52 protein-coding genes (2 of these 52 running past the window's edge) are annotated in these 56,210 nt (G+C 61.6%); 21 read left to right on the forward strand and 31 right to left on the reverse strand.

What is annotated here, in order from left to right; all coding sequences use genetic code 11:
* The 3 genes from VZC39_RS16760 to VZC39_RS16770 form a co-directional block, all read right to left on the reverse strand.
* Positions 1-12, reverse strand: partial view of an NAD(P)H-dependent flavin oxidoreductase gene (locus VZC39_RS16760; RefSeq protein ID WP_434663984.1) — the beginning only. The gene continues 1,047 nt to the left of window position 1, outside the view; 12 of the gene's 1,059 nt are visible here — the first part of the coding sequence; its start codon is at positions 10-12; the stop codon falls past the left edge of the window.
* Entirely contained in the window at positions 9-290 is a 282-nt protein-coding gene (locus VZC39_RS16765; protein ID WP_434663985.1) for a helix-hairpin-helix domain-containing protein, read from the reverse strand. Before VZC39_RS16765 ends, VZC39_RS16760 begins: the two co-directional genes overlap by 4 nt.
* 72 nt (positions 291-362) lie before the next feature.
* Complete coding sequence (locus tag VZC39_RS16770; RefSeq protein ID WP_434663987.1) at positions 363-1,004, reverse strand: ribonuclease T2 family protein; 642 nt, start codon at positions 1,002-1,004, stop codon at positions 363-365.
* Positions 1,005-1,229: 225 nt separating this feature from the next.
* Between VZC39_RS16770 and VZC39_RS16775 the strand changes: the two genes are divergently transcribed.
* Positions 1,230-1,790, forward strand: a complete 561-nt coding sequence (locus tag VZC39_RS16775; RefSeq protein WP_042641619.1) for a carbonate dehydratase — start codon at positions 1,230-1,232, stop codon at positions 1,788-1,790.
* 76 nt (positions 1,791-1,866) lie between these two features.
* Here the strand turns inward: VZC39_RS16775 and VZC39_RS16780 are convergent, their stop codons facing one another.
* Both VZC39_RS16780 and VZC39_RS16785 read right to left on the reverse strand, forming a co-directional pair.
* The gene (locus VZC39_RS16780; protein WP_434663990.1) at positions 1,867-4,902 is read right to left on the reverse strand and encodes a cytochrome c peroxidase; all 3,036 of its coding nucleotides are present in this window, start codon (positions 4,900-4,902) and stop codon (positions 1,867-1,869) included.
* Positions 4,903-5,092: 190 nt separating this feature from the next.
* Complete coding sequence (locus VZC39_RS16785) at positions 5,093-5,998, reverse strand: SAM hydrolase/SAM-dependent halogenase family protein (protein WP_434663992.1); 906 nt, start codon at positions 5,996-5,998, stop codon at positions 5,093-5,095.
* Positions 5,999-6,170: 172 nt separating this feature from the next.
* Here VZC39_RS16785 and VZC39_RS16790 point away from each other — a divergent pair, with 172 nt between their 5' ends.
* The 3 genes from VZC39_RS16790 (at position 6,171) to VZC39_RS16800 (ending at position 9,745) form a co-directional block, all read left to right on the forward strand.
* Positions 6,171-6,635, forward strand: a complete 465-nt coding sequence (locus VZC39_RS16790) for a hypothetical protein (RefSeq protein WP_434663995.1) — start codon at positions 6,171-6,173, stop codon at positions 6,633-6,635.
* Positions 6,636-6,900: 265 nt separating this feature from the next.
* On the forward strand, positions 6,901-8,373 hold the full coding sequence (locus tag VZC39_RS16795; RefSeq protein WP_434663997.1) for a GGDEF domain-containing protein: 1,473 nt from the start codon (positions 6,901-6,903) through the stop codon (positions 8,371-8,373).
* A gap of 121 nt (positions 8,374-8,494) precedes the next feature.
* Positions 8,495-9,745, forward strand: coding sequence for a DEAD/DEAH box helicase (locus tag VZC39_RS16800; RefSeq protein WP_434663999.1), 1,251 nt, complete (start codon positions 8,495-8,497; stop codon positions 9,743-9,745).
* 123 nt (positions 9,746-9,868) lie between these two features.
* Here the strand turns inward: VZC39_RS16800 and VZC39_RS16805 are convergent, their stop codons facing one another.
* A complete protein-coding gene (locus VZC39_RS16805) occupies positions 9,869-11,164 on the reverse strand; it encodes a lipopolysaccharide biosynthesis protein (protein WP_434664002.1) in 1,296 nt (431 codons plus the stop codon).
* Between the two features lie 445 nt (positions 11,165-11,609).
* Here VZC39_RS16805 and VZC39_RS16810 point away from each other — a divergent pair, with 445 nt between their 5' ends.
* Positions 11,610-12,005 (forward strand): hypothetical protein, encoded by a 396-nt coding sequence (locus VZC39_RS16810; protein ID WP_434664003.1) that lies wholly within the window; start codon positions 11,610-11,612, stop codon positions 12,003-12,005.
* A gap of 163 nt (positions 12,006-12,168) precedes the next feature.
* Here the strand turns inward: VZC39_RS16810 and VZC39_RS16815 are convergent, their stop codons facing one another.
* The gene (locus VZC39_RS16815) at positions 12,169-12,402 is read right to left on the reverse strand and encodes a hypothetical protein (RefSeq protein WP_434664005.1); all 234 of its coding nucleotides are present in this window, start codon (positions 12,400-12,402) and stop codon (positions 12,169-12,171) included.
* 401 nt (positions 12,403-12,803) lie between these two features.
* Between VZC39_RS16815 and VZC39_RS16820 the strand changes: the two genes are divergently transcribed.
* Positions 12,804-14,741 carry an AAA family ATPase gene (locus VZC39_RS16820; protein ID WP_434664008.1) on the forward strand — a complete coding sequence of 646 codons (1,938 nt, stop codon included), beginning with the start codon at positions 12,804-12,806 and terminating at the stop codon, positions 14,739-14,741.
* A 162-nt stretch (positions 14,742-14,903) separates the two neighbouring features.
* Here VZC39_RS16820 and VZC39_RS16825 read toward each other — a convergent pair whose 3' ends face one another.
* From VZC39_RS16825 to aguA, 3 genes are all read right to left on the reverse strand, one after another.
* The gene (locus VZC39_RS16825) at positions 14,904-15,944 is read right to left on the reverse strand and encodes an IS481-like element ISAs19 family transposase (protein ID WP_042864152.1); all 1,041 of its coding nucleotides are present in this window, start codon (positions 15,942-15,944) and stop codon (positions 14,904-14,906) included.
* A gap of 133 nt (positions 15,945-16,077) precedes the next feature.
* Positions 16,078-17,781, reverse strand: coding sequence for an amidase (locus VZC39_RS16830; RefSeq protein WP_434664010.1), 1,704 nt, complete (start codon positions 17,779-17,781; stop codon positions 16,078-16,080).
* A gap of 165 nt (positions 17,782-17,946) precedes the next feature.
* Positions 17,947-19,044, reverse strand: coding sequence for an agmatine deiminase (gene aguA, locus VZC39_RS16835; protein ID WP_434664011.1), 1,098 nt, complete (start codon positions 19,042-19,044; stop codon positions 17,947-17,949).
* A 247-nt stretch (positions 19,045-19,291) separates the two neighbouring features.
* Between aguA and VZC39_RS16840 the strand changes: the two genes are divergently transcribed.
* Positions 19,292-20,209, forward strand: a complete 918-nt coding sequence (locus VZC39_RS16840; RefSeq protein ID WP_434664013.1) for a LysR family transcriptional regulator — start codon at positions 19,292-19,294, stop codon at positions 20,207-20,209.
* A 146-nt stretch (positions 20,210-20,355) separates the two neighbouring features.
* On the opposite strand, the gene VZC39_RS16845 is transcribed toward VZC39_RS16840, so the two are convergent.
* Positions 20,356-21,768: a DUF2252 domain-containing protein gene (locus VZC39_RS16845; protein ID WP_434664016.1), complete on the reverse strand. Its 1,413-nt coding sequence runs from the start codon at positions 21,766-21,768 to the stop codon at positions 20,356-20,358.
* Positions 21,769-21,880: 112 nt separating this feature from the next.
* Positions 21,881-22,450 (reverse strand): TetR/AcrR family transcriptional regulator, encoded by a 570-nt coding sequence (locus tag VZC39_RS16850; RefSeq protein ID WP_434664019.1) that lies wholly within the window; start codon positions 22,448-22,450, stop codon positions 21,881-21,883.
* Positions 22,451-22,620: 170 nt separating this feature from the next.
* Between VZC39_RS16850 and VZC39_RS16855 the strand changes: the two genes are divergently transcribed.
* From VZC39_RS16855 to VZC39_RS16865, 3 genes are all read left to right on the forward strand, one after another.
* Entirely contained in the window at positions 22,621-23,658 is a 1,038-nt protein-coding gene (locus VZC39_RS16855) for an alkene reductase (RefSeq protein ID WP_434664022.1), read from the forward strand.
* Positions 23,659-23,966: 308 nt separating this feature from the next.
* On the forward strand, positions 23,967-24,896 hold the full coding sequence (locus VZC39_RS16860) for a bifunctional helix-turn-helix transcriptional regulator/GNAT family N-acetyltransferase (RefSeq protein ID WP_434664025.1): 930 nt from the start codon (positions 23,967-23,969) through the stop codon (positions 24,894-24,896).
* Positions 24,889-25,350 (forward strand): acyltransferase, encoded by a 462-nt coding sequence (locus VZC39_RS16865; protein WP_434664027.1) that lies wholly within the window; start codon positions 24,889-24,891, stop codon positions 25,348-25,350. The genes VZC39_RS16860 and VZC39_RS16865 overlap by 8 nt, the downstream gene beginning before the upstream one ends.
* A 156-nt stretch (positions 25,351-25,506) precedes the next feature.
* Here the strand turns inward: VZC39_RS16865 and VZC39_RS16870 are convergent, their stop codons facing one another.
* From VZC39_RS16870 to VZC39_RS16885, 4 genes are all read right to left on the reverse strand, one after another.
* Complete coding sequence (locus VZC39_RS16870; protein ID WP_349919473.1) at positions 25,507-26,448, reverse strand: bile acid:sodium symporter family protein; 942 nt, start codon at positions 26,446-26,448, stop codon at positions 25,507-25,509.
* A 100-nt stretch (positions 26,449-26,548) separates the two neighbouring features.
* On the reverse strand, positions 26,549-26,887 hold the full coding sequence (locus VZC39_RS16875; RefSeq protein ID WP_349919475.1) for a nuclear transport factor 2 family protein: 339 nt from the start codon (positions 26,885-26,887) through the stop codon (positions 26,549-26,551).
* Positions 26,888-27,060: 173 nt separating this feature from the next.
* Entirely contained in the window at positions 27,061-28,650 is a 1,590-nt protein-coding gene (prfC, locus tag VZC39_RS16880; protein ID WP_349922547.1) for a peptide chain release factor 3, read from the reverse strand.
* 251 nt (positions 28,651-28,901) lie between these two features.
* Positions 28,902-30,785, reverse strand: a complete 1,884-nt coding sequence (locus VZC39_RS16885; protein WP_434664030.1) for a diguanylate cyclase — start codon at positions 30,783-30,785, stop codon at positions 28,902-28,904.
* A 196-nt stretch (positions 30,786-30,981) separates the two neighbouring features.
* Between VZC39_RS16885 and VZC39_RS16890 the strand changes: the two genes are divergently transcribed.
* On the forward strand, positions 30,982-31,989 hold the full coding sequence (locus VZC39_RS16890) for a diguanylate cyclase domain-containing protein (protein ID WP_434668502.1): 1,008 nt from the start codon (positions 30,982-30,984) through the stop codon (positions 31,987-31,989).
* Positions 31,990-32,011: 22 nt separating this feature from the next.
* Here the strand turns inward: VZC39_RS16890 and viaA are convergent, their stop codons facing one another.
* Entirely contained in the window at positions 32,012-33,466 is a 1,455-nt protein-coding gene (viaA, locus tag VZC39_RS16895; RefSeq protein WP_434664032.1) for an ATPase RavA stimulator ViaA, read from the reverse strand.
* A gap of 103 nt (positions 33,467-33,569) precedes the next feature.
* Positions 33,570-35,177 (reverse strand): ATPase RavA domain-containing protein, encoded by a 1,608-nt coding sequence (locus VZC39_RS16900; protein WP_434664034.1) that lies wholly within the window; start codon positions 35,175-35,177, stop codon positions 33,570-33,572.
* A gap of 236 nt (positions 35,178-35,413) precedes the next feature.
* Here VZC39_RS16900 and VZC39_RS16905 point away from each other — a divergent pair, with 236 nt between their 5' ends.
* The gene (locus VZC39_RS16905; protein WP_434664036.1) at positions 35,414-35,833 is read left to right on the forward strand and encodes a hypothetical protein; all 420 of its coding nucleotides are present in this window, start codon (positions 35,414-35,416) and stop codon (positions 35,831-35,833) included.
* An 81-nt stretch (positions 35,834-35,914) separates the two neighbouring features.
* The gene (gene rimI, locus VZC39_RS16910; protein WP_434664038.1) at positions 35,915-36,376 is read left to right on the forward strand and encodes a ribosomal protein S18-alanine N-acetyltransferase; all 462 of its coding nucleotides are present in this window, start codon (positions 35,915-35,917) and stop codon (positions 36,374-36,376) included.
* A 62-nt stretch (positions 36,377-36,438) separates the two neighbouring features.
* Here the strand turns inward: rimI and VZC39_RS16915 are convergent, their stop codons facing one another.
* Complete coding sequence (locus tag VZC39_RS16915; RefSeq protein ID WP_349919484.1) at positions 36,439-36,981, reverse strand: thioredoxin family protein; 543 nt, start codon at positions 36,979-36,981, stop codon at positions 36,439-36,441.
* A 182-nt stretch (positions 36,982-37,163) separates the two neighbouring features.
* On the opposite strand from VZC39_RS16915, the gene VZC39_RS16920 reads away from it, so the two are divergent.
* Positions 37,164-38,954 carry an AMP-dependent synthetase/ligase gene (locus VZC39_RS16920; RefSeq protein WP_434664041.1) on the forward strand — a complete coding sequence of 597 codons (1,791 nt, stop codon included), beginning with the start codon at positions 37,164-37,166 and terminating at the stop codon, positions 38,952-38,954.
* A 59-nt stretch (positions 38,955-39,013) separates the two neighbouring features.
* Here VZC39_RS16920 and VZC39_RS16925 read toward each other — a convergent pair whose 3' ends face one another.
* The 4 genes from VZC39_RS16925 to VZC39_RS16940 form a co-directional block, all read right to left on the reverse strand.
* Positions 39,014-39,889, reverse strand: a complete 876-nt coding sequence (locus tag VZC39_RS16925; protein WP_434664042.1) for a hypothetical protein — start codon at positions 39,887-39,889, stop codon at positions 39,014-39,016.
* 358 nt (positions 39,890-40,247) lie between these two features.
* On the reverse strand, positions 40,248-40,940 hold the full coding sequence (locus tag VZC39_RS16930) for an aspartate/glutamate racemase family protein (protein ID WP_434664044.1): 693 nt from the start codon (positions 40,938-40,940) through the stop codon (positions 40,248-40,250).
* A gap of 92 nt (positions 40,941-41,032) precedes the next feature.
* Positions 41,033-41,623, reverse strand: coding sequence for a LysE family translocator (locus tag VZC39_RS16935; protein WP_434664045.1), 591 nt, complete (start codon positions 41,621-41,623; stop codon positions 41,033-41,035).
* A gap of 102 nt (positions 41,624-41,725) precedes the next feature.
* Complete coding sequence (locus VZC39_RS16940; protein ID WP_349919489.1) at positions 41,726-42,322, reverse strand: LysE family translocator; 597 nt, start codon at positions 42,320-42,322, stop codon at positions 41,726-41,728.
* A gap of 115 nt (positions 42,323-42,437) precedes the next feature.
* Here VZC39_RS16940 and VZC39_RS16945 point away from each other — a divergent pair, with 115 nt between their 5' ends.
* The gene (locus VZC39_RS16945) at positions 42,438-43,811 is read left to right on the forward strand and encodes a PLP-dependent aminotransferase family protein (protein WP_434664048.1); all 1,374 of its coding nucleotides are present in this window, start codon (positions 42,438-42,440) and stop codon (positions 43,809-43,811) included.
* Between the two features lie 30 nt (positions 43,812-43,841).
* Positions 43,842-44,306: a hypothetical protein gene (locus VZC39_RS16950; protein WP_349919492.1), complete on the forward strand. Its 465-nt coding sequence runs from the start codon at positions 43,842-43,844 to the stop codon at positions 44,304-44,306.
* Positions 44,307-44,372: 66 nt separating this feature from the next.
* Here the strand turns inward: VZC39_RS16950 and VZC39_RS16955 are convergent, their stop codons facing one another.
* The 3 genes from VZC39_RS16955 to VZC39_RS16965 all read right to left on the reverse strand — a co-directional run bounded on the left by VZC39_RS16955 (position 44,373) and on the right by VZC39_RS16965 (position 48,487).
* The gene (locus tag VZC39_RS16955; RefSeq protein ID WP_349919494.1) at positions 44,373-45,686 is read right to left on the reverse strand and encodes a sodium-dependent transporter; all 1,314 of its coding nucleotides are present in this window, start codon (positions 45,684-45,686) and stop codon (positions 44,373-44,375) included.
* Positions 45,687-46,123: 437 nt separating this feature from the next.
* Positions 46,124-47,437 carry a sodium-dependent transporter gene (locus tag VZC39_RS16960; protein WP_434664052.1) on the reverse strand — a complete coding sequence of 438 codons (1,314 nt, stop codon included), beginning with the start codon at positions 47,435-47,437 and terminating at the stop codon, positions 46,124-46,126.
* Positions 47,438-47,647: 210 nt separating this feature from the next.
* Positions 47,648-48,487: an isopenicillin N synthase family dioxygenase gene (locus VZC39_RS16965; RefSeq protein ID WP_434664054.1), complete on the reverse strand. Its 840-nt coding sequence runs from the start codon at positions 48,485-48,487 to the stop codon at positions 47,648-47,650.
* 206 nt (positions 48,488-48,693) lie between these two features.
* On the opposite strand from VZC39_RS16965, the gene VZC39_RS16970 reads away from it, so the two are divergent.
* A complete protein-coding gene (locus VZC39_RS16970) occupies positions 48,694-49,257 on the forward strand; it encodes a DUF2799 domain-containing protein (protein ID WP_349919498.1) in 564 nt (187 codons plus the stop codon).
* A gap of 57 nt (positions 49,258-49,314) precedes the next feature.
* Here the strand turns inward: VZC39_RS16970 and VZC39_RS16975 are convergent, their stop codons facing one another.
* On the reverse strand, positions 49,315-50,133 hold the full coding sequence (locus tag VZC39_RS16975; RefSeq protein WP_434664057.1) for a Cof-type HAD-IIB family hydrolase: 819 nt from the start codon (positions 50,131-50,133) through the stop codon (positions 49,315-49,317).
* Positions 50,134-50,294: 161 nt separating this feature from the next.
* Positions 50,295-51,533, reverse strand: coding sequence for an MFS transporter (locus tag VZC39_RS16980; RefSeq protein WP_434664059.1), 1,239 nt, complete (start codon positions 51,531-51,533; stop codon positions 50,295-50,297).
* 158 nt (positions 51,534-51,691) lie between these two features.
* Here VZC39_RS16980 and VZC39_RS16985 point away from each other — a divergent pair, with 158 nt between their 5' ends.
* Together VZC39_RS16985 and VZC39_RS16990 are read left to right on the forward strand one after the other, a co-directional pair.
* Positions 51,692-52,306, forward strand: coding sequence for a helix-turn-helix transcriptional regulator (locus VZC39_RS16985; protein ID WP_349919502.1), 615 nt, complete (start codon positions 51,692-51,694; stop codon positions 52,304-52,306).
* A 307-nt stretch (positions 52,307-52,613) separates the two neighbouring features.
* Positions 52,614-53,090, forward strand: coding sequence for an Lrp/AsnC family transcriptional regulator (locus VZC39_RS16990; RefSeq protein WP_349919504.1), 477 nt, complete (start codon positions 52,614-52,616; stop codon positions 53,088-53,090).
* 80 nt (positions 53,091-53,170) lie between these two features.
* Here VZC39_RS16990 and VZC39_RS16995 read toward each other — a convergent pair whose 3' ends face one another.
* From VZC39_RS16995 to VZC39_RS17005, 3 genes are all read right to left on the reverse strand, one after another.
* Positions 53,171-53,488 (reverse strand): hypothetical protein, encoded by a 318-nt coding sequence (locus tag VZC39_RS16995; RefSeq protein WP_349919506.1) that lies wholly within the window; start codon positions 53,486-53,488, stop codon positions 53,171-53,173.
* A gap of 145 nt (positions 53,489-53,633) precedes the next feature.
* Positions 53,634-53,864 carry a hypothetical protein gene (locus VZC39_RS17000; protein ID WP_434664062.1) on the reverse strand — a complete coding sequence of 77 codons (231 nt, stop codon included), beginning with the start codon at positions 53,862-53,864 and terminating at the stop codon, positions 53,634-53,636.
* A gap of 29 nt (positions 53,865-53,893) precedes the next feature.
* Positions 53,894-54,319 carry a MarR family winged helix-turn-helix transcriptional regulator gene (locus VZC39_RS17005; RefSeq protein ID WP_349919509.1) on the reverse strand — a complete coding sequence of 142 codons (426 nt, stop codon included), beginning with the start codon at positions 54,317-54,319 and terminating at the stop codon, positions 53,894-53,896.
* 219 nt (positions 54,320-54,538) lie between these two features.
* Between VZC39_RS17005 and VZC39_RS17010 the strand changes: the two genes are divergently transcribed.
* Together VZC39_RS17010 and VZC39_RS17015 are read left to right on the forward strand one after the other, a co-directional pair.
* Positions 54,539-55,543 carry an NADP-dependent oxidoreductase gene (locus VZC39_RS17010; protein WP_434664063.1) on the forward strand — a complete coding sequence of 335 codons (1,005 nt, stop codon included), beginning with the start codon at positions 54,539-54,541 and terminating at the stop codon, positions 55,541-55,543.
* Positions 55,544-55,858: 315 nt separating this feature from the next.
* Positions 55,859-56,210, forward strand: the 5' portion of a protein-coding gene (locus VZC39_RS17015) for a nucleotide triphosphate diphosphatase NUDT15 (RefSeq protein WP_434664065.1). Its footprint extends 89 nt past the window's final position; 352 of the gene's 441 nt are visible here — the first part of the coding sequence; it begins with the start codon at positions 55,859-55,861; its stop codon lies beyond the right edge, outside the window.

Here is a 56,210-nt window from a genome sequence, read left to right on the forward strand (position 1 = left end):
AAGCAGATTCATGATTGCTCCTCTCGCTCACCCCTTGCTTCTTCCTGCTGCGTCCGGGCCAGAGAGATGGCGCCTTCGATGGCGCCCCGTGCCTGGGGGCTGTTCTGCCAGCAGGTCGATCCCAGCATGCTGGCCACCAGCTGGACGATATGAGACATATCGGCGTGGGCCAGCTCCGCCAGACTGTGGTAGCCCAGCTGTTCGAGTCGGCCGATGACGGTGGGTCCCACCCCTTTCACCCCGAGCAGCAAGGCCCGCTCATCCGCCGGGAACTGTTTTACCTTGGTCATTCATCGCCTCCCTGTGTCATGAAACTCTTGATCTCTCTGCCACATGGCAAAGAGGGTGACCATAATCGCTATTCAACGCACATTTCTTAGCAAAAAATCTGGTTGACCACAGGAGCGAGCCTCCCGTTTGCGCATCTCGTCGGAGCAGGGCACGGCGCTCTCCCCGTCCTTGTCGATGCAGACGTAGATCTCCCGCAGGAAGCGCCCCCCATCGGCGCAGGCCAGAGTGATATTCCCCTTGGACAGCCAGGCATTGGCATCGACCAGATCCTGCTTGAGTTGTTCACGGCTCTTGCGCAGGGGCTGGGCCGGCGACTGATAGGCCGCAGGCGCTGCCACCTTCTCACGCAGGGTGCTGGCCAGTTGGTGGAACTGCGCCTGATCGAGACCGGAGCAGGTGCCGTGCTTCTGCCATTCATGGCGATAGAGGAAACGGCTGGGGTAGAGCCCGGCAAACTCGTGCTCCATCTGGGGATCCAGCCGCTCACGACTGCAATCGCTCGGGTAGCCGCGCTGATACTGGGGCCAGAGGCCGTGCAGCACGAACCCGAGCTGACGGCTGCACTGCTCCCTGTCCGTCGGTTTGACGGCGCAGTGCTGGGGTGACCAGGAGAGGGCCAGCGCGTAATAGTCGAACTCACCCGCCTCCCCCTTGGCCTGCACGCTCGGGGCACACAGCAGGGCGGCGGCCAGCAATGCCATCGTCTTTCTCATCTCGCACTCTCTCTTCATGGTGAAATCTGACGGCAACAAACTCCCTGCCGAACCTCATGCTCCCATATCAGGGAGTCAAAGAACAACCATCCAAAATATCCCTACCAAGCCTGGGTCAGACCAGTAAAGGGTTTCCCCTGCCGGATCAGAGGCGTAAGCTGACTCTCCGGCGAGCCTTCGCGTCCCGCCACCTTATCCCCGAATTCAGCTACCACAGGACGTAACATGATCCGCAAGAATCCCTCAGGTCACCTGCCCGTCATCCACGAATCCGCCTATATCGACAAGACCGCCATCATCTGCGGCAAGGTGATCATCAAGGAGAACGTGTTTGTCGGCCCCTACGCCGTGATCCGTGCCGATGAGGTGGACGAGACCGGAGACATGGAGCCCATCGTCATCGGCGCCAACTCCAACATCCAGGACGGCGTAGTGATCCACTCCAAGTCCGGCGCCGCAGTGACCATCGGCGAGTTCAGCTCCATCGCCCACCGCAGCATAGTCCACGGCCCCTGCGAGGTCGGTAACCGGGTCTTCATCGGCTTCAACAGCGTGCTGTTCAACTGCCACATCGGCGAAGGCTGCGTGGTGCGCCACAACTCTGTGGTCGACGGTTGCGATCTGCCCGCCGGTTTCTATGTGCCCTCCACCACCCGCATCAACCAGCAGAGCGATCTGGCCGAGATCCCCCGTGTCACGGTCGATGCCACCGAGTTCTCCGAGGACGTGGCCCACACCAACATCGATCTGGTCAAGGGTTACAAGGCGCTCTCCAACGAGTTCTGATCTCCTCCTTATATAAGAACGAAAAAACGGGCGCCTGGGCGCCCGTTTTTATTGCGATGAACGACGTGCTTGCACGCTAGATGGCCCGCACGCAGGCCGCGCCATGGGCCTCAGCCGGCAGATCGGTGAGAGGCTCACCAGTACCCAGATCCAGCAGGGGCGCCTCGCCGTCGCCATTGCTGGCGTCGCTGCTCCAGAAGCGGCTGTAGAGGGGCCAACCTTTCTCGGTCAAAAGCTTCATCTCCTCACCGCTCTGGTGGTAGGCGGCAAACAGGCTTGCCAGTTCCTGGGCCGTCGGCAGGCGCCAGTCGTCGTGACCCCGGGCCACCAGCTGCTGGCAATACTCGCGCGCCCGCTCCTGACCCATGGCTACGTAGTTGGCGGTGAAGGGGTTGTACTCCCCGTCCTCGTCATTCGCGGTGTCGTCATAGGCGATATTCAGCCTGTCCGCCTCGCTCTGGGTGAGCGGACAGACGAAGGAGAGGTTGCCCGCCGCGAGTTCGGGCTGATGACAACCCTGGCTGAAGTCCGGCTGGGCATCCACCACCTGTACCCGCACCGCCAGGGTGCGACCACCGACGGTGAGCCGCACACTGGCCGGCCCCACGGCGAGGCCGGTCACCACCCCTTGCCCATCGACCCTCGCCAACTCGGGGAGTTCGCTTAGCCAGGTCGCCGGTTCACTCAATGCCGTTTGCGTACCATCGCTCAAGCGCATGGTCGCCTGCAGCGCCAGAGTGCGGCCCACTTCCAGCTGAGGCAGGGCTGGAGTCACCACCAGATCCACCGGGATGGCGCCGACCGGGCGCGCATCATCCACCCCGCTCAGGCCCAGCTCGGCAACGGAGGCTGGTGTGCGTCTTGGCTCCGCCGAGGCGCCACGCAGGAACTCGCCGATGGCGTCGAGCTCATCGTTGGTCAGACCCAGCGCATGGAGATGATCGGACGCCTTGGGGAAGAAGGGATCATGGATATCCACCCCCGTGGGGAAGCCGACCCCGGTGCTCCACTTGGTGACGCCGAAGTTGTACATGGCCACCACACCCTGCACCGAGCCGCCGAGGCGCTGGGCCAGGATCGGGAAGACGCCGTTGTGCATATAGGGGCCGGTGAAGGCCACGTCCCGCAGGCTCGGGGTCTTGAACAGCCCCATGTCCGCCTGGTGGCGGGTCTGCAGGAAGCGACCCCTGTCTTCCAGGTTGCGGCCGTAATAGGTGAGCCCCACGCTCTCGAACTGATGCTGGCTCAACAAGGGGCCCGAATGGCAGTTCATGCAGCGACCATCGGTTCTGAACAGGTGCATGCCCCAGAGCGCCTTGTCGCTGAGGGCCTGGGCATCGCCCTTGACGAAGCGCTCCAGCGGGCTCGGGCTGCTGATGATAGTGCGCTCGAAGGTGGCAATGGCCTTGGCAACCCGCTCCAGGGAGATGTGATCATCGCCGAAGGCGCTGGCGAAGGCCGCCCCATAGTCCGGACTGGCGCGCAGACGCGTCAGCAACTCGTCGTGATCCAGCGCCATCTCCACCGGGTTGTTGATGGGGTGCAGGGACTGCTCCTCCAGGGAGCCGACCCGGCCATCCCAGAACTGGGTGCTGCTGTAGGCGGCATTGAGGATGGTCGGCGCGTTGCGGGTCCCCTTCTGACCGAGGTGGCCGACCGAAACGCTCAAGCCATCACTCCACCCTTTCTGGGGATCGTGACAGCTGGCGCAGCTGATGTCGCGGGCCTTAGAGAGCTGCTTGTCGAAGAAGAGCTGCTGACCCAGCACCACCTTGGCACGGCTGTAGGGGTTGTCGGCCGGGAAGGGGACCGCAGGCATGGCTCCCAGCTCTTGCCATTGCACCCCATCATCCACATTGGCGGCGGGCCACTGGCTGCTGTCGCCGGCGTATTGCGATCGCAGCGCCGCCAGATCCGGCATGCCGCCATCGCGGACTACCGAGGGGCGCACCGGATAGAGGGCGACCGTATACCAGAGCAGGCTGCCCGCCCCCTCGTCGCGCCAGCTGCGGGTCAGCGGCTGATAGAGTCGCTCCTGGGAGCCATCCTGCAACCAGATCCACTCGGGCAGAGCGAGGGCGAAGGTATGGGGATAACGCCAGCCCTGCTTGTCGGTGGTGAGCAGGCGCTCGAACTCCACCAGGGTCGGCAGACGCCAGCCCGTCTGGCCACAGTCGGTCGGGCGCTGTGACAGCGTATCCCGGGGAGCCACCTCCGAGCTCATGAAGCCCTCCCCCGGCAGCCAGTATTGGCTGCCCTTGACGCTGGAGACGGTGCGCACATCGTGCAGACAGTGCCAGCCTCCCTGGGCCAGCAGCTTGCCCTTTGCATCCAGTCTCAATAGCTCGGCAGTCTCGGGTTCGTCCGCGATGACCGGCTTGGCGGGGTAGAGGGCGCTCTGGGCGGCCTGAATGGCGGCACCATTGGTGCGGCGATACCAGTTGCGCGCGGCGCTGTCATCTCGCAGCGCCAGCAGCATCTGCCAGCTGTCGGGGTAGTTGAGCTCGGCCCCCAGCCGCTGGGCCCGCAGCAGGGTGGCATAGTCCTGAATGGCGGCCTCTTGCTGCAGGCGGATCTCGCTGCCTTGGGCCCATTCCCCGGCATCGAGCGCCCCGTCACCGTTGCGATCGCTGAGCAGGAAGAGGGCGGTCTCCTCTTCATCCAGGCGCAGCGTCGGCGCGGCCGCGCGGCGAGCCCGATTGTCACCGGCGGCCAGATCGGCCACCAGAGCACTGCTGGCACGCAAGATATAGCCACCCTGTTCACCGCTGAGCTCGAGGGGTGCGCTCAACAGCAGGCCGGCGGGCAGGGTCAGGGTCGGGTTGCCCTGGCCACTCAGTGTCACGGATGCCTCTATGCCGGTGGCGCGCTGGCGCAGGGCCAGAGTCGCCCCCGGCGCCAACCGGTCACCCAGATCGATGATAAGGCTCAGCTCGGCGCGGGTATGGGTCTGTGGCGGCTCGACGGGGGGCGTGACGATCGGCGGATCGATGACAGGCGGAGTGACAACGGGCGGTTCGACGACAGGAGGTACAGGATTGGAGCCGTCGCTGCGATTGTCGTTGCAAGCGGTCAGGGCCAGCAGGCTGGCCAGCAGTAATATGGGTTTCATCGTTGGGTTGCGGTGGACAGACAGGCTGGCGATTATCCACTCAAATACCAATCATTATCAATTGCGTTCAGATAATATTCATCTTGATAACAAATGCCTGCACGCCGCCTTGCCAACCCATGACAAGAGGGCGGGCACCCGCGAGTGCCCGCCCTCTTCAATCCTCTCGTCCTCGCAGAGGGGAGCCGCGTCAACACTTCTTCAGGTTGATATGCCAGTTGGCGCCGGACTGCACCTGATGTTTGGCGGCGAAGCTGTCCATGTTGAGCGCCACCGACACCTGCAACAGGCTGTTGAGGTAGATGAGCGGCTGCCCCTCAGGCACATCACCAAAGCTGCTGACATAGGGCGCCTTGCCCTCGAACCTGACCACTTCCCCTTCGCTTATCTTGAGGCAGGCCTTGTCCCCCTTGTTGATCCCCGCCTTGGTCAGCAGAGCCTCGTCGATGTTGCTCCAGACGTTGCCATACTGCACATCCAGGATGGGGATGGTGCCCTTGACGGTGCCGTCGCGCTCGACCAGTGCGGCCTGATAGGGAATGGTCACCACCTCGGCGGGCAGCAGGGGGCCCACCTGCTCGAAGCTGATGGTGCCGGAGGCGAGACGGGCACCGGTGTAGGCGTACACGTCGCGGCCGTGGAAGGTGTAGGACTTCTCGGATCCCTTGAGACGATTGCGTTTCTCGTCGATCTGGCGCACCGCCTCGATACCGAAGTGCTCAGCCACCAGGGTCAGAGTGCCGTTGTCCGGCGAGACGATGTAGTGACCGCTCTTGGTCTTGAGCACCACGGAGTGGCGCGCCGTGCCGACACCGGGATCCACCACGCTCACGAAGACAGTGCCCTTGGGCCAGTAGTTGAGAGTCTGGTAGAGGCGATAGGCGGCCTCCCAGATGTTGTAGGCCGGGATCTCGTGGGTCAGATCATGGAGCGGCAGGCTTCTGTCCACCCCGAAGGCGACCCCCTTCATGGCTGACACGGCGCCGTCCTTGAGACCAAAGTCGGTCTGGAATACCAGGGCCTCGCTGGCAAGGGCGCTGCCAGCCAGCAGCGAGAGGGTGAGCGCAAGCACCCGGGGCGCAGTGTGAATATCCATGTCGAAACTCCTTGGGATAGATGACAACGTCGATTGGCCGTTTAGCCATCCAGAATGCCAATAAACATCCCCATTGCAAGCGCTCATGCCCGAATGGGGGGAAATCCCTCGCCTGCCTCCCAGAACGGGTGTATGGATGGAGTTCCCTCAACGCGTGTGGCAAGGAGTGATGATGACACAACGACAAGCCAGTGGACTGACCCTGATCCTGGGAGAGACGCGCAGCCGGCTGGAATGGATTGACCAGGATGGCACCCACGAGTCGTACCCGCTGGCCTTCGGTCTCGATGCCCTGACCCCTGGCCCGTTTCGACGCGAACCACCGACGCCGCTCGAACTGGAGCAGGCCATCATGGTGGTGGAGGATGAGCTGATGCCGCTGGCGGCCAGGATTCCCCCCCACGACTCTCTGACCCTGCAAAGCCCCTATCCCCTGGCCAGTCAACTGGGCGGGCGACACCTCAGCCGGGAACGCATAGAACAGTTGTTCGGCCAGCTTGCCGCCATGGTGGAGGGAGATCCGATGGCGTCGGCCAACCTGCCCAGGACGCGCCACTTTGCTGCAACCCTCTTGATCCTGCGCGAATGGATGCACCATCTGGATGCCGGGCAGGTGCTGCTGACCGACGAGGTCTGAGGCGCTTCCCTGCCGATGAGCCGGTCTTTATTCAACCAATATTCAGCTCGTATCAGTTTTTATCCCTCACTATGCGCGCTTTCATTTTTCGCCAATTGTCTGTCAGACAATGAGGGTGGACAGGAGCGCAACTGTTGATATACATAGTGACTGTCTTGTTCATGTTCATTGGCATTGACTTCAGAATCACACACTTGAACTCTGCACCTGGCTTACCTTGAGCCACATTTGGCAGCACACGGCATACGGCAGATCAGGGATCCTCATGTCATCTCAACAACCCCCCATCCCCCGCAAGTGGTGGTACAGGTTCTGGTTTTTCTGCCTGGCGCTGGCGGGGCTGGTGGTGGTCGGCAACTATGCCTACCTCAATGTGCGGCACGACATGCTGCTCATCGCCCACAAGCAGTCGAATGTGTTCGAGGTGTTCTATCAGCGCACTCGCGTCCTGGATCCCACACAGTTGATCCAGTTCGTCGACAGCAATGCCATCAAGAGCCCCATTTTCAGCGAAAACCGGGATGCCCTCGCCTACGTCTACGCCTATGACTTCAAGACCCGGGCCCGGCTGGCCCAGATCCCGCTCATGCCCGCCACCAGAGATCTGCTGGCGGCCTATCAATATGTGCTCTCCTACCCGGACGTCATCAATATTTACGCCATCTTCGACAATCACCGCATGCTCGGCCTGATGTCGGACAATACCCAGCTGCCCGATCAACTGTTTGAATCCAACACCTTGATGGATCAGATCGAGCCATGGCATCACTACTTCGGCTGCGCCGCATTTACCCTAAGCCACGCCCCCTGCAGCAAGGATGAAGCCCAGGTGTCGGATATCTACACCGATACTTTCACCAAGCTGAAGACCATCACCATGTACTTTCCCTTCGTCTTCTATGACCAGGCCGAAAATACCTATCGTTATGGCCTGACGGGGATCGACATCGCCGTCGACACCGCCTTCCGGGAAGTGCTGCTGCCCTACGAAACCCACAACCCGACACGGACCGTCGTCTCCTTCGATGAGGTCGAGCCGTGCCGCCCTTTCCATATCTGCCTCAACACGCCCCTGATGCAGACCAAGGCGAGCTCCACCCTCTATCTGAAGTGGTCCTACTCCTATGGGGACGCCTTGCATCAGCTGGTGTTCTACAGCCCGGCATTCAAGGTCTACCTGATCGCCCTGCTGCTCATCATGCTCACCTGGCGCCAGGTCTATGCTCGTCTGCGGGCCCTGACCCACACGGATCACCTCACCCGGTTGCCGCGACGGGACATCCTGAACGAGACCCTGTTGCAGGATCACGACTACCTGATGCTGCTGGACATCGACAACTTCAAGGCCATCAATGACCGCCATGGCCACAACGTTGGGGATCTCGCCCTGACCGCCTTCGCCCTGGGGTTGCGCACCAATACCCGCAAGGGGGATATCTCCATCCGCTGGGGAGGGGAGGAGTTCGTGATCCTGTTCAAGGGGCTGGGTGACGAGGCCGCCATGCAGCTGGCAGCCGCCCGCTTGCTGACCCACCCCATCCGGATAGCCGAGGTTCCGGCCCCCATCACCTTCTCCGCCGGCATCATCCGCATCCGCGATTATCTGCAGGTGACGGACGCCGTCGCCCTGGCGGACGAGCTGCTCTATCACGTCAAGCAGCACGGCAAGCACAATATCGCCTACTACCATGGGCAGCAGATCAGGCTGGTGCGGGAAGACACGCCCCCCCAATCCTGACCGCGCCCGCCAGGCTGGCCTTCTGCCTGGCGGGGAGCATCTGCTACCATGGCGCCATTCTCTTGCGCCCCTTGTGCCCTGACATTCAACCGTCATGGCCTCGCCCTGTACCGGACTCTCTATGCCAGCCTCCTTTGCCGACCTGACCCTCTCCCCCCGCTTGCAGCAGACCCTGCGCGAACTCGGTTATGACCAACCGACCCCCATTCAATCCGCCGCCATTCCCCTGGTGCTGGCGGGACGGGATCTGCTGGCGGGGGCCCAGACCGGCACCGGCAAGACCGCCGCCTTCGTGCTGCCCATCTTGCAACTGTTGATGGCGCAGCAGGCCGAACCCGCCGCCTTCCGTCCCATCCGCGCCCTGGTGCTGGTGCCGACCCGGGAGCTGGCGGTGCAGGTGCACGAGAGCGTGCTGCGCTATGGCAAGGAGACCGGGCTCACCTGCGCCCTGGTGTACGGCGGGGTCAGCATCGCCGCCCAGGTGGAGGCGCTGAAAAGCGGGGTGGATCTTCTGATCGCCACCCCGGGCCGACTGCTCGACCATCTGCGCCAGGGGGCACTCAGCCTCGCCAACCTCACTCATCTGGTGTTCGACGAAGCGGACAGAATGCTCGACATGGGCTTTATGGACGAGATCACCGCCCTGCTCAAACAGATACCCGCCGAGCGCCAGACCCTGCTCTTCTCCGCCACCTGCGACGACAACCTGTACGCCTTGAGCAAAATCCTGCTGCGCGACCCGGCACTGATTGAAGTCGCCCCGCGCAACACCACGGCAGCCGAGGTGGAGCAGCGGGTCTATGCGGTGGATGGGGATCGCAAGCTGGCGCTGGTCGAGCATCTGCTGAAGGAAAAAGGCTATGCCCCTGCCCTCATCTTCAGCCGCACTCGCCAGGGGGCGGATCAGCTCGCCCAGCGGCTCGGCAAGGGGGGCATCAATGCGCTCGCCCTGCACGGGGATCTCTCCCAGAGCGCCCGCGAAAACGTGCTGCTGGAGTTTCGCGCCGGCACCCTGCAGGCGCTGGTCGCCACCGACGTGGCGGCCCGCGGGCTGGATATCAGCGATCTCAACTATGTGATCAACCTGGAGTTCCCCTATCAGCCGGAGGATTACGTGCACCGCATCGGGCGCACCGGGCGCGCCGGCAACAAGGGGCTAGCCATCACCTTGCTGAGCCCGGACGACGCGCCTCAGCTCGAAAAAGTGGAAGCCGTGCTCGATACCCGGCTGCCCCAGCAGTGGTTCCCGGGCTTCGAGCCCGATCTGACCCGCTTCGATCCCGCACCGCGCCGCAGCAGCAAGGGAGCCCAGAAACAGAAGGCCAGAAAGCAGGCGCTCTCTGGCAACAAGGGTGGCAAGGGCAAGCGCTAGGCTCTGAGCCCTCTTGTCATCAACAAGGGGATCAGAACCGGGGAAGAGCAAAGCCTCAGCTTCAGCATCCATCCCCAATAAAAAACGCCCGCTTGGGCGTTTTTTATTGCTCTCATCCTGCCATCACGAGGGTTGGGGAAGCGACTCGGCCGGCAGGGCGTTGAGGATCCGCCGCTCCGCCAGGGTGGAGAGCACGAACATCGCCAGATAGCCGAGCCCCAGCGCCACTATGATCGCCACCACGTTGGCGGTGAACTCCGCCACCAGGTAGTAGGCCGCCACCAACGCCACTATGCCCACCAGGCGGATGATCAGGCTCTGGGTGAAGTGGCCGTGGGCCTTGATATAGGCGAGCTGATAGCCGTTGAGCATCATGAAGATAAAGAAGATGGAGAAGTGAAACAGCACGGGCACCGCCCCCACATAGTCGGCGGGGAACAGCAGTAGTACCAGCGATTTACCCCATAGCAGCATCAGGGTGAAGAATATGATGCTGACCACGGCGCTCAGACGGAAGATCCAGCTACGGATCAGCCGGATCTGGCGATGGTCGCCGCTGCGCAGATTGACCGCCAATTCCGGCAGCACGAAACGGTAGATGGGGAAGACGAACAGCAGGGTCATATAGGTGAAGATGGGACGCACCACCACCTGAAAATCCCCCAGCTCGTCGAGGCTGAAGTGGCGAATGGTAAGCAGTACAGTGATGTAGATCATCAGGATGCTGGCCCCCGCCTCGAGGGACGCGGTGAAGCTCTTCTTCACATAGCTGCGCATCTCGGGGCCGAGCGCGACTTTCGCCAGCGGCCGGGTGGCGATGGCCCGGCGCCGGTACAGATACATGTAACCCGCGATGCCGAGCGACGAGAAGGTCAGCCCGTAGAACAGCGAGCCGAGCGCATCCAGCCCCAGACCGAAATAGCAGATCCCGAACATCAGGGCGTTGGCGAGCGGCTCCAGCCAGGTGACCCGGTTCGAGATCTCGTACATCCGGTACATGGCCACCAGATTGGTGAAGTAGATCTTGAGTCCCAGCCCGAAGATGATCCCCACCAGTTGCAGATACTCGGCCCGGATATGGAGCCCGTGCTTGATATAGGGGATCACGACGCCCCAGGTGAGCAGCACCATGCCGATGAGGAAGTAGCGGAAGATGTTGATGATGTCCCGATCGTTTCGGGTCTGGGAGTAGCTCACCACCATGGAGGAGCGAAAACCGGTCATCAGGATGAGCGACAGGGAGATCAAATCCACCACGCTGTTGAACAGTGCCAGATCCCCCTTCGCCACCCACTGCGCCAGCCACACCTTGAAGGCGAAGCCGATGATGATGCTGGCGAGCGACGCCCACATGCCGGTGACGAAGGCCTGCTTGAGGCGAGTGAGGGAGTCGGGTTGTGCGTCTTGCGTAACTTGCATAGGTGAAAGGCCGGGTCGCTGCGAGGCAAGGGAGAGGCCCATCTTATAAAAGGGAGGCCCGGATTGAACAGCACTGATGCCCCAGGCTATCAATCAGGGACCGGCAGCCGGCCCATTACGGCGCCAAGACGCGGCCAGACGCTGGGGTTGGGCCTGGGTTCCCCTCACCTGTGCAGCACTCTCGTTCCCCTTGCCCGGATAGTTGCCTGGGGGAGCCAAGGTCTTCACTGAAAATCAGGCAGAAGCGGTAAACCGCCATGCCCGGCCCCCATCCTGAACGCACCTCTTTGTGCGTGGCCCCGCCGGTACCACGAACAAGTCCCCTTCGTCATCGGGTGTCAACACGACATGACAGCCCATGACCGAGCCCCTCATCCGGATATTGATGCGAGGGGCATGACTCCCTATCATCTCGCAGCCCCATGGTCATGGATAAGAATGTTGTATGTCCTTTGATAAAAAACACGGTGAATTCATCTTCGATGTGCAGGGAAACCTGGTCATCTGCGAGCTGATCGGCCCTTTCAATGAAGAGGGGATGCTGGCGTGGGTGACGGAGATAAAGCGCGTGGTGAGCAGTCTCGACGGGCAGCGTTTCTGCGCCCTGGTGGACCATCGCCAGCATCAGGGGGTGATACAGTCCGCGCTGCACCATTTGCAGGATACCTATGAGTGGCTTGGCCAGAAAAATCTGGTCGCCATCGCCTCCCTCTATTCGGCCAAGGTCTTCCATCACATCGCCCTCTCCTGCATGTCCCCCAGCCACCCGGGCCATATTCAGGCATTCAACGACCACCAAGCGGCTCTCGCCTGGCTGGACGCCCAATATCAGGCGCAGTAATCAGCCCGGACTGGGGTGATGCTCAGTATCAAACGCAGTGACCGACCCGGACTGGGGTGATACTCAGTATCAAACGCAGTGACCAACCCGGCCTGAGGGTGCTCAAGCCCACCCTGCGTGACATGATGCCCACACGCCACGCTGTCACCGCCATGACTCTGGATTAGAACCGCCGCTTTCCATGCCCTGCGGTACTGCGCCCGGCAGCAACCGAGGGCAGATCCTCCAGAGTTTGAACATAAGCGCCCGTCATGAGTACAGCCCGGGTGACTATCAGCCCCGGCAGGGCGATGCCATCTGTGCCAATGGGCATTTCCGCCGCCCGCACGCTGCCGCCCCAGAGACCAGCAACCAGTACCAGACCGCCCGCCAATCCGACCTTAATCCAACTCTTCATATTGTTGCTCCTTCTCAATATCCGTCACCTGGCCCTTTGCGGCATCGCGGGCCCAGCAGTGAGCAGAAGATACGGGGGATTTGTGAGGGAGAAATGAGGCTGTGTGAAGTCTGGGTGAAGTCAGAAGCTGCTCATGACAGATATTGCGGTTGGCGGTGCAGGAGATGAAGAGAGGTAAAGGCTCACTCCATGCAATTACCGTCGTGATGTAGTTAACAACGTGACATTTGCACTCAAAACAAACCATATACTATGCAGCAATGAGCACATGGAAGGCTTACGAAGCACAACATGCAAGATACAAAGTCATCTTATTAATGCATGAACTGTGATTCAGATGGGTATTAATTTACAATTTAGTGCATTATCATCAGCTTACTCCCCATATTACTGAGTGTTATATGATTTTTTCCCTTTTTTTAAGGAATTATAAGACTTACCGAGGATGGAATTTCATCCCTGTCTCAAATGGTGAGCATTTCTCTGCTTTTGTAGGTGAGAATGGTGTAGGTAAAAGCTCTATTTTAGAGGCGCTAGATGTCTATTTTAATAGCCCAAATTCCGATTGGAACTACAATCACAGCGTAGCAAAAAGTGGTTTCAGTTCGACAGAGCCTACAATATGTCCAATTTTTATAGTGCCAAAATCATACATCAACAAATCTAGAAATATTTATAAATGGCTTGAAGTTATCAGTCAAATAACATGGCAGTTAGAATTTCAACAATTTAACTCTTCACATATAAGTATTGCCAGCGAATTCATTAAGCAACTTGACAGATTTAAAGCTGAGAACAAAAACCACGAAAAGACATTCTTTATATTCCCACTTGCGGTGGAAAAGAAAAGTCAACGAGAAACTAAATTTTCCCTATCCATTTTCCATGGTGTTTCAGAATATAAAGAAGATTTATTTGAACAATTTGAAATAGGATTGGATGATTTTATTAATGAAGTTCGAGAACTAGTTTCAGAACTTTTCGAGTACATATATATACCTTCTGAAATTGATTTTGAGCACTATACAAAGATTGAAAGTAATACGACTCAATCACTAATGGGAACAACCGTAGACGAAATTGTAAGAAAGGCAGTAGATGAAAAACTCATAAAAGAAATAAATGCAAACCTAGATAGTTTTATTGGTGAAGTAAGTAACTATCTAGGTACATATGAATACAAAAAACCGGCTAAAAAACAAACCTTATTTAATCTGACCCATTTATCATCAAAAATAATTGAAACCTACTTTGAATCTAAGGTATTGAACTTAAAGTCAACTGGTGAATCGACACCTATATTTCACTGTAGTTCAGGTGAAAAACGCAAGGCGATAATAGATCTAGCGAGTGCATTTATTATAAAATCGACCGATAGACGCAGACATGTCATTTTAGCCATTGATGAACCAGAAATATCACTTCATACATCATCTTGCTTCTCCCAATTTGAAAAGCTACGGTACATTTCATCCGGTGGAGTGCAAACCCTCATTGCTACCCATTGGTATGGGTTTATGTCTGCAGTTCCAGCAGGAACAGCGACATATATAGCTGAGCAAGATACTGATAAAAAAGCATACTTAATTGATCTTTCTAGATTCAGAGAGGACATTAAATATATAAAAGAAGAATCAAAAGGAAAACAACCAGCAAGTATTGAACTAAAAAATATCAATGATCTTGTTCAGTCTATCATTGCATCTGTCACATCTGAAGAACGTGGATGGATTATATGTGAAGGAAGCTCTGACAAAAGATACATTGAACACTGGATAGGAAATGAATCCAATGTAAATGTTATCTCAATAGGTGGCTCAAAATATGTTAAAAAGCTATATGAGTACTTTCATTTAGCTCTTGAAGAAGATCGCCAAGAAATTAAGGGTAAAATATTCTGCCTGTTAGACACTGATAAAAAATATGAAAAATACACATCTAGAACAGCAATAAAGCAAATAGATATTAAACGTCTGCATAATTGTATAGATAAAAATGAGACGACGTTGAAAAACACTAACGACAACAACTTTTTCCCTCCAACCGAGATCGAAGATTGCTTAGAACCGAATAAATTTATAGAAACATTCTTGTTTTTTTCAGACGTACTAGACAATGTGGAGTTTAAAGAACTATCAAAAAAAATAAAAGTACACATAGCTAATGCTCCATCTGGCCTATCTCTAAATCTTGGACATATAGAACAAAAGCAACTCGAAAGTTTTTTTGATACTGATGGTATGAAAACAAGCTTTTCCAAGAAATATTGTGAACTAGATACGAAAAAGAATGTACCTATATGGATAAATCAGATTAAAGAGTTTCTCGCAAAAAAATAGTCCTGCAGTCCATAGCGTGAAATTAGGTATAACTGCTTTATAGAAAATTTTCTATTAAAAACCACCTGCATTACACAGGTGGTTTTTTGTTTTATCACCAAATTAGCACGGGATGTACAGATCTAGTTATCACCTGACACCGGCCTCAAACCGGTGTCTTGTTTACGCTACTTTAGTGCGCACTTCCTTCGGTATCAATTTCAGACCCTTTTTGAACATGCTGTAGGGGGTTTGACCCTCCATCATCCTGCCCTGATGTGGCCGCTGGGTGTTGTAGTGCTCCAGGTAGCTGTCCAGGTCTGTCTGCATCTGCTCTACCGACTCATACCAGGTTGTCCTCCCCTTGATACGGAAGTGTTCATCCAGCAGGGTACGATGTAGCCGCTCGATAAAGCCGTTGCTCTGCGGTCTGCGTACCTTGGTGGTCCGGTGCTCAATCCCCTCCAGTTGCAGGAACAGCTCGTAGGGATGATGGTCAGGGCGCCCACAGAACTCGCGCCCGTTGTCCGACAAGATGGTATAGACCCGCGCCTCGTGAGCCTCGAAGAACGGCAGGACCGTTTCGTTGAGCACATGAACCGAGGTCACCGGCAGCTTGCTGGTGTAGAGCCGTCCCCAGGCGTGGCGGCTGTAGCAGTCCAGCACGGTTTGCAGATACACCTTGCCTACCCCCTTGAGTGCGCCGACGAAGAAGGTGTCGACCGCCACCAGTTCCCCGGTGTAGTGAACCTCAATTTGGCGTTCGCGAAACTCGGGGCTGAAGCGCTCGAGCAGGCGGATCTGCTCGTCATTGAGCTCAATCGTCTGTTCCCTATGGGTTTTCTCGAGGCGCAACAAGCGGTCATGCTTGGAGAGCAAGTCGTGACGTTGCCACACGCCGCGCACACCGCCCGCACTGACGTTGATGCCTTGCAGAGCCAGTTCTTGCGCGACCCGCAGCGGGCCATGGGTTGGTCTGGTGAGAGAGTAATCGAGGATGGCTTGCTCAATCTCGGGAGCGACCCGGTTGGGATGAGCGCCTTTACAGCCGGGGAGTTTGTCGAGCAAGCCCTCGGCGCCATAGGTCTGGTAGTTACGGCGAATCTCGTAGAACTGCTGGCGGCTGTAGCCGATGAGCTTGCAGGCTTTGCTGACGTTATTGAGCTCTTTGGCGAGCTCTAGCAGGCTGAGTTTACGACGTGCTACTTTCTCGTTGGTGGTCATACGGTGACTCCGGATAACACGGTAGGGGTACCGTTTTGTTATCCGGTTTGAAGCCGTATGACCACTCCCTTTTGTGGGCAACTGTCAGGTGAATACAATCTCCATACACACGGGATATTAATCCCAACACCAATCACCCCAAAGGCGGGGTACGCGGCGGCACCATACGCTTGCTGCCGGTGGACTCGAAGGCGGAGGCAATGCGCAGCAGGTTGTTGTCGTCATAGGCGCGGCCGGCGAAGGTCAGCCCCACCGGCATACCGATATCGGCCATCACCCCCATGGGGACGGTGACGGTCGGCACGCCGAGGTGGCGAATGGCGAGATTGCCGTTGGCGACCCAGATGCCGTTGCTCCAGGCGATATCGGCGGAGGCCGGATCCACATCCGCATCCGCCGGGCCGACGTCAGCCACCGTCGGGAACAGCACGGCGTCGAGTTTCAGCCCGTCCATCCACTCCTCTAGATCCAGCTTGCGGGTCTGCTCCAGGCCGCGCAGGCCGTCCGGCACCGAGGCAATCTCGTCGAAGCGCTTGAGACCGCGCTTGGCCATCTTGACGTATTCATCCATGCCGGCCGCCAGATCGCCCTCACGATTCGGCAGAGTACCCGGATCGTGGGGGAAGATCTGGGGCCCATCGACATCTTCAAGTTTGTTCAGCTTGGGATCGCCATTGGCACGCAGGAAGTCGTCGAACGCCCAGCCGGAGAGCTCCCACAGCTCGTCATTGAGAAACTCAGGCGAGACGATGCCGCGGTTGAACACCGTCGGCGCGCCGGGTCTGTCCCCTTCGCAGTTGGAGACCAGCGGGAAGTCCACTTCGATGACCTCGGCGCCAGCGGCTTCCAGGGCCTGACGGGCCTGTTCCCACAAGGCAATTACCGACTCGCGGGTATGGATCCGCTGGCCGGTCGGGCCGCCGATGCCGGGGTTCTCGCTGGTGCCGGCCAGCTCATCCTTGTTGATAAACATGCGCGGCACGCCGAGGCGCTTGCCCTTGAGGGCATCGCTCTTGGCGGCCAGCTCAAGGTAGGAAGCAGGACGCACCTCGGAGGCCTTGGGGATCTTGACCCAGGGCTGCAGGCGCCACAGATCGCCACGAGTGTCGGCATCATCCGCCACCACTATGTCGAGCACTTCCAACAGATCGGCCATGGTGCGGGCATAGGGCACCACCACGTCCATGGTCGGGGTCAGCGGCCAGTTGCCGCGCACCGAGATGACGCCACGGGACGGGGTGTAGGCGCACAGACCGTTGTTCGACGCTGGGCCCCGGCCGCTCGACCAGGTCTCTTCCGCCAGACCGAAGGCGGAGAAGCTGGCGGCGGTGGCGGTACCCGCCCCGTTGGAGGAGCCCGAGGCAAAGGGCGCGGTCAGGTAGTCAGGGTTGTAGGGGCTCTCGGCGCGGCCATAGACGCCGCGCTGCATGCCGCCATTGGCCATGGGCGGCATGTTGGTCTTGCCGAGGCAGATGGCGCCGGCGGCGCGCAGCCGCTCCACGGTGAAGGCATCGCGCTGGGCCACCAGATCCTTGAACGCCGGGCTGCCGGAGGCGGCGGTCAGCCCCTTGACCAGATAGCTGTCCTTGGCGGTGTAGGGGATGCCGTCGAGCGGCCCCAGGGTCTCGCCACGGGCGCGGCGCGCATCGGAGGCTTGCGCCTCTTTCAGTGCATCGGGATTACTTACCACCAGGGCGTTCAGCTTGGTGTCGGTCTCGGGGCCGTTATAGGCTTCGATACGGGCCAGATAGGCCTCGACCAGTTCGACCGCCGTGGTGCGGCCTGCTTCGAGCGCACCACGCAGCTCGGCAATGGAAACCTCTGTCACTTCGATCATGGGGATCTCCTGTAAAAGGGTGACGATGTGCAATATCTACCGCAACGCGGCCATATCGCAGTAATGACCTCAGAGTGATCGCAGCCGCTGTCAGCGTCCGACCACCCGCATATCAAGAGACAAAACCCCACGACGTGGGGTTTTGTCTATCAGTCTCGCTACTGCTTATTTCCCAGAGGGGATCTGCTGGGTGATGCAGTGGATATTGCCGCCGCCGAGCAGGATCTCGCGGGCCGGCACGCCGATGACCTTGTGCGCCGGGAAGATCTCTTCCAGGATGCGCTGGGCCTCGCCATCGGTGGCGGCGTCCAGCAGCGGGTAGACGATGCGATCGTTGGTGATGAGGAAGTTCACGTAGGAACCGGCCAGACGACCTTCGGCCTCGCGCGGCACGCCGCTGCCCTGCTCCACCCCGTCGGACTCCTCGGCGGTCGAGAACAGCGGGCCCGGCTGGGGCAGCTTCCACACTTTCAGCTTGCGACCCTTGGCGTCCACCACGGCTTCCAGCACCTTCAAGGCGGCCAGGGAGCGGGCGTACTGGGGATCGGTCTCGTCGTCGGTCCAGTGCAGGGCCACTTCACCCGGGCGCACGAAGCAGCACATGTTGTCGATGTGGCCGTCTGTCTCATCCAGGTAGACGCCTTCGTCCAGCCAGATGAAGCTCTTCACGCCCAGATAGTCGCGCAGCAACCCTTCGATCTGCGCCTTGCTCAGGTGCGGGTTGCGGTTTTCGTTGAGCAGGCACTCGGCGGTGGTCATGCAGGTGCCCTCGCCATCCACGTGGATGGAGCCCCCTTCCAGGATGAGCGGCGCGTCGTAGCGGCTCATGCCGTGCTGGCTCAGCATCTTGGCGGCCACCTCTTCGTCCTGGTTCCAGGGGTGGTAGAGACCGCCCTTGAAGCCGCCCCAGGCGTTGAAGCCCCAATCCACCCCGCGGCACTCGCCGGCGGCGTTGGTGACCACGGTCGGGCCAGAATCACGGGCCCAGCAGTCATCGCTGCTCATCTCCACCAGGGTGACGTGGGCGGGCATGATGGCACGCGCCTGCGCCATAAACTGGGCCGGCACCCCCATAAAGACCGGGGTCGCACCACCGATGGCGTCGGCCACCTTGGCAAAGGTGCTCTGGGCGAAGCGGCCCGCCTCACGCCAGTTGTCCGGGCGGAACGGCCAGATCATCCAGACGGCCTGCTGGTGCGCCCACTCGGCGGGCATGGTGAAGCCATCGCTGGCCGGGGTGGTGTTGAAGGTGTTGATGCTCATCGCAATATCCTTGCAGGCCCTGATGGCGACACGCGCATCACGGGGAATGGGGAAACGGGCGGATGGGGAGGCGAGTCATGCGCTGACGAGCGCACTCACCGCTTCCTGGCCCACCGGCTTGTCGTCGGCTACGCAACCGCCTGGCGCACCCGCAGAAAATCTGAGTGGTCGCAGTGTAAGAAGTTGCATCCACATCAATCAAATGAATAGGATTAATCATCCCATAAATGGCGTGAATAATCCCCCCATGAAACTGCACCAGCTCGACCTCAATCTGCTGCTCGCCTTTGACGCCCTGATGACAGAGGGCAGTGTCACCCGCGCCTCGGAGGCGCTGTTTATCAGCCAGCCCGCCATGAGCCACTCCCTCGGCCGGCTGCGCACCTTCTTCGGCGACCCGCTGCTGGTACGCACGCCCCAGGGGATGCTGCCCACCCCCCGCGCCCAGCGCCTGCACCTGGGGGTGCAGCAGGTATTGCGGCTGCTGGAGCAGCAACTCAGCGACGAGGAGGAGTTCGAGCCCCGCCACTCCAAACGCCGTTTCGTGCTCTGCACCACGGATTACGTGGAGTGTGTGCTGATCCCGCCGCTCATCTCGCGCCTCAAAACCCTGGCGCCTGGGGTCACCATCGAGATCCGCATCCTGCGCGACAACCTGCCGGAGGCGGAACTCGCCAGCGGCGAAATCGATCTGGTGCTGGGGTTTGACGAGTACATGCAGGTGCCGGGATATCTGGGCAAGGAGACCTGGCTCACCGAGCCCCTGGCCGGGCTGGTGCGCGCCACCCGCGAGCTGCCGGAGGAGTGCATCACGCTCACACAGTTGGTCGAAATGCCCCATGTGTTCCACTCACCCCTCGGCACCTCGGAGGCGAGCCTCGACAAGTTTCTGCAAAGCCTGGGACTGGCGCGCACCATCTCGGTCAACAGCCAGAGCTATATGTCCGCCGCCGCCATCGTGAGCCAGAGCGATCACCTGCTGGTGCTGCCCCGCAAGGTGGCGGAACTGCTGGCCGACCACTGGCCCCTCAAGAGCCTGCCACTGCCGACGGACGTGCCGGATTATCACCTCAACTGCGTCTGGCATCCGGTCCACGCCCAGCAACCGGCCCTTATCTGGCTAAAAGAGCTTATGCGGGAGCTGGTCAATCAGGAGCCGAGCTAACCTCGCCAATCATGTCTGGCTTGTGTAGCACAAACCTTGATACAGCCCCCTCATCCCCAACCCTTCTCCCGCAAGGGGAGAAGGGAGCAGATGACCCTCATTCAACTCGGCCAGTGAATCCTCATGCCAAACGACCTAGCCGATCTTCAGCGGGCTTCACTCGCCACCGGCAGGTCGCCGCTGGCGATGGCGGCCAGCAGGCGGGCGTGATCCTCCCGGGTACGCTCCCCATAGGCCACGGCGAAATCGGCGATGACCTCGTCCATCACGGTCGATTTGCCGAGGTAACCGGCGATGCGCGCCGCATCTCCCGACTTGGCGTGGGCCAGGGCCAGCGCCCAGCCGCAGAGCTGACAATATTCGACGAAGTGGCGCGGCTTGACCACGCCCGGGGTGATGTCGATGCCCCCCTTCATGTCCCGCAGCTGGCGCACGTAGAAGTGGCGCCCCCGCAGCTCGCACCAGCCGAGGAAGATGTCGGGGGAGCCCTGGATGAGGCGCTGGCCCCGCACCACCCGCTGCCCCTGACTGCCGCTCTCCGCCTCCGAGTCGAAATAGGGTGCCAGCACCGAGGGCTGCGCCTCCTTGACCTGCAGAAACAGAGGGTCGTCATCGTCGGCCCCGCTCAGCAGGATCACCCAGCAGCGGGTGCCCACGCTGCCCACCCCCACCACCTTGCGCACCACGTCCAGGATCCGGTAGCGCTTGAGCAGGATGCGCCTGTCCGCCGGCAGGGAGGCGAGGTAGGCCTCCAGCAGCTCCCCGAGCACCTCATAGACCGGCTCCCCGTCCTCGGTGTGGGTCTCGCGGATGACGAAGGGGTGGATCTCGCGGATCCGGTGCTGCTCATCCACCAGATCCGTCATCTTGTCGAGCACCTGCAAATGGTCGCGACCGCGCGCCTTGGCAAAAGAGGCCTCCACCCGCTTGTGGGCATCGGCGGAGAAGGCGTCCAGCACCGAGGCTTGATCCAGCCTGTCGTACCAGACCTCCATAAACCCCATCTTGCCGTACTCCCGCAGCTTGGTGCGATAACCGGCCACCACTCTGCTGGCGGCCTCCCGCTGACGCGCCGGATCGGCCCCCAGGTACTGTGCCGCCACCAGGGCGCTGGCGGCTAGGCGTTTGAGATCCCACTCCCAGGGGCCGAGGTGGGTCTCGTCGAAGTCGTTGATGGCGAGCACCAGGTTGCGCTCGGCGCTCGCATAGAGGCCGATGTTGGCCACGTGCATGTCACCGCAGGCCTGCACCATCAGCCCGGTCCTGGGGGTCGCCGCCAGATCCCCAGCCATGATGGCCGCCGCCCCGCGCAGGAAGGCGAAGGGGGACTCCTGCATGCGGGCATGGCGCACCGGCACCAGCTGCGCCAGGCGAGTCAGGGCCTGCGCCTTGAGCACGGCGATGGGATCCCGCCCGGGGGCAGGCTCGGGCAGCAGGGCATGGGATTCACGGGGGATCTGCTCGCGCAGGGCCTTGCCGGCGGCGAAGCGTTCCGCGATGGAGATACGGGGGGCGGTGAAGTGTTGCAGCATCGCCCGGGACTGGGATGGTTTGGCCATGTTCGCTTGCTCCCTGACACAGTCCCATCAAGATGGAAGAGGCTGGCAGCGAGAGCAAGGGATGGGGGAAAAATCCGTCGAAGAGACCAGCGGTAACAGGGCTTGGCGAGGCTTAGCGGGGCCCCAGGGACGCCATCAGCTGGTTGATGACGCCATCCAGCAGCGCCCGGTCGGGGCGACACTGGGCGAAGGTGATGATCCCCTGGATATTGACCTGCAAGAAGGCGGTCAGGGTGGGAATGTCACTGTCATCCGCCAGCTCCCCCTGCTCGCGGGCCCGCTGCAACTGCGCCGCGAGATCCTGCTCCAGCTCCCCATAGATGACCTTGCAGCGCAGGTAGATCTCCTCATCCTGCTCCGCCAGCTCCATCAGGGTGCGGGTCACCAGGCAGGAGCCCTGCAGGGCGTCATCCACCAGCTGGTTGAGATAGGCGTGCAGGCCGGCAAGGGGGCTGGCGCTCTCCAGACGGTGGCGGCGCTCAACGCCTTTCTCCTGCACATAGTGATCGACCGTCGCCAGCAGCAGGCCGCGTTTGTTGCCAAAGGCGGCGTAGAGGCTGCCCGGATGCAGACCGGTGGCCGCCACCAGCTCCTGCATGGTGGTCTTGGCATACCCTTTGGCACGAAACGCCGTCATGGCACTTCGCAGGACATGGTCCCGGTCGAACTCGGCAATGCGCATGGGTTCTCCATTGAGAGGGCCCCTGGCTGGGGCAAAAAAGGCGGCAAGTTTACCCCGAGGGGGCAAGCAAGACCAATGGCCGTAAAATGCTCGCTCAAAAAATACTTGCACACAAACCAAAAAGCGTCTTGAATGCACGTTCAAGAATGATACTTCCCAGGATGCTGACCATGGATACCCTGTTTCAACCCTATCGCCTCAACGGCACCTTGACCCTGGCCAACCGCTTCATGATGGCTCCCCTGACCCGCTGCATGGCGGGACCGGGTCTGGTTCCCACCGCGCAGATGGCCGCCTACTATGCGCGCCGTGCCGATATCGGCCTCATCATCTCCGAGGCGACCATCATTCGCCCGGACGGCCAGGGTTATCCCAACACGCCGGGGATCTACAGCCCCGAGCAGATCGCTGGCTGGAAACAGGTCACCGATGCCGTACATGCCAGGGGTGGCAAGATCTTCGCCCAGCTGTGGCACGTGGGTCGCCTCTCCCACCCCTTCTTCCATCAGGGCGAAGTGCTGGCCCCTTCCGCCATCGCCCATGACGGCACTGTGCCGCGCATGCGCGAGCTGGTCTATCAGGTGCCCCGCGCCCTGACGGTGGCCGAGATACTGCAGCTCATCGAGGATTACGCCCAGGCCGCCGCCAACGCCATCGAGGCGGGCTTCGACGGGGTGGAGATCCACGGTGCCAACGGCTACCTCATCGATCAGTTCCTGCACCACGCCAGCAACCTGCGCACCGATGCCTACGGCGCTACCCCGGAAAACATGAGCCGCTTCGCCCTGGAGGTGGTGGATGCCATCTCGGCCCGTATCGGCGGCGAGCGGGTGGGGATTCGCCTCTCCCCCGGTGCCTATGTGCACCTGGATGGCGATGCTCGCGACCGCGCCGTGTTCGATCACCTGCTGGCCGAGCTCAATGGCCGCACCCTGGCCTATGTGCACCTCGGCATCTTCGATGACAGCCTCACCTTCGACTACCTGGATGGCCGCGCCTCCGACTACCTGCGGGCCCACTACGACGGCCATCTGGTCGGGGTCGGCAACTACAGCGCCGAGAGCGCGGCCGACGCCATCAAGGCAGACCGCTTCGATCTCGTCGCCATCGGTCGCCCCCTCATCGCCAACCCGGACTATCTGGAGAGAGTGAAGAAGGCCGAACCCCTGGTGCCCTACGCCGACACCATGCTGGCCGAGCTGGTCTGACCCAGGCGACCGACACCGCGCGGGCCTGGCGGATCCCCGGGCTAACGGAGCGGCGGTGAAGCGCCGACAATCTCACTGGCCTGCACTCTGCCGACGCGCAAGTGTCAGGCCATCTTCCTGACCAAGGATGGGATCTGCGCCCTGGCGCAGGTTTCCAATGTTTGGGCCCCACTCCCGGGCCCTTTTTTGTGTCCGCCCTTCCCTGAGGCTCTCCTTGCGCCATCGATCCGTCCTGAAAAAAGAAGTTGTCATCAACAACCACATAGCTATATTGGTTGCTGATGACAACCAAACAAGGACAATCACCGATGGATCCCCGACCCCTGCGCGCCCTCTCCCGCGATCTCGTCCGCGAACTCGGCATGCTCTCCCAACAGTGCGGCGCCCTGGCCCTCTCCCCGCTGGAAGCTCACCTGCTGATCGAGCTGGAAAACGGCCCCGCCACCAACCAGCAACTGGCGGAGCGGCTGCGCATCGACAAGTCCAACGCCAGCCGCCCCCTGGCCCGCCTGGCCGATCGCGACCTCATCGGCTGGCACCCCCACCCCTCTGACGGACGCAGCAAGGAGGCGCGCCTCACCATCGCCGGCCAGTCCCAGTTGCTGGCCCTGCATCAGGAGATGGACAGCGCCACCGCCGAGGCCCTGGCCCAGCTCAGCCCGGTGGAGCGTGAACAACTCTGGGAAGGACTGCGCCTCTATCGCAGCGCCCTCTCCCGGGCCCGCCGCCAGCAGGGTTATCGCATTCGTCCCATCACAGAGGCCGATAATCCCCATATCGCCGCCGTGGTGCGCGCCGTCTCCGCCGAATACGGTCTCACCGCCGACAAGGGTTACGGCGTCGCGGATCCCAATCTCGATTTTCTCCATGAGACCTATCAGGGGGAGCGCAGCCGCTACTGGGTCATCGAGGGGCCGGACAGTACCATTCTCGGCGGCGGCGGCATCGCCCCCTTGGCGGGCATGGAGGATGTGTGCGAGCTGCAGAAGATGTACTTCCTGCCCACCCTCCGCGGGCTGGGGCTGGGACGGCGACTGGTGTTGCAGGCACTCGCCGAGGCCAATGCCCTGGGCTACCGACGCTGCTACCTGGAGACCACCGCCGTGCTGCGCGAAGCCACCGCGCTCTATGAATCTCTCGGCTTCGAGCACCTGCCGGGGCCGCTTGGCAACACGGGTCACGACGCCTGCGAGATCTGCATGGTGTTGACGTTGAAATCAGGGGCATTGCATGAATGAACCGACGCGGCGATGCGTGGGCGTGCGGGATGTGCGCTTCGGTGCGCGGGTGACCATAGTGGAACCCGTAAACCTTTACGGCTGCACCCTGGCCGACGAGGTGTTCGTCGGCCCCTTCGTGGAGATCCAGGCCAACGTCAGCATAGGGCGCGAGACCCGGATCCAGTCTCACAGCTTTATCTGTGAGCAGGTGACCATAGGTGAGCGCTGCTTTATCGGCCACGGGGTCATGTTTGCCAATGACCTGTTTCAGGGCGGAGCCCCGGATCCGGACTCTGCAAACTGGGGCCGCACCGTGATCGACGACGAGGTCTCCATCGGCTCAAACGCCACCATATTGCCGGTGCGGATCTGCAAGGGCGCCGTCATCGGGGCTGGCGCCGTGGTGACCCGGGACATCACCATCCCCGGCACCTATGCCGGCAACCCGGCCAGGCTGCTGCGCGCCTTCTAGCCCGATGTCAGGCACCCGCATCCCAGGCCCGGTTTCCCTCAAGTCAACAAAGGGGGAGCCCACCACCAAAAGACCCCGCCGTGGCGGGGTCTTGTCATTTTGCAGCAAAGGCGCACAGGGGGGTCAGCCCTCCCGCGTCACAATCCCGGGCCCAGATCAGGCCGTCGTCTCTTTCAATCCCTTGTCCGCCGCGAGGGGGCGTTTGGCCCAGAATCCGGCCAGCAGGGAACCGGACAAGTTGTGCCAGACAGAGAACAATGTGCCAGCCATGGCCGATGCGGGGGTGAAAAACTTCATCGCCAGCGCCGTGGCCAGTCCCGAATTCTGCAATCCCACCTCGAAGGCGACGGTGCGGCAGATCCGCTCCTCGAACCCGAGCCAGCGGCTGATCCAGTAGCCCGCGGTGATGCCGATGCCGTTGTGCAGGATCACCGCCAGCGCCACGATCGGCCCTATGGTGGCGAACTGGCCCGCATTGAGCGCCACCACGATGGCGATGATCATGACGATGGCCACCATGGAGACCAGGGGCAGCACGGGTTCGATCCGCGCGGTCAGGGAGGAGAGGAAGACATTGGCAAGCACCCCGAACACCACGGGGATCAGCACTATCTTGACCAGGCTCAGCAACATGTCCAGCACGGGTACATCGACGCTCTTGCCCGCCAGCAGTTGTACCAGCAGGGGAGTGATCACCACCCCCAGCAGGGTGGAGAGGGCGGTCATGGTGATGGAGAGGGCCACATCCCCCTTGGCGAGATAGCACATGACGTTCGAAGAGGTTCCCCCGGCGACGCTGCCCACCAGCACCATGCCCACGGTCAGTTCCCCATCAAAACCCAGCAGCAGGCTGACCAGCAGGGCCGCCAGCGGCATCACGCTGAACTGCAGCACCAGACCGAGGCCGATGGCCTTCTTGTTGCGCGCCACGTCGAGGAAATTCTGGGGGCTGAGGGTCAGCCCCATGGCCAGCATGATGATGGTCAACAGGGTGACTATCTCCCCCTTGAGACCGACGAACAGTCCCGGCTGCCAATAGGCCAGCAGGGAAAATAACAGGGCCCAGAGCGGGAAGAGGTTGGTGATGCGTCCAAGCATGAAAAAAACTCCTTGTTGTCATAGTGATGGGCAAGCGAACCGCCCATGAATTCCCCTTATATCAGCTTTGTCGCCAGGAGGCCCGCCAAGCCAGCCATCCTCAGGCGGGGAAATAGAACCAGGCGGTCTGGATAAGGCCGTTTTCCACCTCGAACACCGCCACGCTCTCGATAGGATCGGGGGAGAGGCCGTGGATCTTCTCGTGATCGAACACCTTGTTGCCCATGACGGTACGCGACAACAGCTCGGCTTTGAGGGCCGGGTTGTTGAAGCGATGCTCGGCGTAGAAGGCGCTGAGCGCCCCCTTGCCGACGGTGGTCGGGCTTTCCGTCGGCATGCGGTAGCCTTTGAAATCCTCGGCAAAGCAGGCCAGAAAGGCCTCGAGATCGTGGGCATTGTAGGCAGCGAACTGTGCCTCGACGGGCAGGGTGACGGACATATCTCTCTCCATGATTGAAATTTAAATCACTTATCCTTTGTTTTTATTCATCAATCAACCCCGAACGGGGCGCGGAACGGGGCGCGTCTTCCCCCCAAAAAGCGCCCATAACAAAAGACCCCGCCGAAGCGGGGTCTTGTCTATCGTCAGCCTTCGAGGCTTGCGAACGGCTATCAGTGCTCGCGGGTCTGGCGGAACAGGACGTCGGGGTGACGCTCCTGGGCCAGGCGCAGGTTGACCATGGTCGGCGCGATGTAGGTGAGGTTGTCACCACCATCGAGGGCCAGGTTGACCTCGTTCTTGCGCTTGAACTCCTCGAACTTCTTGACGTCTGTCCCTTCCACCCAGCGGGCGGTGGAGACGTTGACCGCCTCGTACAGGGCCTCGACGTTGTACTCGCTCTTGAGGCGCGAGACCACCACGTCGAACTGCAGCACACCGACCGCACCGACGATGAGGTCGTTGCTGATGAGCGGGCGGAACACCTGCACGGCCCCCTCTTCGGAGAGCTGTACCAGCCCCTTGAGCAGCTGCTTCTGCTTGAGGGGATCGCGCAGGCGGATGCGGCGGAACAGCTCGGGGGCGAAGTTCGGGATGCCGGTGAACTTGAGATCCTCACCCTGGGTGAAGGTGTCGCCGATCTGGATGGTGCCGTGGTTGTGCAGGCCGATGATGTCGCCCGCCACGGCCTCGATCGCCTGCTCACGATCACCGGCCATGAAGGTAACGGCGTCGGAGATGTTCACATCCTTGCCGATGCGCACGTGGCGCATCTTCATGCCCTTGGAGTAGGTGCCTGACACCACGCGCATGAAGGCGATGCGGTCACGGTGTTTCGGGTCCATGTTCGCCTGGATCTTGAACACGAAGCCGGAGAACTTCTCCTCGGTGGCCTCGACTTCACGGCTCTCGGCCTTGCGCGGCATGGGCGCCGGTGCCCAGTCGGTGAGGCCATCGAGCATGTGGTCGACACCGAAGTTGCCAAGGGCGGTACCGAAGAAGACCGGGGTCATCTCGCCGGCGATGAAGGCCTCGTGGTCGAACTCCGGGGAGGCGCCTTGCACCAGCTCCAGCTCGCCGCGCAGCTGCGCCGCCAGATCTTCGCCGATGGCGGCATCCAGTTCGGGGTTGTTCAGCCCCTTCACCACCCGCTTCTCCTGGATGGTGTGGCCCTGACCGCTCTGGTACAGATAGGTCTCGTCCTTGTAGAGGTGGTAGACCCCCTTGAAGGACTTGCCGCAGCTGATGGGCCAGGTGATGGGGGCGCACATGATCTTGAGCTCCCGCTCCACCTCGTCCATGACCTCCATGGGATCGCGCACTTCGCGGTCCATCTTGTTCATGAAGGTGAGGATGGGGGTGTCCCGCAGACGGGTGACTTCCATCAGCTTGCGGGTCCGGTCTTCGACACCCTTGGCGGCATCGATGACCATCAGGCAGCAGTCCACCGCCGTCAGGGTACGGTAGGTATCTTCGGAGAAGTCCTCGTGACCCGGGGTATCCAGCAGGTTGACCAGGCAATCGGCGTAGGGGAACTGCATCACCGAGGTGGTGATGGAGATGCCGCGCTGCTTCTCCATCTCCATCCAGTCCGACTTGGCATGCTGGCCCGATCCACGACCCTTGACGGTCCCGGCCCGTTGAATGGCCTGTCCGAACAGCAGGACTTTCTCGGTGATGGTGGTTTTACCCGCATCCGGGTGCGAGATGATCGCAAAAGTGCGTCTCTTGGAGACTTCACTCAGAAATTCAGCAGACATAATTCAGCGTTCTTCTATTGAGCGGCGGCCTCGGCCACCGTGGGAATAATTCCGGGATACGCCTTCGACTCAAGGCCCGGAGAGACACAACGGCGCCACGCGAGCTGGCATATGGCCAATCGGTGGGGAAAGAGAGGCGTTGTGTTACATGGGTCTTCTCACCTGAGTCAAAGCAAAATTGCGCGGCATTATACCCGCGCGAGTGAAAAATACCCAGCCCGGCGTCACCGGGAACGCAATGACGCAGGCCGGGCTCAGGCCACCTTCACCACCCGGTTGCGTCCCCCCAGCTTGGCCTGATACATGGCCTCGTCGGCGCGGCGCACCAGCTCACCGAGGTTGTCATCCTTCGGGTTGTACTCCGCGCAGCCGATGCTGACGTGAATGGGATGATCCGCCTGCACCCCCTCGATACGCAGCCGGGAGACCTGCAACCGGATCCGCTCCGCCACCTCGGCCGCCTCGTCAAGCCGGGTGTCGGGCAGCAGCACCAGGAACTCTTCGCCGCCGTTGCGCCCCACCCGGTCCAGGCTGCGCAGCTGCTCCTCGATGCACTGGGCCACGGCGGTGAGCACCAAATCCCCCACGTGGTGACCGAGCCGGTCGTTGACCTTCTTGAAGTGATCGATGTCCAGCAGCAAGACGCTCAGAGGGGATCCCCCCTCCCGCGCCTGGCTGAACCACTTGCGACCCTTGGCCTGGATCTGGCGCCGGTTGTGGATGCCCGTCAGCTCGTCGGTCATGGCGAGGCGGTGCATCTTGCGGGTGCGGCTGCGCTGATGAATGACCAGGATCCCCATCACCAGCACCAGCAGCGCCACGACCAGATATTGCCAGTGACGTCGCTCCTGCAGTTGCTTGAGCTTCTCGGCCTGCAACTGCTGACCGGCTCTCAAGGTCTGGTTCTCCAGCTCCTTGCGAGCCAGATCGAACTCGAAGCGCATCTGCAAGGAGCGCTGCTCCCGCAGCATCTTCTCGAGATCCTGCTTGATCTGCACATATTGCTTGAGGCTGACCAGGGCCTCCTTGATCCGCCCCTGGCGCTCCAGCACCTTGGCCCGTACCTCGTGCACCCAGGCCAGAAAGCGCAGATTCTGCTCCTTGGTGAAGATGGGCTCGGCCTGATCCAGATAGCGCAGCGCCTCGGTCGGCTTGCCCATGACATCCAGGGCCTGGGCCATGACGATATACCAGTGGCCCCGGGTCACGCTGTCCGCCCCCTTGCCTTGCTGATGCAACAGGGCCGATGCCTGTTCCAGCTTGGTCATGGCCTGCTCCGTCTTGCCCTGATTGAGCAGGACGGTAGCCATCTCGATCCGGGTCCAGGCCAGCATTCCCTCCTGTTGTTGGCCGAGATAGTAGAGCTCGGCCTCGGCCATCAGGGGCAGGGCCCGCTCATAGTCCCCGGTCTCCACATAGAGCAGCCCCTGCTGGGTATGGATATCCACCAGATGCTCCTCGTCCCCCTCCACCCGATAGTCGTGCTCCAGCTCCTGGAAATAGTTCTGGGCCCGTTCGTAGAGCCCCATCCGGCGGTAAGCGTTGGCGATCTTGGCGAGCACCTCCCGCCCCTTGCCCTCCAGCCCGAGCGCCTCGTAGCGCCGATGGGCATCCATCAGCTCCATCAACCCTTCCGCCAGCTCCCCCTGATAGGAGTACATCTCCCCCCGCAGGCTGAGGATGTCGGCCCGCTGCCGCTCGTCCCCGAGCCGGCGCGCCAGGGTCAGCGCCTCGTCATAGTCCTGGCCGGCAGCCTCCATGTTGCCGAGCAGTTGCTGATGATAGCCCCGGCAGGCGAGCAGGCCGCTCTCGCTGACCCTGTCCTTGCGGGCCCGTGCCCATTTCAGCGCCTCGTCGGCAAAGCGCACCGCCCGCCGAAAATCCTCGTCCCGCTCGGCGGGCTGGGCCCAGCACTGCAGACGGGCGATCCGCCCCTGGGCCTCCGCCGGATATCCGTCCCGCTGCTCGGCAAGGGCGGCCACCTGGGTGCGAAACACCTGCTGGGGTGGCCTGTCGTCTTCCAGCTGTTGCAAGGTCTGGGACAATTCGGATGCACCAAGAGGGGGAAGCGCCGCCCAGAGCGAAAGCGGGACCAGCCCCAACCCTAACCACAGACTCCTGCTCACCAGGATCTTCATGCCGTCGCAGTCTCCCCATTCGATGGCGCGGACAATGCGCCCATTGCCCCAATCATATCCATCCTCACCGCCCACGCCCAGCACGGGTGCGGGCGAGATGCCCAGCGCATATTCCAGAAAATGGCATTATCTCATTCTTTACAGAAGAAAATTCTGCATCGACTATAGGCGGGTTCAGATGAGGGATGAAAGGATGATGAGCCACGAGGAGCTGCAGGCGGCCTATGACAAGTTGTTGCTGGAAAACGAGCGCCTGAAGCGGATTGCCGACGATGCCAGGGAGAAGCTGGATGCCGCCATGGACGGCACCGGTCTGTGCATCTGGCAGAACCATGTGCCGAGCGGCAAGCTCGTCATCTTCAACCGGCGCTGGGGATCCATGCTGGGCTACCAGCCCAAGGAGCTCTCCGCCCACTTCGACGTCTGGCGCGACCACCTGCACCCGGAAGACCGGGAGCGGGTGCTGCAAGCCTTCTTCGATCACCTGGCGGGCAAGAGCCCCTTCTATCAGGTGATGCATCGGATGCTGGCCAAGGATGGCAAGGTCACCTGGGTGCTGGACAGGGGCCGGGTGGTGGAGCGGGATGACGCTGGCAACCCCATCCGGGTGATGGGCACCCACATCGACATCACCCACGAGAAGGAGTACGAGCACCAGCTCGCCCGCCTCGCCCATCGGGATCCCCTCACCGGTCTGCTCAATCGCACCGCCCTGCAGCGCCACTTCCCCCAGAGCCATCAGACCATCTGTTTCATCGATCTCGACGACTTCAAGCAGGTGAACGACAACCTGGGTCACCGTGCCGGCGACGAGCTGCTGATCGCCCTCAGCCTGCGCCTGAAGCAGTGCTGCGACGAGACGGTGACCCTTGGCCGGATAGGTGGGGACGAGTTCGTGCTGCTGCTGCCCTGGCCGAGCGAGGATCCCCGCACCAGCCACCTGGCCCGCCAGTGCGTCAACGCCATCGCCACCCCGTTCGAGCTGTCCAACGGGGAGGCGAGCGTGGGGCTCAGCATGGGGATAGCGGCCATCCGGCCACAGGATGATTTCAGCAGCGCCCTGGCCCGGGCGGATCAGGCCATGTATCAGGTCAAGCGTGGGGGCAAGCACGGCTTTCACATCGCCCAGCCGAGCGGCCAGCCCCTGCTGGATCAGGAGCAGGTCAACGAACGGGGGCTGCACCACCACCCCTTGTCTCGCTGACGGGCGCAAACCGGTATGAGCCTCAGTTGCGCTGCCAGCGCCTGAGCAGACGGCCGCGCAGGCCGCAGTCGAGCAGCCAGCTGTTGTCGAACACCCGCAGGATCGCCTGCTTGGCGTGGCGGGACATGGCGACGGCGTGGAAGCGGGTCTCCTGCCTGCGTCTCACGTTCATCTTGTCCAGCAGAGTGTGAGGCAGGTTCTGGGCGATGAAGTCGGAAATCACCAGCACATCCGCCTTGGCAAAATCCGGCTGATCCAGCTGGGCCAAGGCCTGCTCGAGACAGGGCACCAGATCGGTGCCGCCGTGAAAACTCATGGAGAGGAAGCGCTCCGCCTTGTCCAGCCCGGTATCGGCGGTGATCTCCAGGGTCGCCACCTCGGTAGAAAATAACATGAGATAGCAGCCCCGCTTTTCGTCCATGGCCAGCTTGAGCAGCGCCAGGAACAGCGCCTTGGCGCACTCCTCGGGGTAGCCGCCCATGGAGCCCGAGGTATCCACGCAGACGATGAAGGGGCCTCGTGGTTGCACCTCCTGTCCACCCTGCTGCGGGGTTCGCAGCATCAGCCGCTGGCGCGGCAAGGTGCCCCGCGACTGATAACTCAGCAGCCGCCGCTCCAGGTAGCGGCGATAGAATTCCAGCTCCAGCTCCGGCAGCGCCAGCATCACCGCCTCGCTCGGCAGCAAGCGCATCAGGTCGCTGGCCGGATGCACCCCCACCAGATCGTCCGGCACATCGTCGGTCTGCACCTCTTCGAGTTCGTGCACGGGTACCGGCGGCAAGGCCTGGGCGTCGGTGCTCCTGTCCCGCTCGCTGCGCCCGAGCAGGGCGGCGATCTCGGTCAGCAGGGGCTCGCGCTGCAACATGCGGGCATACTGCTTGACCAACACCAGGCTGCGCTTGTGCCAGCTGCCCTGGGCCAGATCCCAGAGCCCCCCCGCCGAGATCTGGTGCGGATCCAGCGCATCGGCCAGGGTGCGGTTCGCTAGCAGCTGATCCTCTATCTCCTGGCGCTGTTTCTCCCGTTCCGCCTCGGCGATCTGCTGCTGCAGTTGCAACAGGCTGCCCACCAGGCTGGAGCGCCATTTTTCCACGAACAGCTGGCGCAGCCCCTCGGTCGGCTGCGCCACTATCTGGCGAGCCAGGCTGCGGGCATCGCCGGCGAAGGGGCTGTGCTGATCCAGCGCCTCCAGCAGGGCGGGCAGCCGGCCCACCAGCTCGGGCAGCGGGAGCTGGCGATGAGCCTGATAGAGGAGGTACTCGCGCTCCAGCGCGACCGGCACCTGCTTGTGGCGCATCTCCTCGCCGAGCTGCTCGCTCCAGTGCTGGATGCGTTTCTTGAGCAGCTTGCCCTGCAGGGGGGAGCGCTTGAGAAACTCGGAGATCTTGGGGGCAGAGGCCAGCAGGAGCGCCATCTCCCCCGCCAGCTCCCCCTCCCCGATGAGGAGCCCGAGATCCATCATGCCGATCTCTAGCATAAGGCGCTCTCCACCCGGGGTGATGGGCAAACATCATGCTGCCACATGATAATTGACATCATGTTTTGTTCGTAAAATGTTGTCTTTTCAGCACGACCAGCCATCAGCTATCCAGCCCGGGCAGGCGCTCGCGCCACTGCAGCAGCTCGCCGCGCAGCACATCCAGATCCCGGTTCAGCACGAAGAAGCTGTCTTCCACCTGCTGCAACCAGTGGGGCCCGATAAACAGATGCTGCTGATGGCGATCGAACAGGGCCCGCTGCCCCTTGAGGCTCTGCTGCACCCGGCCCACCTGATTGACCAGCTCATCGAGCTCCCCCTGCCAGGGCTCGACCACCAGCGCCGGGATGGGGGTGCGCTCCACCAGCACCAGAGCCACGGGTTGGCGCTGGATATCCAGCACATGGAGTCGCAGCGAATCATCGAGCACCAGCTCGTAGTGACCCTCCTTGGGGTTGCCGAGCTGCCAGCCCACCAGGGCCTCACCGGTGGGATGCCAGTGGGAGAGCAGGGTGCGATCGAAGGTGAGGGTCTCGGTCAGTCGCTCCGGATCCCCGCCATCGAGCGGTGCCGGGGTGAGCAGGTGGAAATGCACCTGCTTGCCGAACGGCTTGGCGTTGAGCAGGGGCAGCTGGGTGCCGCGGGCGCGGCGACCGAACCACTGCTTGCGCTTGACCGCCTTGCAGCCGAGGCGCTGGGCCACGGCCCCCCTCAGCTGTTTGAACTGCTCGCGCAGGCTCAGCAGCTGGCGGGTCATGGCGAGCTGCTGATAGCCGTAGAGACGTGAAAATTCGCCGATCATCTCCAGCAGGGCGGTGCGGGAAGCCTCGTCGTGCCAGAGGCAATCCTTGAACAGCAGCAGATCCAGCGGGGCCACCTCGTCGCGGCCGTTGAAGAAGGCGCTCGCCTTGATGAGCCTGACGGCCTTCTTCCAGCGCCGGTCCGACACATAGCAGCCGTGACCGAGCTGGCTGTCGAGCTGCTGGCGCAGCTGATAGATGAGCTCGAAGCAGGCATCCGGCAGGCGCACCTGCTCGATCTGCCCTTGCCAGGCCTGGTACTCCTCGCCGTGGATCTGCACCGAGGGGGGCAGGTTCTGCCCCGAGTGGCCATCGCTCGCCAGCATGGCCTGGAAGTTGGATTTCTCCTGCACCCTGTCCATCCAGATCCGCACCAGCATGCGGTCATAGAGCGCCTCCAGGCCGCTGTCCGGCGCGGGCAGCTCGTTGGAAGCAGTCACCAGCAGGCGCATGGGAATGGGGTGCTGGCTGTCGCCGTTGCGAAACTGCCGTTCGTTGATGGCGGTGAGCAGGGTGTTGAGGATGGCCGGGCCCGCCTTCCAGATCTCGTCGAGGAACACCACCTCGGCCTCCGGCAGGTAGCCCTGGGTCAGGCGCAGGTACTTGCCATCTTCCTTCAGCGCCTGGATGGAGAGAGGGCCGAACACCTCCTCCGGGGTGCTGAAGCGGGTCATCAGGTATTCGAAATGGCGGGCGTCGTGAAAGGCCAGCTTGAGGCGCCGGGCGATCAGGCTCTTGGCGATGCCGGGGGGGCCCAGCAGGAAGACGCTCTCACCGGACAGCGCCGCCAGCAACCCGAGCCGCAAGGCATCCTGCCGCTCATACAGCCCTTCCCCGAGGGCGGCCAGCAACCTGGGCAGGCGCTCATGGATGGGGGCGGTACGAACTGTATTCTGGGCGAGAGAGGACATAGGCAGGGCTTCCGAAGCTGGCTCATCATCCGTGGTGACGTCGGCCGGCCTCTGGCCCCGCCCCACGCTGTTGGTCTGTCTGGTTGTGCATCCCCGCCACATCTGGCCGGGATACCTGATTAACATAGCGATCCTGGCGGCGCACATCTAGTTGCAAATGGGTGCAGCAGGGGCCGCGAGAGTGTACTCTGCGCATCAGAAATTACCCCAATGCGGATCAAGAGCGAGCCTTCCCCATGCAAGATCCCCTGCTGGACCCGCTGCGTCAGCGCATCCTGACCCGGATGGGCATACAGAGCTGGCAACTCAGAGCCCCGGCCCTGCTGGGTGAGACGAAGGGCCCGGAGGATACGCCCCATCAGCCGGACGACATCGTTCTCGACACGGCGGCCGTCTCCGTCCCGAGCGGCAAGCTCTGGCTGCTGGCCGACACCCTGCCCGCCCCGGCCCTCTTGGGGGATCTCTGCCAACTGCTCGGCCTCGATGTGAATGACGTCTCGCTCATCGCTGCGCTGCCGGACGGGATCACCCCGCCCCTGCTCTGGCTGACGGCGCCGGACGCCCGCTGGCCCGATGCCCTGGTCTGCCCGATAAAACCCGATGCGGCCCACAAGCGCGCCCTCTGGCAACAGTGCCGCCAGCATCTGCCTGGCTGACCGGCCCGCAGCGGCCCCACCCTTTTTCTCTTCACCCCGGCCTGCATTCCCGCGCAAGCCCGGGTTCTGTCCGGAGTCATCATGTCTGATCTCAGCCCCCGCTTTCGCCCCCTGCTGGAGAGCGACTTTGCGCTCATCTACCCCATCGAGCAGGCCGCCCACAAGGAGCCATGGAGCCAGGCCAACCTGCTCTCCTGCTTCGGGCCCCGCTACCTCAACGGTCTGATGCTGCTAGGGGACCGCCCGGCGGGTTTCTACATCTCGGATCTGGTGGCGGGGGACAGTTCGTTGATGAACATCTGCGTGCATCCTGACTTTCAGGGCAAGGGGCTGGGGCGGGCACTGCTCAGGGAGTACCTCGCCCGCAGCAAGTCCCGGCAGGCGGAAGCCTGGTTTCTGGAGGTGAGGGCCGGCAATACCACTGCCATCGGCCTCTACGAGAGCGAGGGCTTTGCCGAGTATTGCCGGCGCGCCGACTACTATGGCACCGGCCAGGACAGGGAAGATGCCGTGCTGATGTCCCGTCTGTTCGACTTCGGCTAAGGCCCGGACACCCTCGGCCACCCTTCCCCACCGGCCACTCATCCTCCCCCGTCTGACGTCCCTCAGGGCAGGGAGGCATTGTCGATGGCACTGTCCTCGAGGCTCAAGGTCACCCGTACCACGGCGTCGAAACCTTCGGCGGAGAGCGGCATGAAGAAGCCCCGCGCATAGGTGACGCCGGGCATCCAGATCAGCTGCTCCTTCACGTCTATGTTGACGGGTCGCAGGGACTCGCCGGGGCGCTGGAGGTAGACACCGGGGGGCGTCGCCACCTTGGGGAAGCGGCGCAGTATGTGGGCGCTGCCATCCCCCGCATCCGGGTTGAGGCGCACCTTCACCAGCTCGGCCAGGGTGGATTGCATCCCGGGATCCTGCCACAGGCGGGCATCCAGCCGGGTGCAGCGTCGGCACTTGGCGCTCTCTATCACATAGAGCAGGGGATAACCGGTTTGCAGCGCCCGCGCCTGACCCTGCTCATACCCCTCGGCGCCACTCAGCCAGGGATTGTCCTCCCCCGTCGGCCCGCCCAGGGCATACCAGAGGCCGCCCGCCCCCGCCAGAACCAGCAAGGTGCCCGTGATGAGGCTCTTGATATTGATACTCATAGCTCCCCTCCCTGACCGTATCCGGACCCAGATCCCATCATGCCTGAGTCCTATCGACTTGACGACTTTGTGATCCAGGACAAACGGCGAACACTTGTAAGCTGTAATAGTAGAGTTTAAACTCCAGCCCGGTTTTGAAAGCCCCCTGCGGGCGTACAACTGTTATGTGAGGATGATTGACGATGTCGCAGTTTCATCTGGTTCGACTGATGCGTGAACGCATTGCCCGCCTTGGCAACAAGGCCGCCCTGCGCGTCCAGCAGGATGGACAATGGCGTGCCATCGGCTGGCGTACTCTGGGTCAGGCCATGGACTATTGTGCCCAGGCCCTGATCCGCGCCGGCCACCAGCCCACCGAGATGGTCGGCATCTATGCCCGCAACATGCCGGAGTGGACCCAGGCCGATCTCGGCATCCTGGCCGCCCGCGGCGTCAGCGTGCCCATCTACCCCACCAGCACCCTGGATCAGCTGCGCTACATCGTCAAAGATGCCGGCATCAAGGTACTGTTCGTCGGCGAGCAGCCCCAGTTCGATCAGGCCCTCCACCTGCTGAACGCGGGTGAGATCAGCCAGATCGTCTCCCTGGACGGCAGCGTCGATCTGCGCGGCTGCGAGCAGGCCAGCCACTTCCAGACCTTCCTCTCAACGGGCAACCATCAGCCCAGCGAGCAGGAGCTGCGGCAACGCGAGCAGCAGTACCGCATGGATGACCTGCTGACCCTCATCTACACCTCGGGCACCACGGGCGAACCCAAGGGGGTCATGCTCGATTTTGCCAACATCGCCGCCTGCTTCGAGATGCACGACAGCCGGCTGGATCTCGGCGAGCAGGACGTCTCCCTGTGCATGCTGCCGCTCAGCCACGTGTTCGAGCGTGCCTGGACCTACTACGTGCTCTATTGCGGCGCCGAGAACGTCTACATCCGCGATCCCCAGAAGGTGATGGATGTCATCGGCGAGGTGAAACCGACCGTGATGTGTGCCGTGCCGCGCCTCTACGAGAAGGCCTACGCCATGATCCAGGCCAAGGTCGCCCAGGCGCCGCGCCTGCGCCGCACCCTGTTTGGCTGGGCTACCCGGGTCGGCAAGCAGATGGTCGCCACCCGTCAGGCGGGCAAGTCCGCCTCCCCCCTGCTCTATCTCCAGCTCGCCCTGGCGGAGCGGCTGGTGTTTCGCAAGCTGCGGGCCCGCTTCGGCGGCCGTACCCGCTTCCTGCCGGTGGCCGGTGCCCGTCTCGCCGACGACGTGAACCTCTTCTTCCAGGCCATGGGGCTCAACCTGAAATATGGCTACGGCATGACCGAGACCACGGCCACCGTCTGCTGCTACGAGGATAGCCAGTTCCAGCTCGGCTCCATCGGCACCGCCCTGCGCGGCATCGAGGTGAAACTCGGTGAGAACAACGAGCTGCTGGTGCGCTCCCCCACCGTGATGCGCGGCTACTACAACAAGCCGGAGGCCACGGCCGAGGTGATGACCGAGGATGGCTTCCTGCGTACCGGCGATGCGGGCGAGCTGGATGCCAGCGGCAACATCTACTTCACCGAGCGCCTGAAAGAGTTGATGAAGACCTCCAACGGCAAGTACGTGGCGCCCCAGCTGGTGGAAGGGACGCTGGGCAAGGATCGCTTCATCGAGCAGATCGCCATCGTCGCCGACGCCCGCCACTTCGTATCGGCGCTGATCGTGCCCTGCTTCGAGTCGCTGGAAGAGTACGCCCGCTCCATCAACCTGCAGTACCAGTGCAAGACCGAGCTGCTGCGCCACTCCCGGGTGGTGGAGTTCTTCGAATCACGCATTCACGAGCTGCAGCAGGAGCTGGCCAAGTTCGAGCAGGTGAAGAAATTCACCCTGCTGCCGAGCGCCTTCTCCATGGAGCTGGGGGAGATCACCCCCACCATGAAGCTGCGCCGCAAGATCATCGAGGCCAAGTACCAGAGCGAGATCGAGGCGATGTACAGCCATGTTTGAGTAATTTGATACTTTCACATACGCCAGATAAATAAAGGCCACCCTAAGGTGGCCATTTTTTATCTTACAAATACCATTAGTTGGCTACTACCATATGAAACATCCTGCTGTTGAGACCAATTTGTTCTAATCCATAAATCTGGGTAATTAGTAGTCCAGCCACCTTTTTTATACCGATAGAAGTTTCCTTGATAATCCAAACTCCCAGGATGACCGACCACGGTATAATCTAGATTCTCGAGTGAACATCCCTCTTTCTCTGCATGAACCAATACTTTCTTACTTAAGTTATCACCTAATGGTGAGCAAAACTTCTGATTACTCGCTTTCGATATGTTCATTACACCCCAAACTTTTGTATCAGGTTGTACAAACAGTATTTCTGTTGACTCATCCCTTAATTGAGTCCATGCACCAGGGTTGAGATATTGATTGCTATTTAATTCAGTGATTTTTTCAACCGGAATATGAATTTCTTTATTGAACCTTACAGCAACCAGTCGCCATCCCCCGCCATCAATTTCCGCATTGCAGTATAAACCGTGATGCCAACCAGTCTCAGTTGCTAAACTGCAATCCAGCTTTTCCTCATCACCCCATTCCATGCGGAAGTCACCACCATTACCATCAATATCATACCAAACACCTTGGTATTGCCTGTCATCTATTAGCTTGCCAAGATAGTAGGTGTTTCTTTGACTCTCATTTTTCTTTAAATTTATTATCTTTTCATTTTCTACAAAACTACCACTTATCAAATCGCCATTATTACCTGGAGATATAACACCATTTTCAACATTCACAACTATTGTTGATGAGGAGGCAGTAGTTTTGTCCAAGGTACCATCAACCCAAGAATCAGTTGTAAGTCTATAATCTTGCTCTACAGCTGAAACACCAATTGGAATTAAAAATAAAAATATAAAAATCTTCATATAACCTCCGCACTAAATGCAGGATCATATATTACTTCACCATTAAACAATGAGACTCATATGGTGTGTTGACTTTACTTCATCAGCTGTTTTAAACATGTATCTATCTAGTAAAATGTTTGGTGAAGAACCTCCACTTAAAATAAATGTATTAAATTAGGATTTTGACGCGAAAGACATAAATCACAATACTAATCCCCCTGCTGATGAAAATGCCCTTAGGGGAAATAGACAGCAAGTAAAACCTAGGACCATCAAGTAGCGTCATGGTTAGATAAAGGCTTGTCCCAACAGCAAAAAGAGGCGCATCGGCGCCTCTTTTCTATGTTCTTCTCGCCATGTGTTGCGGTAAAAAACTTCAGGCCAGCGCCCACTCCACCGCCGCCTCGGCGTGAATGGCGGTGGTGTCGTAGAGGGGCACAGCGGCCTTGGCATCTCCCACCAGCAAGGCAATCTCGGTGCAGCCCAGGATCACCGCCTGGGCCCCCGCCTTCGCCAATCCGGCGATGATCACCAGGTACTCGGCCCGCGATGCGTCAAGTACCTGACCTAGGCAAAGCTCGTCATAGATGATGCGATGCACCCGCTCTTGCTCGGCCTCGGGCGGCACCAACACTTCCAATCCGAACGACTCGGTCAGCCGACCCTTGTAGAAATCCTGCTCCATGGTGAAGCGGGTACCGAGCAGGCCCACTCGCGTCACCCCGTCCGCCACCAGCCGTTTGGCGGTGGCATCGGCGATATGCAGCAGCGGGATCTCGATGGCGGTGGCTATCTCGGGAGCCACCTTGTGCATGGTATTGGTGCCGATCAGCAGACAATCCGCACCTCCCGCCTGCAGGTCCCGAGCGGCGGCACTCAGCAGGCGGGCGGTGGCCGGCCAGTCACCGGCGTGCTGCAACCGTTCTATCTCGGCAAAGTCGACGCTATTGAGCAGCACCCTGGCGGAGTGCAAGCCCCCGAGGCGCGCCCGCACACCCCGATTGAGCGCCTGATAGTAACTGACGGTGGACTCCCAGCTCATGCCACCCAGCAGACCGATACATTTCATCCTTGCTCCTGCGAGGGAATGGTGACCATGCACCACCCGTCGATAAAAAAGGCCCCGAAGGGCCAACAAGACAGAGGGGTAGGTCCGAGGACCTAAATCCAGATCATCAGCACGCAGGCCGCCGTGGCGATCCCCATGCCGAGGTTGAAACGACGCCAGCCTTGGGCGGTGCGGATGAGGCGGCGTACCTGGGCACCAAACAATACCCAGAAGGCACCGGTATAGAGGCCGGTCATGAAGAAGATGGCGAGCACCCAGCTGGCGGATGGCCAGTAGGCCTCTCCCGCCAGGGTGAAACCGCTGATGGCGGAGAGCGCCATCATCCAGGCCTTGGGGTTGAGCAGTTGCAGCATGGCCCCCTGATGGGCCGGGATGAGCGGCCGGTTGCCTTCCGCCGGCCCGTTGGCGGTAGCCACCTTCCAGGCCAGCCAGAGCAGATAGGCCGAACCGACGACCTTCAACCCATCGTGCAATAGCGGCAGCTTCTCGAACACCACACCGAGCCCCAGCGCCATGGCCAGGATCATCAGGTTGATGCCGCCGACCACTCCCACCAACAGGGGCAGGGAGCGGCGAAAACCCTGGGCGGCACCGGCGCTGGTGAGCAGCATGTTGTTCGGCCCCGGGGTACCACAGGTGATCAGGGCAAAGCCCGCCAGGGGAAGCAACCAGTTCAGATCCATCTCAACCTCGATGTGTTACGGCAAGCCTCTTAATATGCAGAGGCCGCCCCCCGACCACAAGCTCACCGATGCATTTTCTTCGCATAAAAAACCAAACAATCATTAATACCAGAGCATCACCACACAGAGCGCCGTCAGGGCACCCAGGCTGCCGTTGAGGCGGCGCCAGCCCTTGTCAGAATTGATCCAGCGGCTGAGTTGATGGCCAAACAGCACCCAGGCGAAGCAAACCGGCAGTCCCGCCATGGGGAAGACCGACATGATGCCCCACAGGCTCGGCCAGTAATCACTGCCCGGCAGGCTGAACAGGCTTATAGCGGAGATCCCCATCATCCAGGCCTTGGGATTGAGGAACTGAAAGCCGAGCCCTTCCAGCAGGGTCAGCGGCCGGGAGCGCCTGGCGGGATCACCGGGAGCACCGGCGACGGCGATGCGCCAGGCGAGCCAGAGCAGATAGAGGCTGCCCAGCACCTGCAGGCTCATCTTGAGCAGGGGCCAGCGCTCGAACAGCGGGTAGAAGCCAAGGGCCAGCACCAGTTGCAGCACCGGCTGGCCGATCACGACCCCGATCAGATGGGGCAGGGTGCGGCGCACGCCGAAGTTGGCTCCGGCCGCAGTCAGCATCAGGTTGTTGGGCCCCGGCGTACCACAGGTCAACAGGGCAAAGCCAAACAGGGTGGCATACCATTCAATGGTCATTGTCTTCTCTCCTTGAACCACATTGTATCGATACAATGTGTCATATAGCGTTGTGCGGTGGGTAACAATCACGCTATATTGAGACAATTCGCCGATCAATGGATTTATTGTCACCATGACAATCTGGACACCCCACCTCGACAGCTTCGAGGGCCCCCTCTATCTGAAACTGGTCAAGGCCATAGAGCAGGCCATTCACGACGGCACCCTGGCCCCCGAGACCCGACTGCCGACCCACAGGGCCCTGGCTGACCAGCTCGGGGTCACGGTCGGCACCATCACCCGTGCCTACTCGGAAGCCGAGCGCCGTGGCCTGCTGGCGGCCCGGGTCGGCCACGGCACCTGGGTCAGGGGGCTGGTGGATCCGGTCAACGAGTGGGTGATCCGCAACGAAGACAATCAGCGCATCGAGCTGTGGCAGAATCTGCCGATCCCGCTGGACAGAGCCGCCATCATCAAGCCCATGCTGCTGGAGTTGGCGAACGGGGATCTCAACGCCCTGCTCGGCTATGACAAGGAGGCGGGTCGCCAGAAGCAGCGCCAGCTGTTCGTCGACTGGCTCACGGCCCTGGGAGTCCAGTGCCGGGAGGATCACCTGCTGTTCAGCCACGGCGCCCAGCACGGCATCATGCTCTCCCTCATGGCCACAGGCTGCGTGGGGGAGACCATCTTGTGCGAGGGGCTCAGCTACCCGGGCATGCTGGGCAATGCCCGCCAGTTGAAGAACCAGGTGGTGGGCCTGCCGCTCGACGAGGAGGGGCTGATCCCGGCCGCCCTCGACGCGGCCTGCCGCCAGCGCCGAGCCAAGTTGCTCTATCTCACCCCTACCCTGCAAAACCCCACCACGGCGGTGATGAGCCTGGCCAGGCGCGAGGCCATCGTCGCCATCGCCCGCCGCCACGATCTGCTGATCATCGAAGATGACGTCAACGGCCTGCTGCCGGAGACCAGCCTTCCGCCATTGGTCAATCTGGCGCCGGAGCGGGTCATCTACCTCGGCAGCCTGGCCAAGATCGCCTGCGGCGGCCTGCGGGTCGGCTTCGTACTGACGCCCCCTCCCCTTCGCAACGCCTTCGCCCAGGCCATGCGGTTGTCGAGCTGGATGGTGAGCCCGCTGCTCATCGAGCTCGCCTGCAAGCTGGTGAGCCAGCACCAGATCATGCCGCTGATCGAGCAGCAGAGACGGATCCTGGCGCGCCGGGGCGAGCTGCTTCGCCACCTGTTGCCGGGCGCCCGTTGGCATCCAGGCTCCATGCACGCCTGGCTGCCCCTGCCCGAGCCCTGGCGCAGCCAGGAGTTCGTGGAGGCCGCCAACGCCCTTGACGTCGGGGTTGCCAGCGGAGAGCACTTCGCCGCGGGCCAGTTTGCCGCGCCGCAAGGGGTACGCCTGAGCCTCAGCCAACCGGCCACCGAGGCCCGCGTCGCCGAGGGTCTTGAGCGGCTGGCCGGTCTGCTGCGGGGCACGCCGCCGACCAATCCCCTGCTATAGTCAGTGGCCGTTTCAGCCCAAGGAGCACCCATGTCCCCCTCCCGCACCACCTTGCTGCTCACCGCCCTGCTGCTGGGAGGCTGCGCCTCCCCGGCCCATCAACAGCTGAGCCGGGCCGTCACCGGCCTGGAAGGGGAACTGGAGCGGCTGGAAGAGGAGCTGGCGGCCATGAACGGGCTCCACTACCAGAAGGCCATCGACGCCCCTGCCGCCCTGCGGGACTACCTCAAGGCCCCCGCGGCCACGGCAGAGGGGCTGGTGCCTGCAGAGATCGCGCTGCAAGATGGTCCCCTGCTGCGCTACCGCTACCAGCTGCCGGCGAGCATGAAGGCGCTACCCACAGACAATCCCTGCCTGCGCTACGAGTTCGAACTGCGCCACCTCGGCCGCCTCGGTCAGCTCGATCTGCACTGGCAGCGGGAAGGCCATCAGGGCCAACGCCTCATCCAGCAGGCCGATTGCCCCTTCTCCGCCAAGGGGCCGGGGCTGCAATAAACCGCGCCCGATGCAAAGAGGGGTTGGCCCATGGCCAACCCCTCTCGTTTTATCACTCCCCGCTTGCTAGAGGATCCCTCGTACCAGGATGCCGGTGATGAGCAGCGGCGCCACCAGTCGCCAGCACCAGAGCAGGCAGGCCCGCAGCACGGGTGAGAGATCGGTGGGCAAGATGCTGTCCCCGAGGCGCCAGCCCAGCAGCAGGGTCAGCACCAGGCCGAACAGCGGCATCATCAGGTTGGAGGTGAGGTAGTCCAGCAGATCGAAGATGGTCTTGCCAAACAGGGTCAGCTCGCTCCAGGGGCCGAACGACAGGCTGACCGGAATACCGGATGCCATGATAAGCAGGGTCAGCACCCGGCAGGCGCCGCGCCGTGACCAGCCCCACTCCTCGGTGGTGAAGCGCACCAGGTGCTCCAGCATGGAGATGGAGGAGGAGAGCGCCGCCACCAGCAGCAGCAGGAAGAAGACCACCGCCAGCCCCTGGCCAAACGGCAGGTGGTTGAACACGGCGGGCATGGTCATGAAGGTGAGGCCGGGGCCCGCGGTAGGGTCTATGCCGGTGGAAGCCAGCGCCGGGAAGATCATCAGCCCCGCCAGCACCGAGATGAGGCTCGCCAGGGTCACCACCCAGACGCCGGAACGCAGCACGCCGTCGCTATTGGGCAGATAGGCACCATAGGTGGTATGCACCCCCAGGCCGATGGAAAGGGAGAAGAAGGCGAGTCCCAGGGCATCCAGCACGCTCTGGCCGGTGAGCATGGAGAAGTCCGGCAGCAACAGCTGGCGCACCCCGGCCAGGGAGCCCGGCATGGAGAGGCCCACCGCCACCAGCAGCAGCATCATGATGAAGAGCGCCGGCATCATCCAGCGCAGGGCCCGTTCCACCCCTTTCTGGATGCCCCCCTGCACGAACCACCAGGTGAGCCCGGCGAACACCAGATGGGTCAGCGCCGGCCACCAGGGGTGACTCACGTAACCGTTGAACAGGGCGGTCAGCGCAGACCCCTCGCTCAGGTTCAGCTTGCCCGCCACCGCCAGCGCCGCATAGCCCACGGTCCAGCCCCCCACCACGCTGTAGAAGCTGTAGATGAAGAAGCCGCACAGTATCCCCATGTAACCCATCCAGCGCCATTTAGGCCCCATCAGCTTGTTGAAGGCGCCGAGTACCCCGCGCTGGCTGCGGCTGCCGAGCAGGGTCTCCCCCACCAGTACCGCCACCCCCAGGGTGAAGCTGAACAGCAGGAACACCAGCAGGAAGGCACCACCGCCGTTGGTGGCGGTCACATAGGGAAACTTCCAGATGGCACCAAGGCCGATGGCGGTGCCGGCCGCCGCCAGCACGTGCCCAAGACGGGAAGACCATTGAACCTGGCTCATACAACCTCCTGGCAAGACAACATTCGATACTCCATGGGTAGCCGCACGATGCGGGACAACAAAAAGGCCGCCTCTGGCGACCTTTGCAATGAACATTCAGACAAACTGCGCGTGCAAGGTCACCTCTCCGAAGAGTGGAAAAATCGACCAAAGGGAAGATTGGAGGGTGACATCAAGGGCAGGGCCTGCACGACGAAACGGAGCCACAGCCTAAACCATGGCAAGAGATGTTGACAGTTAATCCTCCATCCGAGCTCACAATACAGCCAATCAGACAATAAAAACAAAAAATATCAGAATAAAAAGTCACAAAATTAAAACTTCATGGTGCTTTATATACAGTCAATTCTGTCGATAAAGAGACCCCGGCACCGAGTGGTCACCGGGAAATGACGGCTGGCCGGGGAGCACGATCTCCTGCTCCCCGGCCTGCGTCCTCAGATCAGGCCGCGTACCAGGATGCCGCCGATGAGCAGGGGGGCGACCCAGCGCCAGCAACCCATCACCAGCCGACGCCAGTGGGGAGCCAGCCCCTCGGGCAAGGCACGGCGGCCCAGCTTCCAGCCGAGCAGCAGGGTGAGGGCCAGCCCGAACAGGGGCATCAGCAGGTTGGAGGTGACGAAATCCAGCAGCTCGAAGATGTTCTTGCCAAACAGGGTGATGCTCGCCCAGGGGCCGAAGGACAGGCTGACCGGGATCCCCCCCGCCATCACCACCCCGGTGATGAGGTTGCAGGACGCGCGGCGCGACCAGCCGAAGCTCTCCACCAGGAAGCACTGCAGATGCTCCAGCAAGGAGATGGACGAGGAGAGCGCCGCCACCACCAGCAGGGCGAAGAAGATCACCGCCAGCCCCTGGCCGAACGGCAGTTGCTGGAACACCGCCGGCATGGTCATGAAGGTGAGGCCGGGACCCGAGGCGGGATCGATGCCGGTCGCCGCCAGCACCGGGAAGATCATCAGCCCCGCCAGCACGGCGATGAGGCTCGCCAAGAGCACCACCCAGAGGCTGGAACGTCCCACCCCCTCGCTGCTCGGCAGGTAGGCGCCATAGGTGGTGTGGATGCCAAGGCCGATGGAGAGGGAGAAGAAGGCCAGCCCCAGGGCGTCCAGCACCCCGGACATGCCGAGCTTGCTGAAGTCCGGCATCAGGAAGTGGCGCACCCCGGCCATGGCGTTGGGCAGGCTCAGGCCGAAGGCCACCAGCAGCAGCATCATGATGAAGAGGGCCGGCATCATCCAGCGCAGGGTGCGCTCCACCCCTTTTTGCACGCCCCCCTGCACGAACCACCAGGTGAGGCCCGCGAACAGCAGGTGGGTCAGCACGGGCCAGAGGGGATCCCCGACGTAGTCGTTGAAACGGGCGGTGAGGGCAGCGCCATCACCCTGTTGCAGATCCCCCGCCAGGGCCATGCCGGTGTAACCCAGGGTCCAGCCCCCCACCACGCTGTAGAAGCAGTAGATGAGCAGGCTGCACAAGAGCCCCATGGCGCCGACCCAGCGCCAGCGCTTGCCCAGAAGCGTCCCGAAGGCCCCCACGGCGCCGCGCCGGGTCAGGCTGCCGAGCAGGGTCTCCCCCATCAGCACCGCCACCCCCAGGGTGAAACTGAACACGAGAAACACCAGCAGGAAGGCGCCACCGCCGTTGGCGGCGGTGACATAGGGGAACTTCCAGATGGCGCCGAGACCGACCGCGGAACCCGCGGCGGCCAGGATGTAACCGAGCCGGGATGACCATTGGGACTGCTTCATAAGAACTCCAATCTAAGGGCCCGCCAGTTGGACCCCTCATGGCGCACAGATTACGCCGCCCCCCTCGCAATCACTCGTCGTATCTCTGGCTTAAAACCGACTTATTAGCAGCAATGACTAATAATCTTCGGTTTAGCATCCATTCGTGCCATAAAACAAAAACCGGAGCCTGTTTGCTCCGGTTTTGCATTCTCTGGGAACGGCGCGGGACTAGATGACCCCCAGCTCCCGCAACCGCTCCATCAGGTAACTGTGGGCGGTGTGACGCTCGGAGAGCACCACGTCCGGGCGCGGGTGCAGGAACAGCGGCAGGGAGATGCGGGATTTGCTGACGCTGCCACCGGTCGGGTTGATCACCCGATGGGTGGTGGAGGGGTAGTAGCCGTGGGAGGCCTCCTGCAGCATGTCACCGATGTTGATGATCAGGGTGCCAAAGTCGCAAGGCACGTCCATCCACTCCCCGTCGGAGCCCTTCACCTGCAGGCCCGGCTCGTTGGACGCGGGCAGTATGGTGAGCAGGTTGATGTCCTCGTGGGCGGCGGCGCGAATGGCCCCCGGCGCCTCGGTGCCGTCGAACGGCGGATAGTGCAGCACCCGCAGCAGGGTCTTGTGGCTCTCTTCTATCATGGAGGAGAGGGGGGCGCTGTAGTGGGCGGCGATATCGCTCGGGGTGTACTGCTCCACCCAGCCCAGCAGCTCGGCGGCCAGGTTGTTGGCGAGGGCGTAGTACTCCATCGCCTGATCCTTCAGCGCTGCCGGCATCTGGCCCCAGGGATAGAGGTGGAAGTACTCCTTGATGTCCTTCTGGCTGTTGCCCTTGGCCACCTCGGAGACGGAGGGGGGGAAGTAGCCGTCCTGGGTCTCGCGGTTGAACAGGAAGTCGTGCTTCTGCTCGCTCATGAAGAAGCGATACCAGTTGTCATAGATGGACTGCACCAGCTCCTTGGGAATGGGGTGGTTGGTCAGCACCCCGAAGCCGGTGGTACGCAGGGATTCGGTGAAGCGCTCCGCCGCATCGGGGGAACGGTAATCAACGGTCAGGACTTTCATTATTTTTGTTACGCGCCAGTTAAAAGTAGGCGCAGTTTACCCTGCCTCCCCCGGCAAGGAAAGGTTGCCCGATATGGGTTGATAACAGACTGAAAATAATGACAAAAATATCATGACATCCAGGCTTGCCCGGGATGATGACGGGCCCTTGTCCCGCTCAGGCTTCCTCTCTAGAATGCCTGCACTTTTACATTCGGAGCCCTGCCATGTCCCCAAGGATGTTGTTGCCAATCCTGACCCTGCTGCTCGCCGGTTGCAGTTCGTTCTCAGAAGAGGAGTGCCGTGCCATGAGCTGGTACAACCAGGGCTATCAGGATGGCACCGAGGGCAAGACCCGGGCGGCCAGCGCCGGCTACAGCAAGACCTGCGGGGAGTATGGCCTCAAGGTGGACGAGGCGGAATGGCTGCGGGGCTACACCAAGGGGCTGGAGCTCTACTGCATCCCCGAGCTCGCCTACAGCAAGGGCAAGGAGGGGAACGAGTATCTGGGCGTCTGCCCCAACGATACGACCTTCCTCACCCAGTTCGAACGGGGTCGCAAGGAGTTCCTGCTGGCCGAGCGCCTCGGCGATCTGCAACAGGAGCTGGAGCGCACCGAACGAAATATCTACCAGCTGGATCAGCAGATCCGCGCCGAGAACGACGCCAAGCAGCGGGACTACTATCGTGCCCAGCGCGAGCGGGCCATCCGCCACTACGAGGGAGTACGACGGGAGTACAACCGCATCCGCTTCCCGGATCGGGTGATCCAGTTCTCCTTCGGCAGTTGATCTCCTCGGAGCCCCGCCATCCGGCGGGGCTCCCCCCTGTTCAGGGCAAAATCCCGCTCAGGCCAGAACCCAGCGCTGCAGCGCCAGGGCGATGCCGTCTTCGTTGTGATCCGCGGTGACCTTGTGGGCGTGGGCCTGGATCTGGGGCGCCGCATTACCCATGGCCACCGCCAGCCCCACCTGCTCGAACATGCTGATGTCGTTGTTGTTGTCCCCAAAGGCCACCACGTTTTCCATGGCGATGCCCTCGCTCGCCGCCCACTGGGCCAACCGGTTGCCCTTGCTGCAACCGGGTTGTACCAGCTCCACCGCGTAGGGGGCCGCCCAGTCCTGGGTAAAGGGCATGCCCTGCACCACTTCCCCCACGAAGCGGTGCAGGCGGCCCGGATCCTGGTTGAACAGCTCCAGCTTCCAGATGGGGGCCTGCAGCCAGGGCTCGAGATCGTCCGCCGGCAGCAGGGAGATCTTGAGGTGATCGGGCAGGTTGTCGGATCTGCGCTGGATCCTGGCCACATAATCCTCGCAGCCGATGTAGCCGATGCCATCGCTCAGGTGAAACTGCGCCTCCATCTGCTGACTCTCGACCTCGGCCAGCAGGGCCCGCAGCGGCTCGACCGCCAGGGGATCCCCCGCCAGGATGCGGTCTTGCAGCGGATCATAGAGGTAGGCGCCGTTGCTGCAGATGATGGGGGTGTCGAGGGCCAGCTCGTGGTGGAAGGGGCGCGCCGTCATGAAGTGGCGCCCCGTCACCAGCAGCACCTTGATGCCCCTCGCACGGGCCTCGCTCAGGGCGGCCCGGGTCGCGGGCGAGACCTGATGATCCCGGGTCAACAAAGTACCGTCCATGTCCAACGCAATCGCTTTAAACTCGCTCATATCACCTCCAGAGTCTGAGTATCGCGAGGCGCAGGGTGAGAGCAGAGTGGCCGGGCGACAGGGGTAAGGGGTCAAAGAGCCATACCGTCCCAGAGTCGGCGCCCCGATGCAAGCCTCCCCTGCCCCGTCTGCGCCAATTTGTGATCCACCCGGGCCCGGGATCAACCGGGCTCGACCGCCGTGTTCGCCAACGCTCTCCGGTCAGCCGCCCGGCGCAACCCGTAGAAACCGAGGGCACAGATCACCCCGCACAGGGTCGCCAGATAGAAGGGCCACTGGGTCCCCGCCAGCAGCACGACGCTGCCCACCACCACCGCCAGGATCTCGCTGCCCACCGCCAGCCCGCGATAGAGCCCCATCGCCTGCCCCTGCTGGCTGGCATGGCTGCGGTTGGAGACGGCGACCGAGGTCGCCAGCTCCCCCAGACTCATGCCGATGCCGGCCGGGATGAAGGTGAGCGCCAGCCCCCACCACTGGCTCGGCAGCACGAACATCAGCATGCCCGCCGCCATCACCAGATGACCGACGATCCCCAGCGTGCTGCCGCGCCAGTGACGGGCCAGCAACTCCCCGAGCCAGGAGCCCAGCATCATGGGTACGCTCACCAGCACGGCCGCCTGGGCCAACTGCACCGGATCCCAGGCCAGCCGCTCCACCAACCAGACGTTGAAGTAGGTGAAGTAGAGCTGCACCGCACCATAGCTCAGCAGGGTCAGCACGAAGTAGGGCTGCAGCCGGGGTTGCAACAGCAGCTGACGGGTCGAGAGCGGCGCCAGTGCCTCCGTGGTCGCTACTGGTGGCCGGTTGGGGATGAGCCAGAGGATCAGCAGCAGGTTGACCGCCGTCATGGCCACCGCCAGCCAGGCCGCCAGGCTGTAATCCCCGGAGATCACCGCGGCATAGCCCCCGATCATGGGACCCAGCACCCAGCCGAGGTTCATGCCGATGTTGATCCTGGCGAAGTTGCGCGCCTTGGTCTTGGGAGTGCTCAGATCCGCCGCCATGGCCTGGACGATGGCGATGTCGCCGTTGAAGAAGCCTTCGAGTACCCGGCTCAGCAGGAGCAGCGGCAGGGAGCGCCAGGCGATGCCAAGCGCCATCAGGGCGTAGCCCGCCAGCACCCCGATGAGGCAGAGGGTCAGCACCGGCTTGCGACCATAACGATCTGACAGCTTGCCGAGCCAGGGGGCGCCCAGCAGCTGGAACAGGGGGTAGAGCCCCATGATGACGCCGAGCCACACCTTGCGACTCCAGTCCGACGCCTCCGGATCCAGCATGCCCTGGGCCGGATCCAGCATCAGGGGCGCCAGCACCGGGGAGGGTAGACTGAAGCCCGCCACCGCCAGGGTCACCGTCATCACCAGTACCCAGAGGGTGGCCTGCGTCTTGATTCCTTCCATGTTTGCCTCATTAAATAAAGCTATTTGTTTATTTATACTGAGGTGAGTGGCTCTATTAAGTAAAGCGAATAATTGATTTAAATGAGCCCCCTCCCCATAATGGCCCCATCAAGCCAGTGCCCGACCGCGCCGCTCCCCGCCACTGACGAGGACCCTTCATGAACGCCAGCACCGACAAGATCCTCTACCTGCTCAAAAGCCAGGGCCCCCAGAGTGCCGCCGCCCTCGGCGAGCAGTTGCAGATGACCTCCATGGGGGCCCGCCAGCATCTGCTCTCCCTGGAGGCCGAGGGACTGGTGGACTTTCGCGACGAGGCCCGTGGCCGGGGTCGGCCGGTGCGGCTGTGGCAGCTGACCGATCAGGCCTGGCAGCGCTTCCCCGATACCCACAGCGAGCTGACCCTGCAGCTCATCGACGACGTGCGGCAGCTCTTTGGTGAGGAAGGGATGGATCAACTCATCGTCCGGCGGGAGCAGCAGATGATGGGTCGCTATCAGGCGGCGCTGACCCAGCCCGCGCTGGCGGACAAGCTGGCGAGCCTCAAGACCCTGCGCAGCCGGGAAGGTTACATGGCGGACATGCGCCAGGAGGAGGATGGCAGCTGGTTGTGGTGGGAGAATCACTGCCCCATCTGCGCCGCGGCGCGGGCCTGCCGGGGATTTTGCCGAAGCGAACTGGCGATGTTTCGCCAGTTGCTGGCCCCGGCCGAGGTGGAGCGGGAGCAATACCTGCTGGAGGGGGATGCGCGCTGCCTCTATCGCATCCGGCCCTGAGGCCGACGCCCAAAAACAACAAAGCAGGCGCCGGGATGCCTGCTTTGTTGCCTTCGGGGAGGGGATGCTCTCGGTCCAGCCCGCCTGTTCCCGATAAGGTTGGACGGCTGATGGGGTTGATGACCCGGTAAGGTCCTTCACCACAGAGACCTGGTCGGGTATCTGCTTTGCCACCGGAAGATGGAATTATCATATCCCCGCTGTTGCGGTGAGTGGTTGTGAAGTAGCAGGCTTTTTCGGTTGTTTTTGCAATAGTTCACCCTTAATCTAGGAAAAGTGAATTAGTAATTGCAACGAGGTACGGAGAATGCTGAAACTTGATCGTATAGACAGGCATATTCTGGAGTTGATGCAGGAAAATGGTCGCATCAGCAATCTGGAGCTGGCCGAACTGGTCGGCCTCTCTCCCTCCCCCTGCTCCCGCCGGGTCAAGGCGCTGGAGGATGCCGGTCTCATCGATACCCATGTCACCCTGCTCAACGCCCGCCAGCTGGGGCTGACCCTCACCGCCTACATCCACATCTCCATGGACAGGCACACGCCGGAGCGGTTCGAGAGCTTCGACAAGGCCATTCAGGATCTGCCCGAGGTGCTGGAGTGTGACCTCATCACCGGCAATGATGCCGACTATCAGCTCAAGGTCGTGGTGCGGGACATGGAACACTACCAGCACTTCCTGCTGGACAAGCTGACCCATATCCCCGGCGTGACCGGGGTGCGATCCAGCTTCGTGCTGCGCCGGATCAAGCACAAGACGGCGCTGCCCCTCAATCACCTGGGGTGAACGTCTCTGCGGGGAGAAAAACAAGAGAGGAGGCCAAGGCCTCCTCTTCGTCATTCAAGGTGTCATTGACGGACTGGCATTCAGACGCTCACCGGGCTCACCGCCTGCACCTGCAGCAGCCAGCCGGCCTGCTCATGCTGGGGCTCGCCGCTCAGTCGCAGACGCTCCCCCTCCGGCACCCACTGCCCTTGCGGCAAGGAGACCAGCAGGCTCTCGCTGCCGTTGTCGAACAGCCAGCGATCCTCACCCAATGACTCTATCAAATACCCTTCCATCTCCACTCTGGACTCGGCCTGCCAGGACGGCGCAACGGAATCACGGCTCTCGATGAAATCCCCCTGAACCCCAAAACTGGCCAGCCCCCACAGAATGGAGAGCCCGACGATGGATGATTGCATCTCTTCTCTCCTCCTTTGGCACTGTGGAGCCAGTATGGGAAGAGAAAAATGAGTGCACCATGAACAAGATGGCAAAGTGCAGACGGGATCGCGAAAAAAACCGGCCAAGGGGCCGGTTGTGTCATTTTATGGCGTCTTGATCACACTACTTGGTGGCTTCCTCTGCCATCCGCACAGACCTTGGCTTATTCGTCCACATGGCCACGCCGCGATGGGCGTCGCAGATCTTCTCATCACTGATGGCCCGCACCCGCACCCCGTCCTTGCAGATGGCCTGCCAGGCGTCAGCATCATCGATCTGCAGCTCAGGCGCGGGGTGGGTGCCGCCGGTGCAGGCACCGAGCAGCAAGGCAAACAGGGGTAACATGGCTTTCATCGGATGGCTCCCCAACAAGGTGGTCTGACTCAGCGCCCCAGCTGGGCGGCAAGGCGATCGCAAAGCTGCTTCAACTGGGACAGCTCAGCATCGTCCAGATCCAGCTGGCTGCGCAAGTTGTCCACCAGGCAGCACTCCTTGACCCCTTGTTGCAACTGGCGCCCTGCCTCGGTGAGCCGGATGCACTTCTGCCGCTCGTCTTCGCTGGAAATGGTCCGAGTCAGCCAGCCCTTGCTCTCCAGCCGCTTGACGATGGGGGTCAGGGTGCCGGCATCCAGTCCGGTCTCCTGACCTATCTCCTTGAGGCTGACCTCGTCCCGCGCCCAGAGCGACAGCATCACCAGATATTGGGTGTAGGTGAGATCCAGCTTGTCCAGCAGTGGTCGATAGGCGCGCATCACCGCATTGGAGGCGCTGTAGAGGGCGAAACAGACCTGTTTTTTCAGTTCACTCATGGGACACCTCGCAGACATTGGGGGCCAGTATACCCCAGGAAGAGGGAGGGCTGAATAATTTGCACGCAAAGCAGTTGCCAGGCCGTCTAATCAGGTTTAGGCTGTTTTTAACTTGCACGCAAGATAAATCACCCCGGGCCCACTCAATGACTGGACGCCAGGTCCGGGCAGGCGCAGGCTAAACGAGCCATGCCACCCCCAACCCTTTGGAGAGACACCATGAATCAGCTCAGCCACCAGATCCAGCTGCTGCGCCGCCCAAGCGGCCTGCCGACCCAGGATGACTTCAGCCTGCAGGCCGTTCCTCTGCCCCCCTTGCAGGAGGGAGAGGTGCTGGTCGCCAACCAGTGGCTGTCGGTGGATCCCTACATGCGCGGCCGCATGAGCGAGGTCAAGAGCTATGTGCCCCCCTTCGCCCTCAACGCCCCCTTGGAGGGCGGTGCCATCGGCACGGTGCAGGCCTCCCGTCACCCGGACTTCGCGGTGGGGGACAGGGTCAGCAGCATGCAAGGCTGGCGCGATACCTTCATCGCCAAACCGGCGCAGCTGACCCGGCTGCCCGCCACCGACCTGCCCCCCCAGCGCTTCCTCGGCGCCCTCGGCATGCCGGGCATGACCGCCTGGGCGGGGCTGCACAAGGTCGCCCAGTTGCAGGCGGGTGAGACTGTGCTGGTCTCGGCCGCCTCCGGCGCGGTCGGCACCATGGTGGTCCAGCTCGCCAAGCGGGCCGGGGCCCGGGTCATCGGCTCCACCGGTTCCGCCGACAAGGTGGCCTATCTCAAGACCCTGGGGGCCGATGCGGTGATCAACTACAAGGAGACGCCGGATCTCGATGCCGAGCTGGCCCGCCTCGCCCCGGACGGCATTCAGGTCTACTTCGAGAATGTCGGCGGCGCCCTGCTGGAAGCGGCCCTCAACCACATGGCGCTGCACGGACGTATCGTATTGTGCGGCCTCATCGAGCAGTACAACAGCCAGGGGGGCGCCAGCGGCCCGCGCAACCTCTCTCAAATCATCCGCAAACGCATCCTGCTGCAGGGGCTGCTGGTGTCCGATCACTGGCAGCACTACGGCGACTTCCTGGCCGAGGCCATTCCCGCCTTCGAAGCCGGAGCCCTACAGAGCGAGGAGACCGTCTATGAGGGGCTGGCCAGCATGCCGCAAGCCTTCATCGGATTGTTCGAGGGCCGCAACACCGGCAAGATGCTGGTCAAGCTGGGCTGATGATCGGTGCTGGCCGCTGAGCCGGGAAGCACCGGGATCGGCGCCAGGTGGCGGACAGCGGGCGCAGCCCATTACCAGATCGGGCCAAACCGGGATGATGACTATCGCTTAAACAGATGCATTGCATCCAGACCCATCCAATTTTGAGATAGAAGCGTCGGCACTGCCGTCCTGGGTGCTTGCGAAACGGGCCCATCCGTCCTAAGGTGGGCCCGTTTTTTTATGCTGTCCGCCCAGCGGGTGAAGTGTCGTCTCTCCCCGCACACCGACGGATGGGCAGCGTGCCCGAAGTCTCAATCCCTGCAAGGAGCACCCATGTCCACTCCCTATCCCCGCGTCGGTGTCGGCGTCATCCTGACCAATGCGGCAGGCCAGGTACTGCTTGGCAAACGCAAGGGCAGTCACGCCCCCTACTGGTCCATCGCCGGCGGTCATCTGGAGCTGGGGGAGAGTTTCGAATCCGCCGCCATCCGCGAGGTGGCCGAGGAGACGGGCTTCGTCATCACGACTCCCCGCGTCATCGCCGTCACCAACAATCTGGAGACCTGGCGCGAGAGCGGGCTGCACTATGTCTCCGTCACTCTGCAGGCAGAGGTGGAAGGGGAGCCCCAACTGCTGGAGCCCGAAAAATGCGAAGGCTGGGTCTGGTGCGATCCCCGCGCCCTGC

The organism is Aeromonas sp. NJAU223, assembly GCF_051125555.1.
Lineage (GTDB): Bacteria > Pseudomonadota > Gammaproteobacteria > Enterobacterales > Aeromonadaceae > Aeromonas > Aeromonas veronii_G.

What these genes read in the sequence shown, in the direction of transcription:
- VZC39_RS16765 (WP_434663985.1), bottom strand. Translation starts at nt 290, where the DNA reads ATGACCAAGGTAAAACAGTTCCCGGCGGATGAGCGGGCCTTGCTGCTC.
- VZC39_RS16770 (WP_434663987.1), bottom strand. Translation starts at nt 1,004, where the DNA reads ATGAGAAAGACGATGGCATTGCTGGCCGCCGCCCTGCTGTGTGCCCCG.
- VZC39_RS16775 (WP_042641619.1), top strand. Translation starts at nt 1,230, where the DNA reads ATGATCCGCAAGAATCCCTCAGGTCACCTGCCCGTCATCCACGAATCC.
- VZC39_RS16780 (WP_434663990.1), bottom strand. Translation starts at nt 4,902, where the DNA reads ATGAAACCCATATTACTGCTGGCCAGCCTGCTGGCCCTGACCGCTTGC.
- VZC39_RS16785 (WP_434663992.1), bottom strand. Translation starts at nt 5,998, where the DNA reads ATGGATATTCACACTGCGCCCCGGGTGCTTGCGCTCACCCTCTCGCTG.
- VZC39_RS16790 (WP_434663995.1), top strand. Translation starts at nt 6,171, where the DNA reads ATGACACAACGACAAGCCAGTGGACTGACCCTGATCCTGGGAGAGACG.
- VZC39_RS16795 (WP_434663997.1), top strand. Translation starts at nt 6,901, where the DNA reads ATGTCATCTCAACAACCCCCCATCCCCCGCAAGTGGTGGTACAGGTTC.
- VZC39_RS16800 (WP_434663999.1), top strand. Translation starts at nt 8,495, where the DNA reads ATGCCAGCCTCCTTTGCCGACCTGACCCTCTCCCCCCGCTTGCAGCAG.
- VZC39_RS16805 (WP_434664002.1), bottom strand. Translation starts at nt 11,164, where the DNA reads ATGCAAGTTACGCAAGACGCACAACCCGACTCCCTCACTCGCCTCAAG.
- VZC39_RS16810 (WP_434664003.1), top strand. Translation starts at nt 11,610, where the DNA reads ATGTCCTTTGATAAAAAACACGGTGAATTCATCTTCGATGTGCAGGGA.
- VZC39_RS16815 (WP_434664005.1), bottom strand. Translation starts at nt 12,402, where the DNA reads ATGAAGAGTTGGATTAAGGTCGGATTGGCGGGCGGTCTGGTACTGGTT.
- VZC39_RS16820 (WP_434664008.1), top strand. Translation starts at nt 12,804, where the DNA reads ATGATTTTTTCCCTTTTTTTAAGGAATTATAAGACTTACCGAGGATGG.
- VZC39_RS16825 (WP_042864152.1), bottom strand. Translation starts at nt 15,944, where the DNA reads ATGACCACCAACGAGAAAGTAGCACGTCGTAAACTCAGCCTGCTAGAG.
- VZC39_RS16830 (WP_434664010.1), bottom strand. Translation starts at nt 17,781, where the DNA reads ATGATCGAAGTGACAGAGGTTTCCATTGCCGAGCTGCGTGGTGCGCTC.
- aguA (WP_434664011.1), bottom strand. Translation starts at nt 19,044, where the DNA reads ATGAGCATCAACACCTTCAACACCACCCCGGCCAGCGATGGCTTCACC.
- VZC39_RS16840 (WP_434664013.1), top strand. Translation starts at nt 19,292, where the DNA reads ATGAAACTGCACCAGCTCGACCTCAATCTGCTGCTCGCCTTTGACGCC.
- VZC39_RS16845 (WP_434664016.1), bottom strand. Translation starts at nt 21,768, where the DNA reads ATGGCCAAACCATCCCAGTCCCGGGCGATGCTGCAACACTTCACCGCC.
- VZC39_RS16850 (WP_434664019.1), bottom strand. Translation starts at nt 22,450, where the DNA reads ATGCGCATTGCCGAGTTCGACCGGGACCATGTCCTGCGAAGTGCCATG.
- VZC39_RS16855 (WP_434664022.1), top strand. Translation starts at nt 22,621, where the DNA reads ATGGATACCCTGTTTCAACCCTATCGCCTCAACGGCACCTTGACCCTG.
- VZC39_RS16860 (WP_434664025.1), top strand. Translation starts at nt 23,967, where the DNA reads ATGGATCCCCGACCCCTGCGCGCCCTCTCCCGCGATCTCGTCCGCGAA.
- VZC39_RS16865 (WP_434664027.1), top strand. Translation starts at nt 24,889, where the DNA reads ATGAATGAACCGACGCGGCGATGCGTGGGCGTGCGGGATGTGCGCTTC.
- VZC39_RS16870 (WP_349919473.1), bottom strand. Translation starts at nt 26,448, where the DNA reads ATGCTTGGACGCATCACCAACCTCTTCCCGCTCTGGGCCCTGTTATTT.
- VZC39_RS16875 (WP_349919475.1), bottom strand. Translation starts at nt 26,887, where the DNA reads ATGTCCGTCACCCTGCCCGTCGAGGCACAGTTCGCTGCCTACAATGCC.
- VZC39_RS16885 (WP_434664030.1), bottom strand. Translation starts at nt 30,785, where the DNA reads ATGAAGATCCTGGTGAGCAGGAGTCTGTGGTTAGGGTTGGGGCTGGTC.
- VZC39_RS16890 (WP_434668502.1), top strand. Translation starts at nt 30,982, where the DNA reads ATGAGCCACGAGGAGCTGCAGGCGGCCTATGACAAGTTGTTGCTGGAA.
- viaA (WP_434664032.1), bottom strand. Translation starts at nt 33,466, where the DNA reads ATGCTAGAGATCGGCATGATGGATCTCGGGCTCCTCATCGGGGAGGGG.
- VZC39_RS16900 (WP_434664034.1), bottom strand. Translation starts at nt 35,177, where the DNA reads ATGTCCTCTCTCGCCCAGAATACAGTTCGTACCGCCCCCATCCATGAG.
- VZC39_RS16905 (WP_434664036.1), top strand. Translation starts at nt 35,414, where the DNA reads ATGCAAGATCCCCTGCTGGACCCGCTGCGTCAGCGCATCCTGACCCGG.
- rimI (WP_434664038.1), top strand. Translation starts at nt 35,915, where the DNA reads ATGTCTGATCTCAGCCCCCGCTTTCGCCCCCTGCTGGAGAGCGACTTT.
- VZC39_RS16915 (WP_349919484.1), bottom strand. Translation starts at nt 36,981, where the DNA reads ATGAGTATCAATATCAAGAGCCTCATCACGGGCACCTTGCTGGTTCTG.
- VZC39_RS16920 (WP_434664041.1), top strand. Translation starts at nt 37,164, where the DNA reads ATGTCGCAGTTTCATCTGGTTCGACTGATGCGTGAACGCATTGCCCGC.
- VZC39_RS16925 (WP_434664042.1), bottom strand. Translation starts at nt 39,889, where the DNA reads ATGAAGATTTTTATATTTTTATTTTTAATTCCAATTGGTGTTTCAGCT.
- VZC39_RS16930 (WP_434664044.1), bottom strand. Translation starts at nt 40,940, where the DNA reads ATGAAATGTATCGGTCTGCTGGGTGGCATGAGCTGGGAGTCCACCGTC.
- VZC39_RS16935 (WP_434664045.1), bottom strand. Translation starts at nt 41,623, where the DNA reads ATGGATCTGAACTGGTTGCTTCCCCTGGCGGGCTTTGCCCTGATCACC.
- VZC39_RS16940 (WP_349919489.1), bottom strand. Translation starts at nt 42,322, where the DNA reads ATGACCATTGAATGGTATGCCACCCTGTTTGGCTTTGCCCTGTTGACC.
- VZC39_RS16945 (WP_434664048.1), top strand. Translation starts at nt 42,438, where the DNA reads ATGACAATCTGGACACCCCACCTCGACAGCTTCGAGGGCCCCCTCTAT.
- VZC39_RS16950 (WP_349919492.1), top strand. Translation starts at nt 43,842, where the DNA reads ATGTCCCCCTCCCGCACCACCTTGCTGCTCACCGCCCTGCTGCTGGGA.
- VZC39_RS16955 (WP_349919494.1), bottom strand. Translation starts at nt 45,686, where the DNA reads ATGAGCCAGGTTCAATGGTCTTCCCGTCTTGGGCACGTGCTGGCGGCG.
- VZC39_RS16960 (WP_434664052.1), bottom strand. Translation starts at nt 47,437, where the DNA reads ATGAAGCAGTCCCAATGGTCATCCCGGCTCGGTTACATCCTGGCCGCC.
- VZC39_RS16965 (WP_434664054.1), bottom strand. Translation starts at nt 48,487, where the DNA reads ATGAAAGTCCTGACCGTTGATTACCGTTCCCCCGATGCGGCGGAGCGC.
- VZC39_RS16970 (WP_349919498.1), top strand. Translation starts at nt 48,694, where the DNA reads ATGTCCCCAAGGATGTTGTTGCCAATCCTGACCCTGCTGCTCGCCGGT.
- VZC39_RS16975 (WP_434664057.1), bottom strand. Translation starts at nt 50,133, where the DNA reads ATGAGCGAGTTTAAAGCGATTGCGTTGGACATGGACGGTACTTTGTTG.
- VZC39_RS16980 (WP_434664059.1), bottom strand. Translation starts at nt 51,533, where the DNA reads ATGGAAGGAATCAAGACGCAGGCCACCCTCTGGGTACTGGTGATGACG.
- VZC39_RS16985 (WP_349919502.1), top strand. Translation starts at nt 51,692, where the DNA reads ATGAACGCCAGCACCGACAAGATCCTCTACCTGCTCAAAAGCCAGGGC.
- VZC39_RS16990 (WP_349919504.1), top strand. Translation starts at nt 52,614, where the DNA reads ATGCTGAAACTTGATCGTATAGACAGGCATATTCTGGAGTTGATGCAG.
- VZC39_RS16995 (WP_349919506.1), bottom strand. Translation starts at nt 53,488, where the DNA reads ATGCAATCATCCATCGTCGGGCTCTCCATTCTGTGGGGGCTGGCCAGT.
- VZC39_RS17000 (WP_434664062.1), bottom strand. Translation starts at nt 53,864, where the DNA reads ATGAAAGCCATGTTACCCCTGTTTGCCTTGCTGCTCGGTGCCTGCACC.
- VZC39_RS17005 (WP_349919509.1), bottom strand. Translation starts at nt 54,319, where the DNA reads ATGAGTGAACTGAAAAAACAGGTCTGTTTCGCCCTCTACAGCGCCTCC.
- VZC39_RS17010 (WP_434664063.1), top strand. Translation starts at nt 54,539, where the DNA reads ATGAATCAGCTCAGCCACCAGATCCAGCTGCTGCGCCGCCCAAGCGGC.